Origin of the sequence: Kineococcus sp. R86509 (assembly GCF_042466365.1) — a bacterium.
GTDB lineage: Bacteria > Actinomycetota > Actinomycetes > Actinomycetales > Kineococcaceae > Kineococcus.
This window is the reverse complement of record NZ_JAXHCE010000001.1, coordinates 2350696-2405761: the sequence shown is the minus strand read 5'-3', so window position 1 is coordinate 2405761 and position 55066 is coordinate 2350696. Positions and strand designations below refer to the sequence as shown.

General features: G+C 74.2%; 61 protein-coding genes and 1 pseudogene (2 of these 62 running past the window's edge). 36 read left to right on the top strand and 26 right to left on the bottom strand.

Going from position 1 to position 55066, the window contains the following annotated elements:
* A protein-coding gene (menC, locus tag SJY07_RS11610) for an o-succinylbenzoate synthase (RefSeq protein ID WP_380159238.1) crosses the window boundary here: on the top strand, positions 1-751 show its 3' portion. The gene continues 368 nt to the left of window position 1, outside the view; only the last 751 of its 1119 coding nucleotides appear in the window; the start codon falls outside the window, past its left edge; its stop codon occupies positions 749-751.
* Between the two features lie 19 nt (positions 752-770).
* Here the strand turns inward: menC and SJY07_RS11605 are convergent, their stop codons facing one another.
* Positions 771-1781 carry an alcohol dehydrogenase catalytic domain-containing protein gene (locus SJY07_RS11605; protein WP_380159236.1) on the bottom strand — a complete coding sequence of 337 codons (1011 nt, stop codon included), beginning with the start codon at positions 1779-1781 and terminating at the stop codon, positions 771-773.
* 50 nt (positions 1782-1831) lie between these two features.
* Positions 1832-2074, bottom strand: coding sequence for a DUF6458 family protein (locus SJY07_RS11600; RefSeq protein ID WP_328294102.1), 243 nt, complete (start codon positions 2072-2074; stop codon positions 1832-1834).
* A gap of 81 nt (positions 2075-2155) precedes the next feature.
* Here SJY07_RS11600 and SJY07_RS11595 point away from each other — a divergent pair, with 81 nt between their 5' ends.
* Genes SJY07_RS11595 through SJY07_RS11575 form a run of 5 tightly spaced genes read left to right on the top strand, consistent with a single transcriptional unit; the run spans position 2156 to position 5094 of the window.
* Positions 2156-2521: a hypothetical protein gene (locus SJY07_RS11595; RefSeq protein WP_328294103.1), complete on the top strand. Its 366-nt coding sequence runs from the start codon at positions 2156-2158 to the stop codon at positions 2519-2521.
* Positions 2522-2575: 54 nt separating this feature from the next.
* On the top strand, positions 2576-3082 hold the full coding sequence (locus SJY07_RS11590) for a SigE family RNA polymerase sigma factor (RefSeq protein WP_328294104.1): 507 nt from the start codon (positions 2576-2578) through the stop codon (positions 3080-3082).
* Positions 3067-3513, top strand: coding sequence for a hypothetical protein (locus SJY07_RS11585; protein ID WP_380159233.1), 447 nt, complete (start codon positions 3067-3069; stop codon positions 3511-3513). Before SJY07_RS11590 ends, SJY07_RS11585 begins: the two co-directional genes overlap by 16 nt.
* A 41-nt stretch (positions 3514-3554) precedes the next feature.
* On the top strand, positions 3555-4121 hold the full coding sequence (locus SJY07_RS11580) for a hypothetical protein (protein WP_380159231.1): 567 nt from the start codon (positions 3555-3557) through the stop codon (positions 4119-4121).
* A gap of 1 nt (position 4122) precedes the next feature.
* Positions 4123-5094: an amidoligase family protein gene (locus SJY07_RS11575; protein WP_380159229.1), complete on the top strand. Its 972-nt coding sequence runs from the start codon at positions 4123-4125 to the stop codon at positions 5092-5094.
* Here the strand turns inward: SJY07_RS11575 and SJY07_RS11570 are convergent.
* Entirely contained in the window at positions 5061-5315 is a 255-nt protein-coding gene (locus tag SJY07_RS11570) for a hypothetical protein (protein WP_328294108.1), read from the bottom strand. The genes SJY07_RS11575 and SJY07_RS11570 overlap by 34 nt on opposite strands.
* A 142-nt stretch (positions 5316-5457) precedes the next feature.
* Here SJY07_RS11570 and SJY07_RS11565 point away from each other — a divergent pair, with 142 nt between their 5' ends.
* The 6 genes from SJY07_RS11565 (at position 5458) to SJY07_RS11540 (ending at position 11517) form a co-directional block, all read left to right on the top strand.
* Positions 5458-6102, top strand: coding sequence for a class I SAM-dependent methyltransferase (locus tag SJY07_RS11565; protein WP_380159226.1), 645 nt, complete (start codon positions 5458-5460; stop codon positions 6100-6102).
* Between the two features lie 48 nt (positions 6103-6150).
* Positions 6151-7725 carry a CHAD domain-containing protein gene (locus tag SJY07_RS11560; protein WP_380159224.1) on the top strand — a complete coding sequence of 525 codons (1575 nt, stop codon included), beginning with the start codon at positions 6151-6153 and terminating at the stop codon, positions 7723-7725.
* A gap of 78 nt (positions 7726-7803) precedes the next feature.
* Complete coding sequence (locus SJY07_RS11555; protein WP_380159222.1) at positions 7804-8418, top strand: GNAT family N-acetyltransferase; 615 nt, start codon at positions 7804-7806, stop codon at positions 8416-8418.
* Positions 8415-9185: an ABC transporter ATP-binding protein gene (locus SJY07_RS11550; RefSeq protein WP_380159220.1), complete on the top strand. Its 771-nt coding sequence runs from the start codon at positions 8415-8417 to the stop codon at positions 9183-9185. The genes SJY07_RS11555 and SJY07_RS11550 overlap by 4 nt, the downstream gene beginning before the upstream one ends.
* Positions 9182-10774: a hypothetical protein gene (locus SJY07_RS11545; protein ID WP_380159218.1), complete on the top strand. Its 1593-nt coding sequence runs from the start codon at positions 9182-9184 to the stop codon at positions 10772-10774. The genes SJY07_RS11550 and SJY07_RS11545 overlap by 4 nt, the downstream gene beginning before the upstream one ends.
* Entirely contained in the window at positions 10771-11517 is a 747-nt protein-coding gene (locus SJY07_RS11540; protein WP_380159216.1) for an ABC transporter permease, read from the top strand. The genes SJY07_RS11545 and SJY07_RS11540 overlap by 4 nt, the downstream gene beginning before the upstream one ends.
* Positions 11518-11602: 85 nt before the next feature.
* Here the strand turns inward: SJY07_RS11540 and SJY07_RS11535 are convergent, their stop codons facing one another.
* The 3 genes from SJY07_RS11535 to SJY07_RS11525 all read right to left on the bottom strand — a co-directional run bounded on the left by SJY07_RS11535 (position 11603) and on the right by SJY07_RS11525 (position 14308).
* A complete protein-coding gene (locus SJY07_RS11535; protein WP_328294115.1) occupies positions 11603-11806 on the bottom strand; it encodes a cold-shock protein in 204 nt (67 codons plus the stop codon).
* A 267-nt stretch (positions 11807-12073) separates the two neighbouring features.
* On the bottom strand, positions 12074-13285 hold the full coding sequence (locus SJY07_RS11530; RefSeq protein WP_380159213.1) for a glycoside hydrolase family 15: 1212 nt from the start codon (positions 13283-13285) through the stop codon (positions 12074-12076).
* 54 nt (positions 13286-13339) lie between these two features.
* Positions 13340-14308, bottom strand: a complete 969-nt coding sequence (locus SJY07_RS11525; protein ID WP_380159211.1) for an FAD-dependent oxidoreductase — start codon at positions 14306-14308, stop codon at positions 13340-13342.
* A 61-nt stretch (positions 14309-14369) separates the two neighbouring features.
* Between SJY07_RS11525 and SJY07_RS11520 the strand changes: the two genes are divergently transcribed.
* Positions 14370-14957, top strand: coding sequence for an XRE family transcriptional regulator (locus SJY07_RS11520; protein ID WP_328294118.1), 588 nt, complete (start codon positions 14370-14372; stop codon positions 14955-14957).
* Here SJY07_RS11520 and SJY07_RS11515 read toward each other — a convergent pair.
* A complete protein-coding gene (locus tag SJY07_RS11515; protein WP_380159209.1) occupies positions 14944-15531 on the bottom strand; it encodes a GNAT family N-acetyltransferase in 588 nt (195 codons plus the stop codon). The genes SJY07_RS11520 and SJY07_RS11515 overlap by 14 nt on opposite strands.
* Positions 15532-15648: 117 nt before the next feature.
* On the opposite strand from SJY07_RS11515, the gene SJY07_RS11510 reads away from it, so the two are divergent.
* Complete coding sequence (locus SJY07_RS11510) at positions 15649-16470, top strand: hypothetical protein (RefSeq protein WP_380159207.1); 822 nt, start codon at positions 15649-15651, stop codon at positions 16468-16470.
* Positions 16471-16482: 12 nt separating this feature from the next.
* Here the strand turns inward: SJY07_RS11510 and SJY07_RS11505 are convergent, their stop codons facing one another.
* From SJY07_RS11505 to SJY07_RS11490, 4 genes are all read right to left on the bottom strand, one after another.
* Positions 16483-17238 (bottom strand): GAF and ANTAR domain-containing protein, encoded by a 756-nt coding sequence (locus SJY07_RS11505; protein ID WP_328294121.1) that lies wholly within the window; start codon positions 17236-17238, stop codon positions 16483-16485.
* A 62-nt stretch (positions 17239-17300) separates the two neighbouring features.
* Positions 17301-18011, bottom strand: a complete 711-nt coding sequence (locus tag SJY07_RS11500; RefSeq protein ID WP_328294122.1) for a GAF and ANTAR domain-containing protein — start codon at positions 18009-18011, stop codon at positions 17301-17303.
* Between the two features lie 227 nt (positions 18012-18238).
* Positions 18239-20197, bottom strand: a complete 1959-nt coding sequence (locus SJY07_RS11495) for a cytochrome c oxidase assembly protein (RefSeq protein WP_328294123.1) — start codon at positions 20195-20197, stop codon at positions 18239-18241.
* A 54-nt stretch (positions 20198-20251) separates the two neighbouring features.
* Complete coding sequence (locus tag SJY07_RS11490) at positions 20252-20839, bottom strand: hypothetical protein (protein WP_380159204.1); 588 nt, start codon at positions 20837-20839, stop codon at positions 20252-20254.
* Between the two features lie 279 nt (positions 20840-21118).
* Here SJY07_RS11490 and rpmG point away from each other — a divergent pair, with 279 nt between their 5' ends.
* The 8 genes from rpmG to SJY07_RS11450 all read left to right on the top strand — a co-directional run bounded on the left by rpmG (position 21119) and on the right by SJY07_RS11450 (position 25214).
* A complete protein-coding gene (rpmG, locus tag SJY07_RS11485; protein ID WP_328294125.1) occupies positions 21119-21286 on the top strand; it encodes a 50S ribosomal protein L33 in 168 nt (55 codons plus the stop codon).
* Between the two features lie 51 nt (positions 21287-21337).
* Entirely contained in the window at positions 21338-21460 is a 123-nt protein-coding gene (locus SJY07_RS11480) for a ribosomal protein bL36 (protein WP_380159203.1), read from the top strand.
* 30 nt (positions 21461-21490) lie between these two features.
* Positions 21491-21961: a GNAT family N-acetyltransferase gene (locus SJY07_RS11475; protein ID WP_380159202.1), complete on the top strand. Its 471-nt coding sequence runs from the start codon at positions 21491-21493 to the stop codon at positions 21959-21961.
* Positions 21962-22042: 81 nt separating this feature from the next.
* Positions 22043-22552: a hypothetical protein gene (locus tag SJY07_RS11470; protein ID WP_328294128.1), complete on the top strand. Its 510-nt coding sequence runs from the start codon at positions 22043-22045 to the stop codon at positions 22550-22552.
* A gap of 81 nt (positions 22553-22633) precedes the next feature.
* Entirely contained in the window at positions 22634-23104 is a 471-nt protein-coding gene (locus SJY07_RS11465) for a rhodanese-like domain-containing protein (RefSeq protein WP_380159199.1), read from the top strand.
* A gap of 9 nt (positions 23105-23113) precedes the next feature.
* Positions 23114-23893 (top strand): SDR family oxidoreductase, encoded by a 780-nt coding sequence (locus SJY07_RS11460; RefSeq protein ID WP_328294130.1) that lies wholly within the window; start codon positions 23114-23116, stop codon positions 23891-23893.
* Positions 23890-24510, top strand: coding sequence for a molybdopterin-dependent oxidoreductase (locus SJY07_RS11455; protein WP_328294131.1), 621 nt, complete (start codon positions 23890-23892; stop codon positions 24508-24510). The genes SJY07_RS11460 and SJY07_RS11455 overlap by 4 nt, the downstream gene beginning before the upstream one ends.
* Positions 24507-25214, top strand: coding sequence for an FAD-binding oxidoreductase (locus tag SJY07_RS11450; protein WP_380159196.1), 708 nt, complete (start codon positions 24507-24509; stop codon positions 25212-25214). Before SJY07_RS11455 ends, SJY07_RS11450 begins: the two co-directional genes overlap by 4 nt.
* A gap of 20 nt (positions 25215-25234) precedes the next feature.
* On the opposite strand, the gene SJY07_RS11445 is transcribed toward SJY07_RS11450, so the two are convergent.
* Entirely contained in the window at positions 25235-26881 is a 1647-nt protein-coding gene (locus SJY07_RS11445) for a PP2C family protein-serine/threonine phosphatase (protein WP_380159194.1), read from the bottom strand.
* A gap of 109 nt (positions 26882-26990) precedes the next feature.
* Between SJY07_RS11445 and SJY07_RS11440 the strand changes: the two genes are divergently transcribed.
* A complete protein-coding gene (locus SJY07_RS11440; protein WP_380159192.1) occupies positions 26991-27953 on the top strand; it encodes an ATP-binding protein in 963 nt (320 codons plus the stop codon).
* A gap of 17 nt (positions 27954-27970) precedes the next feature.
* On the opposite strand, the gene SJY07_RS11435 is transcribed toward SJY07_RS11440, so the two are convergent.
* Positions 27971-28603 (bottom strand): FMN-dependent NADH-azoreductase, encoded by a 633-nt coding sequence (locus SJY07_RS11435; RefSeq protein ID WP_380159190.1) that lies wholly within the window; start codon positions 28601-28603, stop codon positions 27971-27973.
* 164 nt (positions 28604-28767) lie between these two features.
* Here SJY07_RS11435 and SJY07_RS11430 point away from each other — a divergent pair, with 164 nt between their 5' ends.
* On the top strand, positions 28768-28950 hold the full coding sequence (locus tag SJY07_RS11430) for a hypothetical protein (protein WP_380159188.1): 183 nt from the start codon (positions 28768-28770) through the stop codon (positions 28948-28950).
* Positions 28951-28977: 27 nt separating this feature from the next.
* On the opposite strand, the gene SJY07_RS11425 is transcribed toward SJY07_RS11430, so the two are convergent.
* Genes SJY07_RS11425 through SJY07_RS11415 form a run of 3 tightly spaced genes read right to left on the bottom strand, consistent with a single transcriptional unit; the run spans position 28978 to position 31615 of the window.
* Positions 28978-29886, bottom strand: coding sequence for a metal ABC transporter permease (locus tag SJY07_RS11425; protein ID WP_380159186.1), 909 nt, complete (start codon positions 29884-29886; stop codon positions 28978-28980).
* Complete coding sequence (locus SJY07_RS11420) at positions 29883-30704, bottom strand: metal ABC transporter ATP-binding protein (RefSeq protein ID WP_380159184.1); 822 nt, start codon at positions 30702-30704, stop codon at positions 29883-29885. Before SJY07_RS11420 ends, SJY07_RS11425 begins: the two co-directional genes overlap by 4 nt.
* The gene (locus SJY07_RS11415) at positions 30701-31615 is read right to left on the bottom strand and encodes a metal ABC transporter solute-binding protein, Zn/Mn family (RefSeq protein ID WP_380159182.1); all 915 of its coding nucleotides are present in this window, start codon (positions 31613-31615) and stop codon (positions 30701-30703) included. The genes SJY07_RS11420 and SJY07_RS11415 overlap by 4 nt, the downstream gene beginning before the upstream one ends.
* 54 nt (positions 31616-31669) lie before the next feature.
* On the opposite strand from SJY07_RS11415, the pseudogene SJY07_RS11410 reads away from it, so the two are divergent.
* The 3 genes and pseudogenes from SJY07_RS11410 to SJY07_RS11400 all read left to right on the top strand — a co-directional run.
* A pseudogene (locus SJY07_RS11410) lies at positions 31670-31840 on the top strand (amino acid permease); the annotation flags it as partial.
* A gap of 65 nt (positions 31841-31905) precedes the next feature.
* Positions 31906-32106, top strand: coding sequence for a hypothetical protein (locus tag SJY07_RS11405; RefSeq protein WP_380159180.1), 201 nt, complete (start codon positions 31906-31908; stop codon positions 32104-32106).
* 43 nt (positions 32107-32149) lie between these two features.
* Positions 32150-32449 (top strand): hypothetical protein, encoded by a 300-nt coding sequence (locus SJY07_RS11400; protein ID WP_328294144.1) that lies wholly within the window; start codon positions 32150-32152, stop codon positions 32447-32449.
* Here SJY07_RS11400 and SJY07_RS11395 read toward each other — a convergent pair.
* The gene (locus SJY07_RS11395) at positions 32434-34731 is read right to left on the bottom strand and encodes a hypothetical protein (RefSeq protein WP_380159178.1); all 2298 of its coding nucleotides are present in this window, start codon (positions 34729-34731) and stop codon (positions 32434-32436) included. The two genes, SJY07_RS11400 and SJY07_RS11395, sit on opposite strands and share 16 nt — an antisense overlap.
* 60 nt (positions 34732-34791) lie before the next feature.
* Here SJY07_RS11395 and SJY07_RS11390 point away from each other — a divergent pair, with 60 nt between their 5' ends.
* The 5 genes from SJY07_RS11390 to SJY07_RS11370 all read left to right on the top strand — a co-directional run bounded on the left by SJY07_RS11390 (position 34792) and on the right by SJY07_RS11370 (position 41803).
* A complete protein-coding gene (locus SJY07_RS11390) occupies positions 34792-36045 on the top strand; it encodes a glycosyltransferase 87 family protein (protein ID WP_328294146.1) in 1254 nt (417 codons plus the stop codon).
* An 82-nt stretch (positions 36046-36127) separates the two neighbouring features.
* A complete protein-coding gene (locus SJY07_RS11385) occupies positions 36128-36433 on the top strand; it encodes a WhiB family transcriptional regulator (protein WP_380159176.1) in 306 nt (101 codons plus the stop codon).
* Positions 36434-36488: 55 nt separating this feature from the next.
* Positions 36489-37433 carry a prephenate dehydratase gene (gene pheA, locus SJY07_RS11380; protein WP_380159174.1) on the top strand — a complete coding sequence of 315 codons (945 nt, stop codon included), beginning with the start codon at positions 36489-36491 and terminating at the stop codon, positions 37431-37433.
* 60 nt (positions 37434-37493) lie between these two features.
* Complete coding sequence (locus SJY07_RS11375; RefSeq protein ID WP_380159172.1) at positions 37494-40364, top strand: putative bifunctional diguanylate cyclase/phosphodiesterase; 2871 nt, start codon at positions 37494-37496, stop codon at positions 40362-40364.
* Positions 40361-41803 carry a diguanylate cyclase domain-containing protein gene (locus tag SJY07_RS11370; protein ID WP_380159170.1) on the top strand — a complete coding sequence of 481 codons (1443 nt, stop codon included), beginning with the start codon at positions 40361-40363 and terminating at the stop codon, positions 41801-41803. Before SJY07_RS11375 ends, SJY07_RS11370 begins: the two co-directional genes overlap by 4 nt.
* Positions 41804-41893: 90 nt before the next feature.
* Here the strand turns inward: SJY07_RS11370 and SJY07_RS11365 are convergent, their stop codons facing one another.
* Positions 41894-43012, bottom strand: coding sequence for a diacylglycerol kinase family protein (locus tag SJY07_RS11365; protein WP_328294158.1), 1119 nt, complete (start codon positions 43010-43012; stop codon positions 41894-41896).
* A 108-nt stretch (positions 43013-43120) separates the two neighbouring features.
* Between SJY07_RS11365 and serS the strand changes: the two genes are divergently transcribed.
* Positions 43121-44395 carry a serine--tRNA ligase gene (gene serS / locus SJY07_RS11360; RefSeq protein ID WP_380159167.1) on the top strand — a complete coding sequence of 425 codons (1275 nt, stop codon included), beginning with the start codon at positions 43121-43123 and terminating at the stop codon, positions 44393-44395.
* Here serS and SJY07_RS11355 read toward each other — a convergent pair.
* Both SJY07_RS11355 and SJY07_RS11350 read right to left on the bottom strand, forming a co-directional pair.
* Positions 44379-45089, bottom strand: coding sequence for a hypothetical protein (locus SJY07_RS11355; RefSeq protein ID WP_380159165.1), 711 nt, complete (start codon positions 45087-45089; stop codon positions 44379-44381). The genes serS and SJY07_RS11355 overlap by 17 nt on opposite strands.
* Positions 45086-45979, bottom strand: coding sequence for an ROK family protein (locus SJY07_RS11350; RefSeq protein ID WP_380159163.1), 894 nt, complete (start codon positions 45977-45979; stop codon positions 45086-45088). The genes SJY07_RS11355 and SJY07_RS11350 overlap by 4 nt, the downstream gene beginning before the upstream one ends.
* 157 nt (positions 45980-46136) lie before the next feature.
* On the opposite strand from SJY07_RS11350, the gene SJY07_RS11345 reads away from it, so the two are divergent.
* The 3 genes from SJY07_RS11345 to SJY07_RS11335 all read left to right on the top strand — a co-directional run bounded on the left by SJY07_RS11345 (position 46137) and on the right by SJY07_RS11335 (position 49163).
* Entirely contained in the window at positions 46137-46928 is a 792-nt protein-coding gene (locus SJY07_RS11345; RefSeq protein WP_328294162.1) for a DeoR/GlpR family DNA-binding transcription regulator, read from the top strand.
* Positions 46929-47075: 147 nt separating this feature from the next.
* Entirely contained in the window at positions 47076-48290 is a 1215-nt protein-coding gene (locus SJY07_RS11340; protein WP_380159161.1) for a Gfo/Idh/MocA family protein, read from the top strand.
* A gap of 48 nt (positions 48291-48338) precedes the next feature.
* A complete protein-coding gene (locus SJY07_RS11335) occupies positions 48339-49163 on the top strand; it encodes an HAD family hydrolase (RefSeq protein ID WP_380159159.1) in 825 nt (274 codons plus the stop codon).
* Positions 49164-49178: 15 nt separating this feature from the next.
* Here the strand turns inward: SJY07_RS11335 and SJY07_RS11330 are convergent, their stop codons facing one another.
* The 6 genes in view from SJY07_RS11330 to SJY07_RS11305 are tightly spaced (at most 36 nt apart) and all read right to left on the bottom strand, a layout consistent with a single transcriptional unit that may run on beyond the window.
* On the bottom strand, positions 49179-50132 hold the full coding sequence (locus SJY07_RS11330; RefSeq protein WP_380159157.1) for a ketopantoate reductase family protein: 954 nt from the start codon (positions 50130-50132) through the stop codon (positions 49179-49181).
* On the bottom strand, positions 50129-50980 hold the full coding sequence (locus SJY07_RS11325; protein WP_380159155.1) for an alpha/beta hydrolase: 852 nt from the start codon (positions 50978-50980) through the stop codon (positions 50129-50131). Before SJY07_RS11325 ends, SJY07_RS11330 begins: the two co-directional genes overlap by 4 nt.
* Positions 50968-52710: a DUF885 domain-containing protein gene (locus SJY07_RS11320; RefSeq protein ID WP_380159154.1), complete on the bottom strand. Its 1743-nt coding sequence runs from the start codon at positions 52708-52710 to the stop codon at positions 50968-50970. The genes SJY07_RS11325 and SJY07_RS11320 overlap by 13 nt, the downstream gene beginning before the upstream one ends.
* A gap of 26 nt (positions 52711-52736) precedes the next feature.
* Positions 52737-53435 carry an SDR family NAD(P)-dependent oxidoreductase gene (locus SJY07_RS11315; RefSeq protein ID WP_328294168.1) on the bottom strand — a complete coding sequence of 233 codons (699 nt, stop codon included), beginning with the start codon at positions 53433-53435 and terminating at the stop codon, positions 52737-52739.
* A gap of 2 nt (positions 53436-53437) precedes the next feature.
* Entirely contained in the window at positions 53438-54316 is an 879-nt protein-coding gene (locus SJY07_RS11310) for a MurR/RpiR family transcriptional regulator (protein WP_328294169.1), read from the bottom strand.
* Between the two features lie 36 nt (positions 54317-54352).
* Positions 54353-55066, bottom strand: partial view of an isoaspartyl peptidase/L-asparaginase family protein gene (locus SJY07_RS11305; RefSeq protein ID WP_380159151.1) — the 3' portion only. Its footprint extends 234 nt past the window's final position; the window shows 714 of its 948 coding nt (coding positions 235-948); its start codon lies beyond the right edge, outside the window — the gene reads right to left on this strand; its stop codon occupies positions 54353-54355.

Sequence of the window (55066 nt, the reverse complement as noted above, 5' to 3'; positions counted from 1 at the left end):
GCTCGGGGGCACGCGGTCCTCGGTCGTCGCAGGGGTTTCGCTCGGCATCGAGAAGACCATCGACGACCTGCTCGAGCAGGTGCACCACTACCACGTCGGGTCCGGGTACCCGCGGGTCAAGCTGAAGATCCAGCCCGGGTGGGACGTCGAACCGGTCCGCGCCGTGCGCGCCGCGTTCGGCGACGACCTGCTGCTGCACGTCGACGCCAACGGCGCCTACTCCGACTCCCCGGAACACCTGACGGCGTTGCGGGCCCTCGACGGGTTCGGGCTGACGATGATCGAGCAGCCGTTCGCGCCGCGGGCGTTCACGACGTCGGCGGAGTTCCAGCGTTCGGTCCGGACGCCCGTCTGCCTGGACGAGTCGATCGACACCGTCGACGACCTGCGGACCGCGCAGGCCCTGGGGTCGGGCCGGGTGCTGAACGTCAAGGTGTCGCGGATGGGCGGTCTGAGCACCGCGCTGGCGGCGCACGACCTCGCCGTCGAGTTCGGCTGGCCGGCCTGGGTCGGGGGGATGCACGAGTTCGGGGTGGGGCGCGCCGCGAACGTCGCGCTCTCCAGCCTCTCGGGTTTCACGATGCCCTCCGACGTGTCGGCGTCGGAGAAGTACTACGCCCGCGACGTGACGACGCCCATCACCGCCGTCGGCGGGATCGTGGCGGTCTCCGCCCTCCCGGGGCTGGGCGTCGAGGTGGACCGGGAGTTCCTGGTGCAGAACCGGGTCCGGGCCGAGGGTTTCACCGCGTGAGTCGCCGCCCGGGTCGGGATCAACCGGTGGTGAGGACCATCCGGAAGCGGGCCTGACCGGAGTGCATCCGGTCGAAGGCCTCGGCTGCCCCGGCGAGCGGACGCTCCTCGACCAGGCCGCGGATCCCCTGGTCGACGGCGAAGCGGAGGTTGTCCTCGTTCTCGATGGCGCGGCCGGTGAGGGAACCCTCGAGGACGGCGTCACCGAAGATCAGACTCAGCGCGGGGACCGCGACGGGCTGGCTGCCGGCGCCGACGACCATCAGGTGGCCGCCGTGGGCCAGGCCTCCCAGCAGGGCCGAGGTCGAGTCGCCGGCCGCGGCGGTAGCGACGATGACCCGGGCCCCACCCAGCCGCTGGAGTTCGGCCGCCACGTCGTCGGCCACCGCGTCGAGGTAGTACCGCGCCCCGAACGACCGCGCCTGCTCCTCCTTGGCCCTGCCCCTGGCGATCGCGACGACCCGCAACCCCATGCGCGCGGCGTACTGGAGGCCCAGGTGCCCGAGCCCGCCGATCCCCTGGACCGCCACGAGGTCCCCGGCCCGCACCCCGGCCTTGAGCAGGGCGTTGTAGACGGTGAACCCGGCGCACAGCAGGGGCGCGGCCTCGGCGGAGGTCAGCTCGTCGGGAACCGCCACCAGGCCGCTGGCCCGCGCGTAGGCCACCTCGGCGTAGCCGCCGTCGACGCTCGAGCCGGTGAGGGGCTGGTCGGCGCAGGCGACGAAGTTCCCGCGGCGGCAGGCGTCGCACACCCCGCAGTGCCCACCGAGGTACCCCACGCCGACCCGCTGGCCCAGGGACCAGCCGGAGACGCCGTCACCCAGGGCGTCGACGACGCCGACCACCTCGTGACCCGGAACGCGGGAGGGTTCGTGCGGTGCGTGCGGCTGCACGGTGAACACGTCGGTGTGGCAGATGCCGCACGCCTGGACCCTCAGGCGGACCTGCCCGGGGGCCGGGTCGACCAGCGGTCGGGTCGAGGGGGCCAGCGTTCCGTCCGGCGTGACTTCCAGGACGGCGTAGGTGCTCACGGGCGCTCCACCACGGTCGCTCGTCCCGCTCGCGCCGAACGGCTGCCCGCTCAGAGGTCGCGGGTCTCGGTGCGGCGCGTCGTGGCGTTGCGGGTGGGGTCGGTGCTCGTCACGCTCGTCGTCCGCTGGGTCCGGGGCCGGAACAGCGCGAACTCGAGGACGATCCCGAGGACACCGACCACCATGAGGATCACCCCGACCGTCTTGAGGTCGACTCCGCTGAAGGAGACGGTCACGGCGAAGGCGAGGATCGCTCCGACCGCGAGGAGGAAGATGCTGGTTCCCAGGCGCATCCGTCGAGCGTCCCGCGTCCGCCGTCGAAGCGCACCCCGGGAGCCCTGGTCGCGCCCGGCGCGTCGGCGTAGCGTCACGCCATGGGCAGCACGGACCCGGTCGACACCAACCCTGGTTCCTACGCCGTCGTCTTCGAGAACGACCGCGTCCGCGTCCTGGAGTACCGCGACGTCCCGGGTCACCGCTCCGTGCCCCACGAGCACCCCGACAGCGTCATGGTCACCCTCAGCTCGTTCCGGCGCCGCCTGATCGCCGGGGACCGCCAGGTCGACGTCGAGCTCCCGAGCGGGGCCGTCCGGTGGCTGGGCGCCCAGGGCCACTCCGGGGAGAACACCGGGGACACCGAGACGCACTGCCTCTTCGTGGAGCTCAAGGAACCCGCCCCCGTCCCGCGCGAGGGTGCGCCCCCGCTCGGACCCAGCGGTGACGCCGCCGCGCGCGTCTGACCGAGGGGGCCCGCCGGAGGCAACCTCGCGGGGCGCTGCGTCGTCTGGAGAGGTGTGGGGGGTTCGTTCGAGGAGTTCGTGAGCACCGGCAGCGACCGGCTGCTCGGCTTCGCGCTGCTCCTGACCGGCGACCGCGGCCACGCGGAGGACCTCCTGCAGGACGTGCTCGAGCGGATGTACGTGCGCTGGCGCCGCATCGACGACCCGCACGCCTACGCCCGCACGGCGCTGGCCCGCAAGGTCACCGACCGGTGGCGGGCGCGGGCCCGTCGACCGCGCGAGGTCGTCTTCGAGGACCACCACGACGACCCCGTGGCCGACGGTGCCGCAGAACGGGCCGAACGGTCCCGGGTCGTCGAGGCGCTGCGGAACCTGCCGCCGCGGCAGCGCGCCGTCATCGTCCTGCGCTACTTCGAGGACTGGTCGGAGGAGCAGATCGCCGACCAGCTCGACGTCTCGCGCGGGACGGTCAAGAGCCAGGCCTCCAAGGGACTGGCCGCACTGCGTCAACGCATGCAGGAGAGGAACGAGGAGGTGGGCGCACGGTGGACGAAGGGCTGAGCGGCTGGGAGGACCGGCTGCGGCGCGAGCTCGACGCGTCGGTCCGCGACGTCCGGGCGGGTGACGACCTCGTCGTGCGGACGCGAGAAGGGGGTCGGCGACGGGTGCGGCGCCGGCGCGCGCTGGTGACGTTGCCCGCGGCGGTCGTCGTGGCGGGGGGTGCGGTGTGGGCGGGCCGCCAGGCCGCGCCGCAGCCGGTGACCCCGGCGAGCAGCCCGATCACGGCCGCCCCGACGCCGCTCGTGGTGGCGACGGCGCCACCCGTCCTGACGATGGGTGAGGACGCTGCCCGTGACGTGTTCTTCGGCGCCGGCTACACCTACGACGACGCGGTGGAACTCGGGGGGTTGTGGAACACCGACGACTGGCAGGCCAAGGCCCTCGGTGGGCAGGCCCTGCAGAACGGTCAGGCCCTTCCGATCTCCCGCTGATCCGAGGCAACGCGACGAGTGCGTGAGGCGTCTTCCAGGGCATGAGCGACAACGACACCCGGATCACCCGGACCCCGGCGAACCGGCGCGCAGCGCGGATCGTCACGGCGACCATCGTCGCGGGCGGCATCGCCCTCGCCGGCGGGACCGCCTACGCCAACGCGGACCCCGAGCAGGCCCCGGCCGCCCCCGCAGCGGCTCCCGCGGTCCCCGTCACCCACGTCGACCCCGTCCCCGCGCCGAGCACCGACCCCGACCAGGCCTCGCGCGAGGTGTTCTTCGCGGCGGGCTACACCTACGACGACGCCGTCGTCCTCGGTGCGCAGTGGTCGCAGGACCCGTGGGAGGCGAAGGTCACCGGCGGCGAGAAGCTCACCGCCGGTGAGACCCTGCCGATCGCCCCCGGCAGTTCCCCGACGGCTCCGAGCGACCCCGGGACCGGGGTCGGTGACGACGAGTCCGCGGCCGTCGACGCGTTCTTCGCGGCCGGGTACACCTACGACGACGCCGTCGCCCTCGGTACCGTCTGGAACGTGGACCCCTGGGAGGCGAAGGTCACCGGCGGCGGGAAGCTGCTCGCGGGCGAGACCCTGCCGGTCGCACCCTGACGTGAGCACGAGCCTGCCGCGCGCCGGTTTCGAGGTCGAGCTGCTCGCCCCCGTCGGGGTGAGCCGGCTCGACCTCGCGCAGGAGATGGCTTCCCGCGCAGGCGGATCGGTGCGTCGCCGGTTCCACGTCGACACCGAGGCGTCGTCGGCGCCGGGGGTGTCGACGTTCTGGCACCTGACCCCCGCCTTCGACGTCCTCGACGCCGGGGGCGGGGCGGTGTGCTCCCTCGTCGACGACACGACGATCGTCGCCGACCTCGACGCCCGGGCACCCTCGAAACCCGGGTGGTACCGGATCCTCAGCGACGACCCGCGGCTGCTGCGCCTCGTGGAACGTCACGCCGACCCGGCGGAGGGGATCGGATCGGTGCTGGACCCCGTCGCGGAACTGTTCGGCGTCCGGGTCCGGGACGCCGGGGTCGTGCGCAGGCTCGACGACTCCGCGGGGGCGACGATCGCGCTGGCGGCGCCGCTGCCGGGGGAGCGGGAACGTCCCTGCGAGGTCGTGACCCCGCCGTGGGTGGACGACCACGCCCGGCGACTCGAGGAACTGCTGGAACCCGCCCGCGACCTGGGGTTCACCGTTCCGGCCGAGGCGGCCGTCCACGTGAACCTCGACGCCGGACCGTTCCGGGACGTCGGGCGGTTCCGGCACGTCGTGTCGACGTTCGGGGAACGTCGCGAGGAACTCCGGGGACTGTTCGCGACGAACCCGCGCTGCACCCGGCTCGCGCCGCTGCCCGCGGAACTCGTGGAACTCGTCCGACGGGACTGGCCGGACTGGGGTTCGCTGCGCACCGCCGCGGCCGCCACGGGCGTGAGCAAGTTCAGCGACGTGAACCTGACGCGGGTGCTGGGCGTGCGTCCGGGCCCCGACGTCCTCGAGGTGCGGATCCTGCCCGGGGCCATCGACGGGGCGTCGATCGGTGGGCGGTTCGTTCAGCTGGTGGAGTTGTTGCGCTCGACGAGGTAGGTGTGGCCGCCGCGGGTCACGCGCTCCCAGCCGTCGAAGCCGGCGCTGGCCTCCTCCGGGGTGCGCGGCCCGCGCTGCGGCCCCTCCTCCTGCGACACCTGGGCCGGGCCGGTGAAGTTGAAGACCGCGTCGAGGAAGAGGTCGAAGAGGCGGTTCCGGGACCGGGGGCGCTGCAGGGAACGTGGGGTCCGCGTCGGGTCCGGCGACGATACTTCGTGCATGAATCGTTAGTGTACGCGTGATCGGCGACCCCGTCGAGGTGACGCTCACCATGCCCATGCCCACGATGCGGTCACCGGACGCCTCCTTGCCGGAACGGCAAGGAGGCTCGACCGCGGCAGCCCGACCGCGGACGATCGGTCCATGCCCCACTTCGACCTCACCGCCCGCGACGCCCGTGAACTCTGGGAGGGCATGTACTCCTCCGGCCACGGGCACGTCTGGAGCGGAGAACCCAACGCCGCGCTCGTCGACGCCGTCGCCGACCTCACCCCGGGCACGGCCCTGGACCTCGGCTGCGGGGAGGGCGGTGACGTCCTGCACCTGGCCCGCCTCGGCTGGCGGGTCACCGGCGTCGACGTCTCCGACACCGCGATCGAGCGGGCCCGCGCGCACGCCGCGCAGGCAGGGGTCGAGGCGCACTTCGAACGCCACGACCTCGGCCAGACCTTCCCCGCGGGGGAGTTCGACCTGGTGACGGCGTCCTTCCTGCACTCCTTCGCCTTCCTCGACCGGGTCGACGTCCTACGCCGCGCGGCGCAGGCGGTGGCGCCGGGGGGTTCGCTGCTCGTCCTCGGTCACCACACCGTCCCGCCGGCCCAGCTCGAACGCTGGCGCGACGACGGCGTCGTCATCGACCTGCCCTCGCCCGCGGAACTGCGCGAACGGCTCGCGCCGGCGGGGGAGTGGCGCGTCGGGCGAGAGGAGATGACCGAACGGACGATCGCGTTCGAGGACGGCAGCACCTTCGTCGGAGCCGACGGTGTCCTGCGCCTGGACCGCAGCTGACCTGCGGGAATGCGGGTCCGTTCACCCTGGCGTGGTAATTCTTGGCCCATGCCGTCCCCGCGCCTGGCCCTCACCCGCACCTACCTCGCGCCGAACTCCGAGCAGGCTCCCGGCGCCGGTGAGCTGCCCGGCGTCGCCGACGTCGGCCCCGTCGTCGACGTCGTCAGCGAGGAGACGCACTACGACACGGCCGACCTCGCGCTGGCCGCGGCCGGCGTCTCGGTGCGGCGCCAGACGGCCGAGCGCACCAGCCCCGCGCCCCGCGGCTGGGTCCTCGAGGTGCCCGGCCGGGGCCCCCGCACCCACGAGGTCCGCCACGCCCTGGGTCGGGCCGTCCGCACCGCACCCGCTGCGCTGCAACGTCTCACCTGGGCCGCGGCCCGTGGACGTGCCCTCGGTCCCGTCCTGGCGCTGACCACCAGCGCGAACCAGCGCGACCTGCTCGACGCCGACGGCCTCGTCGTCGCCCGCCTGACCACGCGCGCCGTCTCCGCCCGGGCGCTCGCGCCCGAGGACGCCGCCGCGCAGACCTGGTCGGAGTGGCAGGTCGAGGTCGTCGACGGCCGCCGCGACCTGCTCGACGCCATCACCGACGCCTGGGAGGCCCTCGGCGCCGAGGAGTCCGACCGCACCGCGCAGCTGCGCACCGTCCTCGACGGCCCGGACGACGACGAGGGCGACGACGCCGTCTCGGTCGACGACAGCGCCGGCGCGGCCGTCCTCGCCCGCCTCGCGCAGGACGTCGGCTGGCTGCTGACCCAGGACCCCCTGGCCCGCATCGACGCCCCCGACGCCGTCCGCTCGCTGCGGGTGGCCGCCCGCCGCCTGCACAACGTGCTCGGCACCTTCGCCCCGCTCTTCACCGAGGACGCCACCGACGCGCTGCGCGCCGACCTCGCCTGGATCACCGAGGTCACCCGCCCCTCCCGCGACCTCGAGGTCCTCGCCGAGCAGCTGCTCGAGGACCTCGACGAGGAGGCCGCCGGGCACGTCGCCGGGACCGGCACCGGCGACCCCGCCGTCGTCGCCGACCGCGTCCGCGCCATCCTCACCGAACGGGCCGACGCCGCCCACGCCGCGGTGCTCGAGGCGCTGGACTCCCAGCGCTACCGCGACCTCGTCGCCGCCCTCGAGGCGTTCGTCGCCGACCCGCCGACGGTCAAGCCCGCCCGCCGCGATGCCCGCAAGGTCCTGCTGCCGCTGGTCTCCGAGGCCCACCGCGCGGTGCGCGACGCGTACCGCGACGTCGACCTCGACGACCACAGCGAGATCGACCACGACGTCGACCACGCCACCGCCGACGACGCCGCGGCGCTCACCCGCCTGCGGGTCGCCGCCGCCGCCGCGCGCGACGCGGCCGCCGTCGTCGCGCCCCACGTCGGGGAACCGGCCGAGGAGTACGTCGACGTCGTCAAGGAACTCCTCGACGTCCTCGACGAGCACGCCGAGACCGTCGTCGCCCGCGAGTTCCTCGCCGGTCTCGTCGACGACTTCGGCTCCGGCGCGTTCGTCCTCGGACGCCTCCACGCCCTCGACGAGGTCCGCTCGGCCGTCGCGTTCCACGACGTCGAGAGCGCGTGGGACGCCGCCAACCGCAAGAAGCTCCGCCGCTTCATGAAGTGACGCGTTCACCCCGGTCCCCCTCCACGACGGGGGTCCGGGGAGGGGGCCGGCGGCCGGGCGGGTGGCTAGGGTCGGGGGGTGAGCGAGTCCCCCACGACCCCGTCCGCCGAGTTCTCCACCCCCGTGACGCTGACCGGGTCACGCGTGGTGCTGGAACCGCTGAGCCACGAGCACGCGGACGGGCTGCGCGCCGTCGTCACCGAGGGCGACCTGCACCGGACCTGGTACACCCGCATCCCCGCGCCCGACGCCGTCGAGGCCGAGATCGACCGGCGGCTCGGGTCGCAGGCCCGGGGCGAGATGGCGCCGTGGGCCGTCCGCCGTCTCGACACCGGCGAGGTGTGCGGGGCCACGACGTTCATGGCCGTGCGGCCCGCGGCGCGCAAGCTCGAGATCGGGTCCACGTTCTACGCGAAGAGCGCGCAACGCACCGGCATCAACACCGAGACCAAGTTGCTGCTGCTCACCCGGGCCTTCGAGGAACTCCGCTGCATCGCCGTCGAGTTCCGCACGCACTGGCACAACCACCAGTCCCGCGCCGCGATCGCCCGCCTCGGCGCGAAGCAGGACGGTGTGCTGCGCAACAACGACATCTGGCCCGACGGTTCCTACCGCGACACCGTGGTGTTCTCGATCCTCGACCAGGAGTGGCCCGCCGCCCGCACCGACCTGCGGTACCGGTTGCAGCGATGACCGCGCCGGAGCACGGGGCGCCGGCGCTCTCCCTGCGCGGGCTCACGAAGCGGTTCGGCGCCAAGGTGGCCGTCGCCGGGATCGACCTCGACGTTCCCGCGGGTTCCTTCTACGGGGTCGTCGGCCCCAACGGTGCCGGCAAGACGACGACGCTCTCGATGGCGACCGGGTTGCTGCGACCCGACGCCGGGCGGGCGTTCGTCCTCGGCCAGGACCTCTGGGCCGACCCGATCGGCGGCAAACGCCTCCTCGGTGTGCTGCCCGACGGCGTCCGGTTGTTCGACCGCCTCACCGGCCTGGAACTCGTCCGCTACGCCGGGTTGCTGCGGGCCATGCCCCGCGAGGTCGTCGAGTCGCGGGCCCGTGAACTCCTCGACGCGCTGGGGTTGTCCGAGGCGGGGAACACCCTCGTCGTCGACTACTCCGCCGGGATGACGAAGAAGGTCGCCCTGGCCTGCGCGCTCGTCCACGCCCCCCGCCTGCTCGTCCTCGACGAACCCTTCGAGGCGGTCGACCCGGTGAGCGGGTCGACGATCCGCTCGATCCTCTCCGCCTACGTCGGGGGCGGCGGGACGGTCGTGCTCTCCAGCCACGTCATGGACCTCGTCGAACGACTGTGCGACCACGTCGCCGTCATCGCCGCCGGCCAGGTCCTCGCCGCCGGCGAGCTCGCCGCCGTCCGCGGCGGAGGGACCCTCGAGGAACGTTTCGTCGACCTCGTCGGCGGCGGGCGCGACGTGTCCGGGACCCTGGACTGGCTGCGGTGACCGCGCCACCGCTGCGGACCCTCGTCGGTCTCAAGCTCCTGCTGCTGCGCAACGGGTTCCGCCGCAGCAGCTGGCAACTCGTGGCGTTCGTCCTCGGGGCGGTCTGGGCGCTCGTGCTCGTCCTGTCGCTGGGCGGGGGGCTGGTCGCGCTGCGGTTCAGCCCGATGGACCTCGCGGGGCCCGTCGTCGTCGGCGGCGGAACCCTGGCCGTCCTCGGGTGGGCGTTCCTGCCGCTGGTCGCCTTCGGCGTGGACGAGACCCTCGACCCCGGCCGGTTCGCGACCTTCGGGGTCCCGCGCCGGGCCCTCGTCCCCGGGTTGCTCCTCGGCGGCCTCGTCGGGATCCCCGGGGTGGCGACGGCCCTGCTCGCGGTGGCCGTCGTCGTGTCCTTCTCCCGGTCCGTCCCCGCGGTCCCGTTCTGCCTGGTCGCCCTCGCCGTGGGCGTCCTCACCGCCGTCGCGGCCTCGCGCACCACGACGACCGTCGCCGCCGCCGTCCTGCGCGGGCGCCGCACCCGCGACACGCTCGCGGTGCTCGGCGGGGTCCTCGCCGTCGGCATCGGACCGGGGTTCAACGTCGCCCTGCAACGCGCCGGCGACGTCGTGCAGCTGGGACGCGACATCGCCGGGGTCGCCGGCTGGACCCCACCCGGCTTCGCCTTCGCCGCCGCGGCGGACGCCGCCGACGGCCGCTGGGGCACGGCGCTGCTGCGGTTCCTGCTCGCGCTCCTCGTCCTCGCCGGGCTGCTCTGGGCCTGGACCGCCGCCCTCGGACCTGCCGGCACCGGGCCGACCGGTCGGGGCGACACCGGGGGCGCACGCGTCGACACCCGCACCCACCCCGTCCTGGACCGGCTGCCCGCCAGTCCCGCCGTCGCCGTCGCCGTGCGCTGCAGCCGCTACTGGCGCCGCGACCCCCGCTACCTGCTCAGCGCCGCGTCGCTGCTGGTGATCCCGCTCCTCGTCGTCGTGCTGCCCGCCTCCCAGGGCCGCGGCTTCGGCGCCTGGTTGCTCGTCGCCGGCCCCGCGCTCGCCTTCGTGATGGGCTGGTCGCTGCACAACGACGTCGCCTACGACCACTCCGCCTTCGCCCTGCACGTCGCCGCCGGGGTCCGCGGCCGCGACGACCGGGCCGGTCGCGTCCTCGCCGCGGCGCTGTGGCAGGTCCCGGTGGCCCTCGTCGTCGCCGTGGCCGGTGCGGTGCTCAGCGACCACGCCGACCTCGTGCCCGCCGTCCTCGGCGCGACCCTCGGGCTGCTCGGGGCCGGTCTCGGCGTCTCCAGCGTCGCGAGCGCCCTCGCCCCCTACCCCGCGCCGCCGCCCGGGGCGAACCCCTTCCAGCAGCCCCGCGGCGCCGGGGCCGCCGCCGTGCTCGCCCAGCTCGCGACGTCCGGTCTCACCACCGCCCTCGCGCTGCCCGCGCTGGTCCCGGCCGTCCTCGCCCTCGTCGGCCCGGCCTGGGCCGGCTGGATCGCGCTGCCCGTCGGGATCGTCCTCTGCGGGCTGTGGACGTGGCTGGGCATCACCCAGGGCGGTGCCGTGCTGGACCGCCGGGCCCCGGAGGTCCTGGCCCGCGTCAGCGGCTCGTGATCGCCTGGGGGGAGGTCCTCCCCGTCGGGCTCGCCCTCGTCCTGCTCGCGGGCACCGCCGTCGGGGTCGGGCACCTCGGCGGCCTCCGGCAGGGGCGTGACGTCGTCGTGGTCGTGGCCCGCGCCGTCGTGCAGATCGTCCTCGTCGGACTCGTCCTCGGACTGGTCCTGCGGACCCCGTTCCTCGCCCCGCTCTACCTGGCGCTCGCCCTCGGCGTCGCGTCCTGGACGTCTGCGCGGCGGCTGGCCTTCGCCCGGGTCTGGCCCGTGACGGCGCTCGCGATCGGGTCGGGGGCGGTGGTCTCGGCGGTGGTCGTCGTGGGCACCGGGGCCCTGCAGTGGCACGTGCTGCAGGTCCTGCCCTTCACGGCGCAGCTCATCGGCGGGGCCATGAGCGCGACGACGCTGGCGGGACGCCGGATGCTCGACGACGTCGACGCGGACTGGGCGAGCGTCGAGGGGTGGCTGGCGATCGGGGCCACCCCGGCACAGGCCGTCGCGCCGCTGGGCCGGACGGCCGCGGCGCGGGCGCTGGCCCCCGCGCTGGACCAGACCCGGACGGTCGGTCTGGTGACGCTGCCCGGGGCGTTCGTCGGGCTGCTGCTGGGCGGGGCCGGCCCGCTCGAGGCGGCCCGCGTGCAGTTGCTGGTGCTGGTGGGGCTGATCGCCGCGGAGACGATCGCCGTGGTGGTCGTCACGACCGGTCTGGGGCGCCGGCTGGAGTTCAGGCCGGAACGTTCGTGAGGCGCTCCACGAACCACCCCGGGAACGGCGCAGGGCCCTCCCACGGCGTGCGTGGAAGGGCCCTGAACCGGTGGTCGAGAGGGTCTCAGAGAACCCGCACGTCCTCGGCCTGCGGACCCTTCTGGCCCTGCGTCACCTCGAACTCCACGCGGGCGTTCTCCTCCAGCGAGCGGTAGCCGTTGCCACCGATGGCGGAGTAGTGCACGAAGACGTCGGGGCCGCCGCCGTCCTGTTCGATGAAGCCGAAGCCCTTCTCAGCGTTGAACCACTTGACGGTGCCCTGGGCCATTTGTTCTCCAACACGTTCCGGTCGATCAAGCCCCGCGACGACCGCGGGACTCGGGCTGAGGGGGAACGTCACACCGGACCTGTGGTCCGGGCGACGCCCGCAGGCACTCCGCGGGCGTACGAAACGATCGAGGAGCTGCGGTGACCTGCAGCCGTGGGGAAGCTAACACGCAAGGTGCGAGTCTGCGCAAGACCTCCACGCCACCCGATCGCGGCCGGTCGCGACCCGCGACCCCGCGCCTGCGCGGTCCTGGCCCCCTGCCGTGGGTCAGAGCGCGTCGACGGCCAGCACGACGGACGCCGCCGACCAGCCGAGCGGGGCGGGGCCGGCCGGTGAACCGTCGGCGAGGACCTTCTCGGGGATCGCGCCCCAGCCGGTCCGGTGCGAGTTCAACCAGTCGAGCCAGGCGCGGGCCTGGGCCGGCCGGCCACTGCTCGCCGCGGCGTAGGCGACGAGGGCGGTCTCGGGCGTCCAGGAGATCCCGTCCTGCTTCCACCCCGACCCCGGGGCCAACCCGCCGGCCGGACGCAGCGCCGCCACCTGGTAGGCGTCGAACGCCGCCAGCACAGGACGTTCGGCCCGCGCCGTGAACGGCGGCAGCAGGAACGTCACCGCCGCGTCGACCCCGCCGGAGGGTTCGTCGGGTTCGGCGTAGCGGGCGAAGCCGGCCGGGGCGAAGTGCGCGCGGACGGCGGCGTCCAGCCGGTTCGCGCACCGGTCGACCGACAGGGCGCGGGTTCGTTCCCCGAGTCGGGAGTACACCGCCGCCGCGGCGTGCAGACCCGCCGCCAGCGGGGCGGCCGTTCCGAGGGTGAGCAGGCTCTCGCGACGTTCCCAGTAGTCGGAGGAGGGGTCCGGCAACCGTTCCCCGTCGTCGGTCCGACCCAGGACGAACTCCGTCGCCGCGTCGAGGACGGGCCGCAACGCCTGCGCCCGCTCCCGCGCCGAACCGGGCGACGGGTCGGCGTCGAGGACCTCGCGCAGGGCCCACAGCGTCCATCCCGCGCCGTCGTCCTGGCGTCGCCGACCGTCGGGGGTTCCCTCCCCGTCCAGCAGGTAGCGGGCCTCGAACCCGCCGTCGTCCAGTTGCACGTCGGCGAGGAAGTGCAGGACGCGGGTCGCGTCGTCGGTGTGGCCCGTGCGGGCGAAGGCCACGGCCGCGAACGCCGAGTCCCGCGGCCACGCGTAGTTCCAGCTCCGGGCCGGCCCGGCCGCGACGGCCCCGCTGCCGGCGGTGAGGGCGCGCAGGTCCAGCAGACCCTGTCGCACCATCTCGGCGTAGGGTCCGTCGGCGCCCGGCACGACCCCCTCGGCCAGCCAGGCCGCGTCGGCCTCCGGGTCCGGGGTGTGCCAGGACGCCTCGGTCAGCAACCGGGGCGGGGGAGCGGCCTCGGTCCGTTCCGGCACGACCATCGACCCCACGCCGGCGGTGAGGACGAGCGTCGTCCCGCCCGCGGCCAGCAACCACCGTCGACGCACACCCACCCCCTCCGCCCGGACCCGGTCCTCCGACCGTAACGCGTCGACGCCGGGTCAGGAGGTGGTTCGGAAGCGGGCGACCGCGGCGGCGGTCTCCTCGGCGATCAGCCCCGCGTTCACGGCGGCCCCCGCCACCAGTCCGGCCCCCGCGGCCGTGACGACCTGGGCCATCGGATCGGTGACGTTGCCCGCCAGGTGCAGACCGGGGATCGACGTCGCGCCCCCCGGGCCGGAGGGGTAGTGCTCCCCGATCTCGACGTCGCCCACCACGACGGGTTCCCGGGCCAGGCCGAGGGCGTCGAGGACGGGGGAGTCGACCCGGACCGGGGCGGCGACCACGAGAACCCGGCGCGGCACGACCGTCCCGTCCGCGAGGCGGACCCCGGAGATCGCGTCGTCGGTGCTGACGACCTCGACGACCTCGCCCTCGACGATCCGCACCCCGCGGGCCAGGAGTTCCTCACGACGCTCCGCGGGGAGCTCGGGAGCGGTGTGCTGGAAGAACACGACGTCGTCGCTCCACTGCCGGAACAACCACGCCCCGTGGCTGGAGAGGGCGTTGGTGGCGATGACCCCGAGGGCCTGGTCGGCGACCTCGAACCCGTGGCAGTAGGGGCAGTGCACCACGTCGCGACCCCACCGCTCCCGCAACCCCGGCACGGGTGGGAGCTCGTCGGACAGACCCGACGCGACGACGAGTCGGGCGGCGTCGACGCCGCCCGCGGTGGTCTCCACCCGGAAGCGCCCGTCCTGCCGGCTCGCCCCGGTGGCGCGGGCCGCGAGGAACTCCCCGCCGTAGCGCCGGACCTCCTCCCGGCCCAGGCGTTGCAGTTCCAGGGGGCCGATCCCGTCCCGGGTCAGGAAGTTGTGCACGCCGTGGGCCGGGGCGTTGCGGGGTTCGCCGGCGTCGACGAGGAGGACGCGGCGGCGGGCGCGGCCGAGGGCGGTGGCGGCGCTCAGACCGGCGGCCCCACCGCCGACCACGACGACGTCGTAGGAGTTCCGGGTCACGCTCTGGGTCATGGGGCCAGCGTCGGCTCGGGCCGGGGGGAACTCCAGCGGTGTTGCCGGAACGGCAACTCGCGTGTTCTCGTGGGGTGTGGACGTCCGGGAGCTCATCGACGGGGTCGGGCCCCGGTTGCGCCGGCTGCGCACCGACCGGGACGAGACCCTGGCGGCGGTGAGCGCGGCGACGGGGATCTCGGTCAGCACGTTGTCCCGGCTGGAGTCCGGGGGGCGCAGGGCCACGCTGGAACTCCTGCTGCCGTTGGCCGGCCACCACGACGTCACCCTCGACGAACTCGTCCGGCCCGCCCGGAAGGCGAGCAGGAAGGCGGTCGTGCGGCAGGGGGTGACGTACCTGCCGCTGTCCACCGCACCCGGCGGGTTGCGCGCCTACAAGGTCGTCCTCGACCCCGGGGCGGGCGAGGAGAGCGAGGAGCAGGGGGTGCACGAGGGGTACGAGTGGGTCTACGTGATGTCCGGCCGGTTGCGGATGCGGCTGGGCAGCGACGACTTCGAGATCACCTCGGGGGAGGCGGCGGAGTTCGACACCCGCCTGCCGCACCGCATCAGCAACCCCGGAACCCGCCCGACCGAGGTCCTCGCCGTGTTCGGGGTGCAGGGCGAGCGGATGCACGTCCGGGCCAAGCCGAAGGTCAGGTCGCGGTGAGTTCGCGCAGCACGATCCGGCTCAGCGCCCGGTCGGCGTAGAGCAGGCGGACGGCGTCGCGGTCGGGGTTCCCCGCGTCCGGTCCGGTCCACACCAGGTCCAGCCCCGCGCGCTCGGCGGCGGCCCTCGACTTCCCGTTGTGCTCCAGCAGGTAGGCCGTGACGGCCATGTCGGGTCGGACCCGGTGCGCCGCAGCGACGGCCGCGCGGATGACCTCCTGGGCGAAACCCCGGCCCCAGACGTCGCGGGCCAGTCGGTACCCGAGGTTCCAGGCCAGCCCGAGCCGGAGGTCGCACCCGCCGGTACCGACGAGACGGCCCTCGGCGTCGCGGGCGACCCAGCTCCCCAACCCGATGACCTCCCAGCTCTGCCCGACGTGCTCGAGGAGTTCCGCGGTCGTGCCCGGGTGGGTGTGCCGTCGGCTGGGGAAGTGCTCCCACACGGCCGGGTCGGAGTACAACCGGAACACGTCCTCGACGTCGTCCGCGGTGGGCCGGCTCAGCGTCAACCGGTCGGTGCGCACCCGTTCCAGGTTCTCCGGGGTCTCGGGGGCCGCGCGAGGGTCGAGGGTCACGTCGGACAGCGTCGCACGTGGCGCAGGTGGCGCAGGTGGCGCAGGTGGGCACGCAACCGCCGGAAGCTCCTGCGCGTCCGAGAGGTTGTCCGGAACAGGACACAGGAGAGGAAGACCATGAACTCCGCAACGACCGCCCGACACCCTGCGATCGTGGTGGTGGGTGGGGCGGCCCTCGCCCTGCTCGCCGCCTGCTCGACGGGGAGTGGCGCGGCCACCACCAGCACCAGCACCAGCAGCACCGCTGCGGCGTCGCCGACCGCCACGGCCCCGACGTCCACGGCCCCGACGCCCATGACGATGACCCCGATGAGCCCCGAGACCCCGGTGGACGCACCCCCGGCCGCATCCTCGGGCGTCCCCGCGGGTGCCGGGACGGCGACGACGGTCGACCTCGACGGTGACGGCGCCCCCGACACCCTCTGGTTGGCCCAGGTCGACGGGAAGCGTGAACTCGGGGTGGTGACGACCTCGCACGGCGCGACGTCGGTGGAGTTCACCAGCGCCGCACCGCAGTCCGCCACCGCCTCGGCCGCCGTGCTCGCCTCGGGCGCACCGGTGGTGTTCCTCGACACCGGGCGGTCGGTGCAGTTGTACGACTACCGCGTCGAGGGTTCCGCGCTCGTCCCGGTGAACGGGGTCACGGGTGGGCAGTACTCGTTCAGCCTCGGGTTCACCGACTACGGGACCGGGTTGACCTGCGAGCAGCAGGCCGACGGGTTGCACCTGTTCGGGGAGAACGCCACGTCGGGAACCGGTGGCACCTGGACGGTGGAACGCACGGAGGTCACCGTGAGCGCCGAGCACTCGATCGCCGAGAACGGGGCGAAGACCACGGTCGCCACCGGTCTGGTGCAGGACGACCCGCGGGTCCAGGCCGCCCACGGCACCACCTGCGGCGACGTCACGGCCGCGCAGGTGGCGTCGGAACCGGTGTGACCGGGTTCCCCCTCAGGACGACTCGGAGTGCGGCGCTCCCACGATCGGGAGCGCCGCCCCGGTGGCGTCCAGGTGCAGTTCCCCCGCGACGACCGCATCGGCCAGCACCGTCAGCGGTACCCCGGTGCGGCGGGCCCGGTGACGCAACCGGACGAAGGCGTCCGCGACGCCGATCCCCGCCCGCGCGGCGAGGACGCCCTTGGCCTGCTCGATGACGATCCGGCTCTGCAACGTGTTCTGCAGCTGTTCCGACAGCAGCGTCCGCTCGCGCAGCGAGCGTTCGTTGATCAGCCCGATCGTGGCGACGTCGGCCAGCGCCTGGCCGAGGGCGACGGCGGTGTCGGCCAACGGTTCCCCGGCGTCGGAGAAGAGGTTCAGCGCACCGATCACGCGTCCGCGCAACCGCAGCGGCAGGGACGTCGCGCGCACGACACCGGTCTCGGCGGCGGCCGCGGCGAACGTCGGCCAGCGCACCGCGGCAGTGGCCATGTCGAGGTTGACGATGGGGTCGCCGGTGGCGAAGGTCGCGACGCAGGGACCTTCGTGGGTCTCCAGTTCGAGCAGTTCCAGGTCGTGGGTGGTGCGCGACGTGCTGGCCACCACCTGCAGCCGCCCGCTCTCGTCGGAGAGCACGATCCCCGAGGAACTCACCGCCAGCAGCTCCACGCACCGGTCGGTGAGGAGGTGCAGGAAGTCGACCACGTCGAAGTCGTCGACCAGGGTGCTCGCCAGTTCGACGAAGACCTCCGAGATGCGCTGTCCGGTCACGTCGTCGTCTTCCACAGGTCGTCCCCCTGACTGCTCGTCCCAGTGTCCTCCCGTTCCGGGAGTCACGTCGGTCTCCCGAAGTACAGCCGCCCCGCGACGACGTCGTGGGCCACCTCGTCGACCGTGCGCTGGTCGGTCCACGCCCGGGCCCGGAGCAGCACCAGCGCCTCGACGATCCCGACCCCCGCGGTCACGCTCACCATGCCCGTCGCCTGGTGCACCACGGCCCGGTCGTGGGCCAGGGGCATCGTCCACGGGCCGAGCTGGGGGAACGCACCGACCGGCGCGTCCCCGTCCTGCTCGGCGAGTCCCGGGCGCCTCGCGATCGGCTGCCGGGCCTGCAGGTGCAGCAGCACGGCGGTCGCCGTCGCGGTGAAGGCCAGTGCCTCGGCGACGTCGTCGTCCGCCAACGGCCCGGTGCGGTCGCGGTAGAGGTCGAGGGCCCCGATCCGGATCGCGCCCACCCGCAGCGGGAACGCGAAGACGGCCTCGGCGCCCAGTGCGAGGGCCTCGGCGCTGAACACGGGCCACCGGGCACCGCCCACCAGCGCGTCGGCACTGGCCAGCTCCGGCACCAGCACCGGACGACCGGTGCGGGAGGCCTCGACGCAGGGCCCTTCGCCCAGGGTGAACTGCAGGTCGTCCAGCGCCACCGCCACCCCGTCGGAGGCCGCCACCAGGCCGGCGGGGTAGTCGGTGCCGGTCATGAGGGTCAGGCCGACCCCGGTCACCGGCAGGGCCCGCGAGCACAGGTCGACGAGCACGGACGGCATGTCCGCGAGCCTCGCCCCGTCACGACCCAGCTCCAGGAGGATCGCGCGGACGCGGTCGGCGGCCGTCACCGGCGGGTCGGGCCGCGCCGTGCGCTGTTCGTCCTCGTGCTTCCCACGGTGTCACCCCGCTGTCGGTCTCGTGCGAGCCGTCGGACCGGGATGCCGAGGAGGATCGTCGGACCCCATCTGACCACGCGACGCCCCGGCGACGGTAGGTGCCCCTCCGCTCACTCGTCGCGACGGGCCAGTTCGGCCAGGTGGGCGTTGTACGCGGCGAGGTCGACGTCGCCGTCCCGGTCACCCTTGCGGTCGGTGCGTCGCGCCTCCCGCTCGTCCGAACGGGCCCACGCGATGGCCAGCCCGACCGCGAGCACGGCCGTGGGGATGTCGCCCGCACCCCACGCGACCCCGCCGCCGGTGTGCTGGTCCGCCAGCAGGGCCGCGTCGTCGGTGTTCCCCAGCGCGTGCCACCAGGCCGGGGCGAGGACCTCCGAACCCGACATCAGGGCCACCCCGAAGAACGCGTGGAACGAGAGCGTGACGAGCAGCAGCACCAGCCGCAACGGGTACGGCGGACGGTGCGGGCCCGGGTCGCGGCCGATGAGGACCCAGCAGAACAGGTACCCCGTCAGCAGGAAGTGCGCCGTCATCACCATGTGCCCGGTGTGGGTGAGCAGGGCCTGCTGGAACAACCCGGTGTAGTAGAACGCGTAGAGGCTCCCGGCGAACAGCACCCCGGCGACGACCGGGTTCCCGAGCAGGCGCAGCAGGGGCGACCTGGTGAGGACGAGGGCCCACTCCCGCAGACCGCGGGAACCGTCACGGCGCGCCGTCGCGGCCCGCAACGTCAACGTCACCGGTGCCCCGAGGACGAGCAACGGCGGGACGACCATCGTCAGTCCCATGTGCTGGGCCATGTGCGCGGAGAAGGTGAGCTTCCCGTACAGCGCGGGCGCGCCGCTGGTCAGGTACACGAGCAGCGCGCACCCCAGCACCCAGGAGATCGTGGACCCCACCGGCCAGCGGTCGCCGCGTCGGCGCAACCGCACGACCCCCGCGAGGTAGAAGCCCGCCAGGCAGGCCGCGACGAGGGCCCAGAACAGGCTCAGGTGCCACTCGGTGAACAACCGGACCGGGGAGAACGCCGGCGGAGCCGGGAAACCCAGCAGGGCCTCGAGCTGCGCACCGGGACCGGTCGCGGTCTGCGGGACGGGCGGTGCGCTGCGGGACAGGGCCACCGACGCGCCGAACGTCACCGCCATCAGCACCACCTCCGTCGCCGCCAGCCGGGCGAAGGCGCGCGAGCCGTCGCCCAGGCGCGGCAGGACCCGGGCCCGCTGGCGCCACCCCGCGATCCCCAGCAGCACCAGGGCGACCGACTTCACGACGACGAGGAGTCCGTAGCGGGTCGCGATCGCGTCCCAGCTGCCGACCCGCAACCACGCGTTCACGACCCCGGAGGCGGCGACGACCACGAAGCACGCACCCGCCAGCGCGGAGAACCGTCCGGCGACGGTCCGCAGGTGCTCCCCGAGGCCGCGGTGCACCAGGAGCAGCGCGGCCAACCCGCCCGCCCAGACGCACACCCCGAGCAGGTGCAGGACGAGACCGTCGACGGCCAGGGAGTGGTCGTTGGTCCCCGACGCGTGGCCCGCGAGGCCGAGCGGCAGCAGGGCCGCGAGGGAGAGGGCGGCGAGGATCCCGACGGTGGTGAGGCTGCGGGCCAGCCAGCACCCGATCGCGAGGAGGACCACCGCGAGCGCCGAGACGGCCAGCGAGCGCCCGAGGTCGAGCTCGGTGAGGAAGAACCAGAACTGGGCGCCGAACCCGGGGCTGCCCAGGGGGATCCCGGCCACGTCGGCGTAGGTGAGCACGAGGGTCGCGACGGCCGCCGCGCACCACGTCGTCGCGGCGATCGCGGCGTGGCGCAGGGCCGTCGTGCGGACCGTCCGGGCCGGGCCGGTGACGTCCTTGCCGCCGGGCAGCGCGGTCGCGGTGAGGACGAGCAACCCGATCGTGAGGGCGGCCGCGAGGTCGTGCACGGTGCGGGCCAGGGGGAGGGCGTAGCGGACGAGCGGTCCGGGGTCGAGCAGGTCGGTCGCGGCGAGCGAGCCGGTCAGGGTGAGGCCGCCGAGGACGGCGAGGAGGGCAGCGGGAACGGACAGGACGAGCAGTCTTCGGGGCACGGGGTCTCCGGTGGGGTGGTCGCGGCGCGGGCAGGCGCGCACCACCGGGAGTTCTCAGGTGGCCGCGCGTACCCGGGCCGGCGGACCCCGCCGGACGGGGACGGCGACGTCGACGATCCGGGGCCGCGTCGGCAGCGGTTCCGGGGGCCGCGGCAGCCGGGGGGCCACGGGGAGGTTCAGCCGGGCCACGACGGGCAGGACGGGGTCCAGTCGGTCCGCGAGCGCCCACAGGACCTGTTCGCCGCGGGCCAGCAGCAGGCCGGTGACCAGCGTCGCCAGGACGTGCGCGAGGAGCATCCCCGAGGTCGGGTCGTGGTGCACCGCAGTCGAACAGGCGTCGATGCTCTGGTGGTGCCCGGTGCCCGACGTCGAGCAGTGCGCGTCCGTGGCGAGCACCGCGAAACCCTGGTGCAGCAGGAACTGGCCGGCGCCCAGGACACCGAGGACGAGCGGGGTGGAGAGGCGTCGCCGGGTCAGCAGGACCGCGACGCAGGCCGTCGGGACGGTGAGGGCGGACAACGCCCACAGCGACGGCAGCATCCCGCCCGCGGCGGCGTGCGCGCTCGCGGCGAGGACGACGGTGACCGCGGTCAGCGCGAGCGCACGGGCCGGCCGCCACGCGCCACGAGCCGGGGAGTCCACGGTGGCAGGGTAGGTGGAGCGGTCGGGGACGTGGGACCCGGACGGGCGGGACGGTGCTCGCGCGGGTGCGGGAGGACGACGACGTCGAGGCCGTCGAGACCCCCGGTCGACGCCGCCTGCCGCTGACCCTCGTCTCGTGATCCCGCCGGGAATCCCTGCACGATCGCGGCTGCTTGTCGGGAATGGTTGTCGGTAGTGGTGACGTTCCAGGGAGCGTGGGAAACCGCTGCGGCACCGAGTCCGCGGCGGTGCAGTCCGAGCACGAGGGGAGCGCCTCCGATGGCGAAGTCCGCCGACGTCCGTCCGGTGATCGAGCTGAGGTCGACCGCGGGGACCGGGTTCACCTACGTGACCCGCAAGAACCGCCGCAACGACCCCGACCGGATGGTCGTGCGCAAGTACGACCCCGTCCTGCGCGAGCACGTCGACTTCCGCGAGGAACGCTGACGAACGGGGAAGACCCGAGGGTGTCGGAATCGAATCGATGAGGAGTCGCTCGTGAAGGTCGTCAGGTCGCTCAGGTCGTTGAAGCAGAAGGACGGGTCCATCGTCGTGCGCCGGCACGGCCGGGTGTTCGTCCTCAACAAGCGGAACCCGCACTGGAAGGCCCGCCAGGGCTGACGTCGGGTGAGCGTGCCCCACCATGTCCGCATGGGTGCTGGAGAGCTGCAGGTCCGCGCCGAGTCCCCGGGCGGACCGGTGGGGCACGCGGTGCGGGCGCGGTTCTGGGCCGAGGCCGCGGCGGTCACGGGGCTCGCGCTGGGTGACGGCCCACCGGCGAGCGACCTCACCGACCTCGTCGCGCCGGCCGGGGCGTTCGTCGTCGCCGTGCGCGACGGCGAACCCCTCGGCTGCGTCGGCGTGCGCGAACTGGCCGACGGGGAGGTCGAGGTGAAGCGGTTGTTCGTCGCCCCCGCTGCCCGCGGGCTGGGACTGGGACGCCGGCTGCTGGGCTGGTGCGCGGACTGGGCCCGCGAGCGCGGGGCGGGCCGGCTGGTGCTGGACACCCACGGTGCGCTGACGGCGGCGCGGGCGCTCTACCTCTCGGTCGGGTTCGTCGAGGTCGAGCGGTACAACGACAACCCGCACGCCCAGCACTGGTACGCCCTGACCCTCGCCTGACCCCCGTTCTTCAGGATCGCCTCGCACCGGTCGACAGGTCCACCAGGACCGCACGACCCGCACGACCCCGAGGAGCGCCCGTTGATCGACCACGCCGTCCTGACCGGCCCGGGCACCCGTCGCCACGTCCCCCGCCTCCTCGCCCTGGGGTCGATCGCCGTCGTCGCGGTCGGGTTGACCACGCAGGTGCTCCTGGCGGCCACGGACCGCGCGACGCCGCCCGCCCCGGAGGAACCGCGGGCGGCCTTCGCCGTGCTCGACGCCCCGCAGGCGAGCCGCGACGTCGTGGCCTTCGAGAAGCTGCGCTACAGCGTCGACCCGGCGACGACCCGCTACCTCGGGGTGGGACCGCTCGGCACCTACTACCTCGGCGTGAGCCTCACCGGGGACGCGTGCCTGATCACCACCGCGGTGGTCGACGGCAGCCTGGCCGCCGACGCGGGCTGCGCCTCGCTCACCTCCGGCACGCGGGGGGTCGTGCTCGAGGCCAGGGGCCCCGGACCCGAGGAGGTCGCGCTCGTGGCCGACGGGTACGACGTGCCCTCGGGGTGGCACGCCGTCAGCGAGAACTTCGTCGTCCGCGACGCCTGACCGGGGATCCCCCGGCCGCGAGCCCCCGACGCCGTGGATCGTCCCTGTGCCCGGGGTCGAGAGCGACCTAGCGTCGCAGCCATGGACCTCACCACCACCCCCCTCACCACCGCGACCCTCGACCCCGCCCTCGCCGTCGCCGAACTCGAACGGCGCCTCGCGCTGGGCACCGACCCCTCCGACGTGCACGCTGCCGTGGAGTCCGGAGCCAGCGGTCTCGTCGTCGTCGACAGCCGCTCGGAGCAGGCCTGGGCCCAGGGGCACGTCCCCGGCGCGCTGCACCTGCCCACCGCCCTCATCGCCTCGCGGGCAACGGATCTGGTCCCGACGGGCACGGTCGTCGTCACCTACTGCTGGGGTCCCGGCTGCAACGGCGCGACCCGGGCCGCGCTGGCGTTCGCGCGGCTGGGGTTCGCCGTCCGGGAGATGTGGGGCGGGATCGAGTACTGGACCCGCGAGGGCTTCGGGGTCGAGGTCGACGGGGTCGTCACCGCCGGCGTCCCCGATCCGCTCACCGCGCCGCTCGGGCGGGGTGCGGCCTGCGGGTGCTAGGAAGTCCCCGTGCGCATCGATCTCACGGGGAAGTCGGCGTTGGTCACCGGGTCGAGCCAGGGCATCGGCCTGGCGATCGCCACCGGACTGGCCGGCTGCGGGGCCTCCGTCGTCCTCACCGGCCGCAACCCCGAGCGCCTCGAGGCCGCGGCGGCCGGGATCGACGGCGAGGTCCGCTGGGTGGCCGGTGACATCACCACCGACGTCGGCCACGCCGCGCTCGTCGAGGCCGTACCGGCGGTGGACGTCCTGGTCAACAACCTCGGCGTCTTCGGCTCGGCCGACCCGCTGCAGATCGACGACGACGAGTGGCGACGCTACTTCGAGACCAACGTCCTCACGGGTGTCCGCCTGACCCGGCACCACCTGCCCGGGATGATCGCGAACGGTTGGGGTCGTGTCCTGTACGTCTCGAGCGACTCCGCCGTCGCCGTCCCGGCCGAGATGATCCACTACGGGATGACGAAGACCGCTCTCCTCGCGGTGCACCGCGGTTTCGCCAAGGCCGCCGCGGGCACGGGGGTGACCGTGAACAGCGTCCTCGCCGGCCCCACCCACACCGGCGGCGTCGAGGACTTCGTCCGTGAGCTCGTCCCCGGGGACCTGCCGTGGGAGGAGGCGCAACGGCGGTTCATGACGGAGTTCCGGCCCCAGTCGCTGCTGCAGCGGCTCATCGAACCCGAGGAGATCGCGAACATGGTCTGCTACCTGGCCTCACCGCTCGCCTCCGCCACGACGGGGGCGGCCCTCCGGGTCGACGGCGGCTACGTCGACGCGATCCTGCCGTGAACCCCGACGACGGGTTCGAGGTTCCCCGCGTCACCCGGGGTTTCACCGGCCGGCCCCGCGAACGCGCGGAACTCCTGCCGCCCGGCCAGTACCGGACCGACGACTTCCCGGTCCTCTCGGCCGGGCCGACGCCGCGCCTCGACCCCGAGGACTGGCGGTTCACCCTCACCGAGGAGTCCGGCAGTTCCCACCACTGGGACTGGAACGGGCTGCGCCGCCTGCCGCGCGAGACGGTCCGGACCGACCTGCACTGCGTCACCCGGTGGTCGAAGTTCGGCACGGACTGGACGGGGTACTCCCTCGACGCGTTCTTCGCGAACGTCACCACGTCCGCGCGGTTCGCGTTCGTGACCAGCTACGGCGGGTACACCACGAACCTCCCCGTCGCCGACCTGCTCGGGGGGCGCGCCTGGATCGTCACCGGGTACGGCGGGAAACCCCTGGAACCCGTCCACGGCGGCCCGGCACGACTCCTCGTCCCGCACCTGTACCTGTGGAAGTCCGCGAAGTGGGTCCGTTCGATCACGTTGTCGGACACCGAGGACCTGGGTTTCTGGGAACGCGTCGGCTACCACGCCTACGGCGACCCGTGGCGCGAGCAGCGGTACTCGCTGTGAACGGCTGGCGTCCCGCGCGGGTCCTCGCGGTCCGCCCGGAGAGTGCGAGCGCGCGGGCCCTCGTGCTGCAGGTCCCGTCCTGGCCGGGGCACCTCGCCGGTCAGCACCTCGACGTGCGGCTCACGGCGCCGGACGGGTACCAGGCGGTCCGGTCGTACTCGATCGCGTCGGCGGCGCGGCGCCCCGGGCCGGCCGAGGTCGAGATCGGCGTGGAACTGGCGGTCGACGGGGAGGTCTCCTCGTTCCTCACCGGCGAGGTGCGCGCCGGTGACGTCCTCGAGGTCACCGGGCCGCTGGGGGGCTGGTTCGTCTGGCGTCCCGGCGACCCCGCCCCGGTGCAGCTCATCGGCGGGGGTTCCGGTGTCGTCCCGCTGGTCTCGGTCGTGCGCACGCACGCCGGGGTCCCTGACGCCCCGGAACTCCGGATGCTGGCCTCGGTGCGTTCACCGGCCGTCGCGATGTACGCCGCGGAACTCGCCGCGTTCGACGTCGTGTGGACCCGGGAGGCCCCGCCCGGGTCGACGCGTCCACCGGGGCGCCTCGACGCGGAACTCCTGGCCGCCACCACCGTCCCCGCCGCGTCGTCGCCGACGTGCCTGGTGTGCGGGCCGACACCGTTCGTCGAGCACGTCGCGGAACTCCTCGTGGAACTCGGCCACGACGAGGCGCGGATCCGCACCGAACGGTTCGGCTCCGCCCGCTGAACGGCGGCGGACGCGCCGGGTCACCCCCCGGGGGTCCCACCCACGGCCGCGACGGGCAGGACGGGCAGGACGGGCCCCGGCCCCCCGACGACCTCGCGCAGGACGTGGACGAGGGTGTGGTCGTCGCGCCGGCCCGGGTTCCGGGCGTGGCGCAGGGCGTCCGCGGCCACCGCGTCGATGAGCCGGGCCGGGTCCTGGCGCGGGGTCCGCCCGATCGCCGCCAGCAGGCCGTCCAGACCGAACTCCACGCCGTCGGGCGAGCGGCTCTCCAGGACCCCGTCGGTGAAGGTCAGGAGGCTGTCGCCCGTCCCGAACGGGTGCTCCACCTCCTCCCACACCTCCCCGGCGACGATCGAGGACAGCAGGGGCCCGGTGGGGGGCAGTTCCTCGAAGCGCACCCCGGTGCCCGCCTCGTCCCCGGCGGGGAGCAGCAGCGCCGGGGGGTGCCCGGCGTTGGCGTGGACCAGGGTGCCGGTCCCGGTGTCGACGACGCACACGAAGACCGTGGCGAACAGCTCCGCCGGGACGTCGCGCAGCTCGGCGCAGACGGCGGTCAGCGCCGCGCCCGGGTGGGCGTGGGTGCGCAGGGCGGTGGCCAGGGAGTGCTTGAGGCGCAGCGCGAAGACGGCGCTGTAGGGGCCGTGGCCCGCGACGTCGCCGACGACGACGCCCAGGCGCCCCGTCGCGACCTGGACGGTGTCGTACCAGTCGCCGGCCAGGACGCCCTCGGCCGCGTCGAGGCGGGCCGTGATCCGCACGCCCTCCACCCGGCCGGGGGAGGGCAGCAGCGCCTGCCGCACGGCCCGCACCGCGCGGTCCTCCTGGTCGAGGGCGCCGAGGGCCTGCCGGGTCCGGTCCAGGTCGGCGAGGAGGCGGTCGCGCATGGCGGCCACGTCACCGGCCAGCTCCCGCACCTCCGACGCGCCCTCCGCCCGCAGCTGCGCCGACAGGTCACCGTCGGCGACCCGGCGGGTGGCCTCCGCCAGGCGCCGCAGGGGCTGCGTCACCTGGCGCACCGTGACGAGGGAGCCGAGGCCCAGCAGCAGGGCGAGCGCGGCCAGCCCGCCCGCGGTGCTCACGACCAGGCGGGTCTGCAGCCGGTGGGTCTCGCGCTGGCTCGCCTCCTGGAGCCCCTCCAGCTGGGCGTCCAGCGTCTCGCCGGCGCTGCGGACGTCGTCGAACAGGGTCTTGCCGAGCATGGTCGTGCCGATGCTGCTGGGGCCGGTGCGTTCGCCTCTCCCCACCGCCGCGATCTGCTCCCGGGCGTAGGCGTCCCACTCGGCGTGGGCCTGCTCCAGGACCTCCAGCTGCGCCGCGTCACCGCCGACCGCCCGCAGACCCTCGCGCAGCTCGCGCCGCACCCCGGGCAGCTGCCGCTGGGCCAGCTCGTAGGGGGCGAGGAGCTCCACCTCACCGGTGAGGAGGTAGCCGCGCAGGCCGGTCTCCTGCTCGACGTACTGCCGCTGCAGGTCGGAGGTCGCCTGCCGGGCCCGCGTCTCCCGGGTGAGCTGCTGCTGCGCGGTGCCGAGCTGCTGGGCGGTGACGACGACGAGACCGCCCCCCAGGACGAGGACGAGGAGGGCCAGCAGGCTCGCCCCGCTGAGACGTCGTGTGAGGGAGACCCGGCCCGCGCTCTCGCGCGCGGACCACCACGGTGCGACCCCCATGCCAGCACTGAAGCACAGGATCGTCCCGGGAGGGTGACGGTCGTGGTCACTGCTCGATCTGGTGTGCTGACGCAGGGTAGTTTTCGTCGAGACGGGAAGGCGGGGATCGGTGGACGAGGACGCACGGGTCGAGCTCCCGGCGGAGGCCGGCAGCGCCGGTCGGGCCCGCCGGCACCTCCGGCGCACCCTGACCGGCCCGTCCACCGTCGGCGTCCCCGAGGCCGTCGCCGCCGACGCCGAGGTGTGCCTGAGCGAACTGGTGACCAACGCGCTGCTGCACGCGGGCACGGGCGTCTCCGTCCGGGTCCGGCTCACCCCCTCCGTCCTGCGCCTGGAGGTCGGCGACGGGTCGCCGGTCGTCCCGCAGTGGGTGCCCCGCAGCCTCACCGCCTCCACCGGCCGCGGGCTCCCGCTCATCACCGCGCTCAGCACCGCGCGCGGCGGCGAGGTCCACCCCGACGGCCGGGGGAAGACGGTCTGGTGCGAGCTGCTCCTCACCGGCGCCGACCACGGCGAGGTGGGGCTGGAGGTCGACCTCGCCCTGCAGGACGAGATCGACGCCCTGCTCGCGGCGGACTGGGAGTCGTTGCCCGACCCCGACCCCGACCCCGTCCTCAGCGCCCCGGGCGGCCTCCGGCTGCTGCGCTACCCGCTGCGCCGTGGGGTGCGCCTGCGCGAGCACCGCGAGGCGGTGCTGCGCGAGCTGCGACTCCTCAGCCTCACCCACGCCATCACCGACCCCGGCACCGCCGCCCGCGCCGACGCGGTCGGCGACCAGCTCGCCGAGCAGTACGCGGGGCACCTGCGCCCGGCGCAGGCCCGGGTCCTGCAGGCCCTGGCCGCGGGCGAGGACAGCGCCGACCTCGACTACCCCCGCCTGCCCGACCACCCGGGGATCCTCGAGCGCTGGCGGCGCAACGAGCAGGAGCTCGACCGCCTCATCGCCGCCACCGGCGTCGCGGTGCTGGCGGCCCCGGCGGAGCTGCGGGAACTGGCGGACTGGATGCTGGTGGAGTTCGAGCGCCAGGTCACCGGCGGGGAACCCCGGCCCTGGCCCGGCCCCCTCGACTGACGATCCCGCCGTCGGGCCTACAGCGTCCGCGCCAGCTCCTGCGCCGCGGCCGTCGCGGCCTCCAGCTCGGCGACGCTGCGGTCCTTGAGCCCGGCGAGGTCGGGCAGCCGATCGGCCAGCGTCGCGCTGGTCTGGACGACGTGCACGGTCATCCCCAGGGAGTTGCCGAGGATGATCTGCAGGACCGGGACGCCGTGGTCCCAGTCCTCGGTGGGGCTGCCCGCGTCGTAGGTCCCGCCGCGGCTGCTGACCACGACCGCGTGACGCCCGGCGAGCGGCTGCGAGCCCTCGCCGGCCAGGGCGCCGGGGACGTGCATGTGGTCCAGCCACACCTTCAACGTCGAGGGCACCGTGTAGTTGTAGAGCGGCGCCCCGACGACCACGACGTCCGCGGCGAGGATCTCGGCCTGCAGCGTCGCGGTGAGCGCGTCCTGCTCGGCGGGGACGTCGGCGGTGGGGAGGCGGTCCGCGGCCGGCCAGTGCTGCTCGTTGGTCGCGAAGTGCGGCAGCTGGTCGCGGTGCAGGTCGCGGTGGGTGACGGTGTGCTCGGCGCCCCGTGCCGTCCACGCGTCGGCGAACGCCGCCGTGATGGCCCGCGATCGCGACGTCGCGAGGTCGGCGGAGGAGTCGAGGTGCAACAGGTGCGGCATGGACGCGAGGCTACTCAGCGCCACCCCGGAACCCCCTGCCCACCCCGACCGTGATCCCGCTGGGTTTCCCCGCGGGATCACGGGCTGGGGGTACGACGTTCGTCGTGGGAGGAGGGGACCGGTGGGCGTTCCGGGTGGCGCGGATCGTGCCGGAGGATGGGGCCGTGCCCCGACGCCCCCGCCCCGGTCGACGACCCGCGATCGGCTCGGTCGTCCTCTGCGCCGTGGTGGCGCTGCTCTGCTGGGCGGGTGCGGTCCTCGAAGGCGGTGTCCTGCCCTGGGTCCTGGCGTTCACCGCGGCCACGGTCGCCGTCGTCGCGGCGTTCTCGGGTCGTCGCCGCGTCTGACCTCGGACGAAGCCGCCGCGTCCGACCTCAGACGATCTCGGCGACGACCGGACGCGGAGTTTCCGGCCGGTCGGCCGGGCGGCGCAGGCGCGCGACCAGCCGGCACACGAGGTAGATGACGAACGACACCGTCGTCACGTAGGGGCTGATCGGGATCGACGACCCGACGGCCAGCAGCAGACCGCCGACCATGGCGACGAGCGCGAACACCGTGGACAGCACCGGCACCACGAACGGGGACGCGCTCACCCGCATCGCCGCGGCGGCCGGCGTCACCAGCAGCGCCAGGACCAGCAGGGCACCGACGATCTGCACGCTCATCGCCACGGACAGGCCGAGGACCAGCATGAAGACCGGGGACAGCGCCCGCACCGGGACTCCCCGCGCCGCCGCCACGTCCGGGTCGAGGCTGGCGAAGAGCAGCGGACGCCACAGCAGCGCGAGGGCCACCACCACGACCGCGGCGATGACCGCGAGCGAGAACAGCTGCGGGTTGTCGACGGCGACGATCTGGCCCGTCAGCAGGCCGAACTTGTTCGCGGCCCGCCCCTGGTAGAGGGCCAGGAACAGCACCCCGAGCCCGAGGCCGAAGGGCATGAGGACCCCGATGGCGGAGTTGTGCTCCCGTGCCCGGGCCCCCAGGACCCCGAACAGGACGGCCGCGAGCACCGACCCCACGAGCGAGCCCGCGACGACGTTCACGCCGAGCAGCAGCGCGGCGGCCCCGCCGGCGAAGCTCAGTTCCGCGATGCCGTGCACGGCGAACGGCAGGTCGCGCGCGACGATGAACATCCCGATCAGCCCGCCGACCAGACCGAGCAGCGCGCCCGCCCACAACGAGTTGTGGACCAGGGCCAGCAGCTCCCCGTAGTCGGAGAAGTCGATGACCTTGTCCCAGGCGATGGCGCTGGCGGTGCTGCTGACGGCGGTGCTCACGATGCTTCCTGGTGGTCGTGCGAGTGCGGGTGCTCGCTGGGGGCGGCGCCGCCGGCGACGAGCAGCCGGCCGTTGGAGCGCAGCACCTCCACGGGGGAGCCGTAGAGCTCGGAGAGCGTCGCCGAGGTCATGACCTGCTCCGGCGTCCCGATCCGGAACCGGCCGTTGGCCAGGTAGAGCACCCGGTCGGCGTAGGGCAGGACGGGGTTCACGTCGTGGGTGACGAAGAGGACGGCCGCGCCGGTGCGGGTGCGGCACTCGTCGACCAGCGCGCTGACGGCGCCGGCGTGGTGCAGGTCGAGGGAGAGCAGCGGTTCGTCGGCGAGCAGCAGCGCCGGGTCGCCGACGATGCTCTGCGCGACCCGCAGCCGCTGCTGCTCCCCACCGGAGAGCCGGCCGACGGGGGAGTCGGCGTAGCCGGTCGCGCCGACGGCCTCGAGGACCCGGTCGACCCGGGCGTTCGCGCGGCGGGAGGGGAGCAGGGGCCCCCAGCGGTGGCCGTCGAGGCCGAGGCGGACGAAGTCGCGGGCGCGCAGCGGGGTGCTCGGGTCGAGTCCCTTCTGCTGCGGGACGTAGCCGATGCGGCGGTCACCGCGCCGGACGGGGCGCCCGGCGACCTCGACGGTCCCGGCCGCGAGCGCCTGCTGACCGAGGACGACCTTCAGCAGGCTCGACTTCCCGGCGCCGTTGGCGCCGAGGACGGCGACGAACTCGCCGGGCGCGATCTCCAGGTCCAGCCCCGACCACAGCCGGCGCGAGCCGTACTGCAGGGACGCGCCCGCGAGCCGCAGCGCAGGGACACCGGCGCGCTCCGTCACTGCGTCAGGGCCGTCGCGATCGCGTCGACGTTCGCGGTCATCCACGTCGTGTAGTCCTTGCCCTCGGGGAGCGTCTCGGTGACCGGCACCACAGCGATGCCGTTGTCCTTCGCAGCCTTCAGGACCTGCTCGGTCTGCGGGCCGGTGGTCTGCTCGTTGTAGACCAGCGCCCGCACCTGGTGCTGCGTGAACAGGGACAGTGTCTCCTGCAGCACGTCGACCGGGACGTCGGTCTCCTCCTCGATGGCCTCGGAGAACTCCACGGGCGTGACGTTCTTCGCGCCGAGCGCCTCCAGCAGGTAGCCGGGGACGGGTTCGGTGATCGCGACGGGCCGACCGTCCGTGGTCGCCTTGTCGGCCTGGATCTTCTGCTCGAGGGTGTCGAGGCCGCCCTCGAAGGTCTTCAGGTTGGTCGTGAAGGTGCTCGCGTCGTCCGGGGCGGCCTTGGCGAACTCGGCCTCCAGGGCCTGCGCGACCTTCCGCACGGTCTCGACGTCGTACCAGACGTGCTCGTTGAGCTCCCCGCCCGCGGGGGCGGTCCGGCCCGAGATGTCGACGGCGTTCAGGACGACGGCCTTCGTGTCGGCGGCCTTGAGCATGGTGTCGACGAAGTCGTCGTAGCCGCCGCCGTTCTCGATCACGACGTCGGCCTTGGACAGCTCCAGCTGGGTGCGGGTGTTGGCCTCGTAGCTGTGCGGGTCGGCGCTGGGGTCGGCGATGATCGAGGTGACGGTGCCCTCGTCGCCCAGGATCGACTCGGCGATGGAGCCGTAGACGTTGGTGGAGGCGACGACGCTCAGGCCGGTGTCGTCGCTCGCGGCGGAGGTGCTCTTGCTACCACCGCAGGCGGCGAGGGCGAGCGATGCGGTGAGGGTGGCGGCGAGGACGAGGGACGAGCGGCGCGAGGGCATCCGACAGCTTCCTGACGATGGGAACGGTTCGCAGTAACTGTAGAGGATGAGTCGGCCGGGATCTACGCGCTGGTGGGGACCCTGACCGCGGCCTCCTACGCCGAGCTCGTCACGAAGTACCCGAAGGCCGGCGGTTCCGCGGTCTTCACCCAGCGCGCCTTCGGCCGGCCCGTCGTGTCGTTCCTGGTGGGCTTCTCGATGCTCGCGGCCGGTGTCACCAGCTCGAAACCCTCGCCGCCACGGTCGTCCTGCTGCCGATCGTCTTCACCTCGACCAACCTCGCCGTCCTGGTGCTGCGCAAGGACGAGCCGGGGCACCGGCACTTCCGCACCCCGACCGTCCTGCCCGTCCTGGGCATCGTGTCCTGCGTCGTGCTGCTCACCCGGCAGGATGCGGGGGTGTGGCTGTGCGCGGGCCTGCTGCTCGTCGTCGGGGTCGTCCTGCACCTGGTGACCCGGCGCTCCTCCCGACCGACGACCGTCGAGGTGTGACGTCCGTGGAGTTGCAGGACCTCCGCGCGGGTACGGTGCGCGGGTGAGGCACTGGGGCGGTTCCGGGGACTACGTCGAGGGTGAACGGGTGTTCGCCCCGCCCGCGGGGAGCTTCGACCCCGACTGGGTCGCGGGCCTGGTCCTGGACCGGCTGGGGGCCGCCGCGGCCGTGTCCCGTCCCGCCCTCGCCGTCGCGGCGCAGGCCGACTGGACCCGCCGCGCGACGGGCGGCGACGAGGACGCCCGGGTGCGGGCCCTGACGGCGGACGGGCTCCCCGAGCCCACCGCCCTCGCCCTGGTCCGCGCCGCGGAGGACTTCGTCACCGCCTACGGCGTCGAGTGAGCGCGCTCCGGTCCTAGGGGCCCGGCCGGCTCGCCCGGGTCGTCCGCCAGCACCCGGGTGCAGCAGGCGATGATCAGCGGGACGGCGAGCATCGCGCCCACCGCGGGGACCGCGGCGCCGGAGTCGTTCACCGCGAACCCGATGACCAGCAGGACCAGCAGGCAGGTCAGGCCGGGCTTGAGGACCGGGTGGCGGTCGTAGGCGCGCTGCAGGACGGAGACGCCCAGCACCTTCGGCCGGACCAGGACGAAGGCGATGAACACCGCCGCGAGGGCCAGGACGAGGCTCAGCAGCCAGTTGGAGTACAGGATCCGCAGGTTCTGCGCGCCCTTGCGCTCCACCACCTGCCACGCGCCGCCGTCGACGAGGGTCTGGACGAAGCGGCCCAGGTGGGTCTGGTCGTCGGTGGGTCGCAGCCAGTCCGCGATCGAGATCCCCGCGAGGACGACGACGGTCGCCCCCAGGATGACCACGACGCGCTGCCAGGTGATCCGCACCCCGGCGACGACGAGGGCGAGGAAGCCGAACGCGGGCAGGATCGCCGGCGGGCCCCCGAAGTCGCTGCCGAGGACGCCGTCCACGAACGTCGTGAGCAGCCCCAGCACCGCCACCGCCACGACCGCCCAGCGACGGCGACCGGTGCGGACGAGGAAGTCGGCGAGGGCGACGGTGAACAGCAGCGACCCCGTCGCGAACAACGCGAACTGCTGGTTCCCCAGGCCGTAGAAGCGGCCCGCCACGACGGGCTGCAGGCCGTTGAGGCTGGAGGTGATGAGCCGCGAACCGGTCGCGCAGTCGACCGCGAGCACCCCCGCCGTCACCAGCCCGACGACGCCGAGCGGCCCGAGGGCGTGCGTGCGCCACGGCCCGAGCAGCGCCACCGCCGTGATGACCGCGACGTAGAGGGCGACGGCCCCGCTGACCGCGAGCAGGTGGCTGCCGGTGGAGTCCCCGGCGCGCCACCACGGGATCGTGTTGGCCAGGAACGTCGAGGCGCAGACCGCGCCGAACACCACGGTGAGGACCCGCAGCCAGGCGAGCACCCGGCGCCGGCCCCGGTGCCCGCCCCAGGCCTTGCGCAGGGCGAGCGTGGCGACGGCGTACAGGACGATCTGGGCGGCCCCCCAGACGGTGAAGAACGGTCCGACGAGCGGCTGCACGGCCTGCGCGGCCTGGTCGAGGTCGCGCACCTTCTCCTCGCGGTCGGCCACCGACCTCTGCGCGTCGGTGCTGGTGACCGGGGCGCCGACGAGCCCGGGCGTGCCGTGGTCGCTGCCCAGGGCCAGCGAGAGGACGGTCGGGGTGAGGTCGGTGGTCTGCACGATCGCGGTCTGGCGGGTCGAGCGGGAGCCGAGCAGGCCCTCGTAGGTCCCCGACCCGGGCTGCGGGCCCGTCGCGGCGCCGAACTGCAGGTGCGCGGTCCGGCCCGCGTCGCCGAGGGAGACGGCGAGGACGGTCGTGGCGTCGGCGCCGGTGGAGGCGGCGACCGCCTGCTGGACCGCGGCCACGACGTCGTCGACGGCCTTCACCTGGTCGGCGCGGGACAGGGCGGGGGCGCTCTCCCGGGCGGGCAGGTCGCCGGCGTCGCGGACCGTGCCGGCGTCGACCACGACGACCTGGGTGCCGTCCTCGAGGGCGCTCTGGACGTAGCCCGCCACGATCTCGGGCTGGGCGCCTGAGGGGGCGTACTTGCCGGCGGTGAGGGTCCCGTCGCTGACCGCAGCCCCGTTGGACGTGACGTAGTTCGCGATCGTCCCGTCCTCCTGCGCGAGCGCGACCCCGGCGCCCGGACCGATCGCGAGGGTCCGCGTCCCGGCGTCCGCGAGCGCCTGCCCGAGCGTCCCGGGGACGGCGCTGAAGGTGCCGGCGTCGGCGGTGCGGCGGTAGTCGGCGAAGTCGGGCTGCACCGTCGTGGTGCCCGTCGCGGTGGGTTCGGCGACGGGCTCGCACGCGGCGCTCGCGTGCTGCTGCGACGTCCCGTCGAAGCCCGTCGCGCGCCGCCCGGCGGAGAGCCCGAGCCAGCCGTCGACGGGGCAGGCGGCGGTGAAGACGCTCCGCACGGCGACGGTCCCGATCGCGCCGGAGCTCATCGAGGCCAGCGCGGGCGTGGCGCTCGTGGAGACGTCGGACCAGCGGACCCCGGAGAACCCGACCACGACCAACGGCGCACGCTCCTCGGCGGCCTGCGCCGGCAGCGCGCCGACGACCAGCCCGGCCAGGATCACCAGGACCCCGATCAGGGCGGTGGCGGCGGGTGGTCGGCGGACGATCAGGGACGGCACCGTCACAGGCTAGGGGCGTCGGTGGTCGGGACCTGTGCGTCGCTGGGGGAGGATCGGGGCGTGCTGAGCGAGGCGACCCCGCGGAACGGTGCTGCGCTGTGGCGGTGGGTCGGGGTGCTCGTCCTGCTCGTCGCGGCCGCGCCCATCGTCCACCGCTACCTGATCGCCTACCCCGACGACCAGTGGCAGGTCGACCTCGAGGTGTACCGGGAGGCCGGGCGGTCGCTGCTGCTGGGGCGTCCGGTCTACACCTTCGAGACCGAGGTCCCGCAGCTGCTGCCGTTCACCTACCCGACGTTCTCGGCGGTGCTGTCGATCCCGTTGGCGCTGCTGCCCTGGGCCGTGGCGGGGTGGGTGTGGACGGGTGTCCAGCTCGGGCTGCTCTACGCGATCGTGGGGATGGCGTTCCGGCCGCTGCTGGTGCGGGCCGGTCGCTTCACGGGGCTCGCGCACGGGGTCGTCGCGGCGCTGTGCGTGTGGATCTCCCCGGTGGGGGAGAACATCCGCTTCGGTCAGGTCAACGCGATCCTGGTGACGCTGTGCCTGCTCGACCTCGTGAAGGGGACCGACGGGCTGCGGGTGGGCCGGTTCACGATCCGCTGGCCGCGCGGGGCGCTGGTCGGGATCGCGGTCGCGATCAAGCTGACCCCGGGGGTCTTCCTCGTCCACTTCGTCGTGACGAGGCAGTGGCGGGAGCTGCGCAACGCGGTGCTGGCCGCGGTCGGGGTGACGGTCGCGACGTTCTTCGTGGCCCCCGAGGGGTCGTTGGAGTTCTGGACGTCGGCGTTGCTGAACTCCGACCGGCTCGGGCCGAACGCGGGGTCGTCGAACCAGTCGCTGCGCGGGTTCGTGCTGCGCCTCTACCTCTCCGACGGGGCGAGCACGGCGGTGTGGGGTCTCCTGGCGCTGGTGGCCGCGGTCGCGGGGTACTCCCTGGCCCGGGCGATGCACCGGCGCGGTTCGCTGGTCGGGGAGGTCGCGGCCTGCGGGATGGTCGCGATCCTCGTCTCGCCGGTGTCGTGGCTGCACCACCTGCTGTGGGGGGTCGTCGTGCTCGGCGCGGTCGTCGGGGACGGCCGGGTCCGGCGGCGGGCGGTGGCCGCTGCGGTCGGTCTGCTGCTGCTGTGGATCGCGTGGCCGTGGTGGGGGGCGAACCTGCTGGCCTCGCGCAGCGTGCCGACGCCGGTGGCCCGTCTCGTGCAGAACGGGGACCTCTGGTGGGCCTGTCTGTCACTGCCGGTGATGTGGCTGTTGGTGGCGCGACACGCCGAACGTCAATCACAGGTAGTGACGGATCGGTCGCATAGCGTTTAGGTTACGAACCCTTGGGGCAAGACACGTCCACGTGACGAGCACGTGGCGTCACGTCGAGCACCACACACCTAGGGGGGATTCCGTGAGCGAGACGAGTCGAGGCCTGCGGCCGACGATCGACGCTTGGGAGTGGCAGCTCCTGGGTTCCTGCCGAGAGGCTGATCCAGAGCTCTTCTTCCACCCGGAGCTGGAGCGGGGAGCCGCCCGCCAGCACCGCGACGCAGCGGCGCTCGCCGTCTGCGCCGAATGTCCGGTCCTGCGCCAGTGCCGGCAGCACGTCCTCACCCACCGTGAGAACTACGGGGTCTGGGGCGGTCTGACCGAGGACCAGCGGGACACGATCTGGAGCGAACGCACCGAGCGCCGCAAGCTGCGCAAGGCGGGCTGACCCCGCGGCGTCGAGCCCTCCAGCGCCGGGGGGCGAGACGCTACTGTGCAGCACCGTGCTGCGCTACGCGTTCTTCGGTCCCGTCGGGACCTTCTCCGAAGCGGCCCTGCGGACCGTCGTCGCCGACGTCCCCGCGGTCGCGATGCCCAGCGTCGACGCGACGATCGAGGCGGTCCGCAGCGGGGCCGCCGACGTCGGCTGCGTGCCGATCGAGAACTCCGTCGAGGGTGGCGTACCCGCCACCCTCGACGGCCTCGCCGTCGGTGACCCGCTGGTCGTCGTCGCGGAGGTCGTCCTCGCCGTCTCCTTCGTGCTGGCGGTCAAGCCGGGGGTGCGCCTCGAGGACGTCCGTCGGGTGAGCACGCACTCCCACGCCCACGCCCAGGTGCGCAAGTGGCTGCACACCCACCTGCCCGACGCCCTCTACGTCCCGGCGACGTCGACGGCCGCGTCCGCGCAGGCGCTGGCCGACGAACTCGCGGGCGGGGAGCCCGCCGGGTTCGAGGGCGCCATCTGCGCGCCCTTCGCCGCGGAGAGCCTCGGGCTCGACGTGCTCGCCGAGCGGATCGAGGACCGCGACGGCGCCCAGACCCGCTTCGTCCTGCTCTCCCGCCCGGGCGTGGGCGAGCTGCCCGCCCCGACGGGCCAGGACAAGACGTCCCTCGTGGTCTTCCTGCGCGAGGAACGCCCGGGTGCGCTCGTCGAGGCCCTCGAGCAGTTCGTCACCCGCGGGATCAACCTCACCCGGATCGAGTCGCGCCCCTCCGGTGACGCGCTCGGTCGGTACTGCTTCTCCATCGACTGCGACGGCCACGTCACCGACGCCCGCGTCGGGGAGGCCCTCATGGGGTTGCACCGCGTCTGCGAGCAGGTCCGCTTCCTCGGCAGCTACCCGCGCTCCGACGGGGGTCGCACCGTCGTCGGCGACGGTCCGAGCGAGCAGGACTTCACCACGGCCCAGGGGTGGCTGGAACGACTGCGGGCCGGTGCCGGGGCCTGAGCGCCCCCCACCCCGGTCGGTCACGGGCGGGTCCCGGACCACCGCTCACCCGGTCGGCGCATGGAGTCCGCGACGGGCCGCCCCGATGTCCAGAAGGTGATCAGCCAGCCGCCCGCGCGCGCCCTCGACCTCGGCGCCGACGGGCCCGAGCGGCGCGTGGTCGCCGTCGGGTACCTGCTGACCAGCCTCGTCAGCGCCTCCGTCGCGCTGCTGCCCGTCTGGCCCGGCGTGCACGACGGTCCGGTCCTCGTCGTCGCCGCGCTCGGGGTGCTCAGCGGGCTCGGGCTGCTGCTGGTGCCCGCCTGGCCGATGGCCGGTCCCCGCACCGCCATCGTCGGCGCGGCCCTGTGCACCTCCGTCGGCGTCTACGCCGCCGACGGCTCGCCCGGGGTCGGCGTCCTCGTCGCCCTCTACTGCGCCACCGCCTCGCACATCCCCTTCCTGCGCTCGGGACGGGCCCTCGTCGCCGCCACCGCGCTGCCGTTCGTGCTGCTGCCCACCGCGCTCCTCGCCTCCGGGCACCCCGGCCAGGTGCTCGGCTGGCTGCTGGTGCTGCCCGTCACGACCGTCGTCCCCGTCCTCGGCGTGCGCTCGCTGCTGCGGCTGGCCGCCCGGCGCGCCCGCCACGACGGCGGCTCCGACCTGCTCAACCGCACCGGCCTGCTCGAGAGCTGCGCCCGACGGCTGCAGGAGGACGACGGCCTCGACGGGCGGGCGACGGTGAGCGTCGTCCACGTCGACGACCTGCGCGACCTGCGCCTGGCCCTGGGGCCCGCCGCCGCCGAGGAGGTCCTGGCCGAGTGCGCACGCCGCGCCGCTGCGCTGCCCGGGGCGGTCGTCGCCCGCATCGACCTGGACTCCCTGGCCGTCGTGCGTCCCGCCGACCCCGGCGCTGCCGCCACGGCGGGCGCCGCGGCGGGTCGCGACCTGAGCGAGGTGCTGCTCGCCCCCGTCGTCCTGGCCGGAGCCGGCCCGGGCCGGGGCCTGCAGGTGCGCCCCGACGTCTCGATCGGCGTGGCCTGCGCCCCCGAGCACGGCCGCGCCATCGAGGACCTGCTCGCCCTGGCCGACGTGCGCGCCGCGGCCGACCAGCAGCGCGTCGCCGTCAGCGGCGGCGAGGCCGTCTTCGACGCCGACGCCCTGCGCCTGCACGCCGAGCTGCCCGCCGCGGTCGAGGCGGGCCAGCTGCGGGTGCACTACCAGCGCCTGGTCACCGCCGGCACCGGCCGCACCGTCGGCGTGGAGGCCCTCGTGCGCTGGCAGCACCCCGAACGCGGGCTGCTCGGCCCGGGCGCGTTCATCCCCCTCGCCGAACGCAGCCAGGCCATCGTCGGCCTCACCCGCTGGGTGCTGCGCACCGCCGTCGCCCAGTGCGTCGCCTGGCGCGCCGCCGGCCGCGACGTCGGGGTGTCGGTCAACGTCTCCCCGGTCGTGCTCGCCGACCCCACCCTGGTCGAGGACGTGCGCCGGCTGATCGCCGAGCACGGGCTGGAGCGCGGCGTCCTGACCCTGGAGGTCACCGAGAGCGCGCTGCTGGCCGACCCCGCGGGTGCCGCCACCGTGCTGGCCACCCTGCGCGAGGCCGGCGCCCGCATCTCCCTGGACGACTTCGGCACCGGCTACACGTCGCTGACGATGCTGCGCCAGCTCGAGGCCGACGAGCTCAAGGTCGACCGCTCCTTCGTCGCCGCCGCCCCGCAGGCCCCCGCCGACGCCGCCATCGTCCGCACCCTGGTCGACCTCGCCCACCGGCTGTCGATGGAGGTCGTCGCCGAGGGCGTGGAGGACGCCCGCACCGCCGACCTGATCCGCGGCCTCGGCGCCGACCTCCTCCAGGGCTTCCACTTCGCCCGCCCCGTCCCGGCGGAGGAGGTCTTCGCCGCGCTCCCCGCGCCGCCCAGCGCGCTGGAGGGTGGGACCGACGGGGAGCCGGTGCCGGCCCCCCGGGGGGTCGACGAGGGGGAGCGGGTCCGCCTCGCGCACGCCGTCCTGGCCGCCACGGTCCGTTCCCAGGGTCTGCTGCGCAGCGTGACCGCGCTGGCCGCCTCCGTCTGCGGAACGCGGTTCGCCAGCTTCAACGTCGTCACCGAGGAGCACGTGCACCTGCTGGCCCCCCACGGCCACGAGCGGGACGTCGTCCCCCGCGACGGGACGCCCTGCGCGTGGACGGCCCAGCAGCGCGACGTCCTCCAGTTCGACCCCTCGACCGACCCGCGCACCGCGGGCGGGGCCGCCGCCGCCGCCGGGGTCCAGCACTACGTCGGCGCCCCCGTCGCCGACCCCGCCGGACGGGTCCTCGGCGTCCTCTGCGCCTACGACGACCGGCCGCTGCCCCTCACCTGCCTCCAGCGCACCCAGGTGCAGGCCCTCGCGCGCCTCGTCGCCGACCACCTCGCCGGGGTCGACGCCGCCGGTCAGCTCGACCGCGTCCACGAGCTGCTGCAGACGATGGCCGAGCTGGAGGGCACCTCCGACGAGCAGCGCCTCGTGCTGGGCTTCGGGGCGGCCGTGCACGACCTGCTCGCCCCCGACTTCAGCTTCGTCGTGCGCCCCGCCTGCCCGGGCGGACGCTGGGAGCTGCTGGGCCACCGCGGTGACGTCGACCCGGCCCTGGTCGGCGCGATCGGCTTCGACGCCGACGGGCGCAGCGCCGTGGCCCGCTCGATCACCACCGGGCGCCCGGTGTGGGTGCCGGACGCGGCGACCAGCACCGTCATCGCCGCCGAGCTGGCCCGTCGGGTCGGGGTGGGGTCGGTGCTCACCGTCCCCGTCGTCGCCGACGACGGGGTGAGCCACGTGCTGTCCTGCGTGTGGCGCGAACCGCAGCAGGAGCTCAGCCCGGTCCTGCGCGACGCCGCCGTCGCGGCCGCCACCCGCACCGCGCGCCAGCTGCTCCGGACAGCGGTCCCCGTCCCGCCGGTGCCCGCGTGAGCCCCCGTCGCGGCGGGCCCGTCCTCGCCGGCGCCGGCGTCCTCGTCGTCGGGTACGTGCTGCTGCCGGGCGGGCGGGCGGAGCTGGTCGGCTACGCCGTCCTGGTCTGGTGCTCCGCGCTGGTGCTCCTCCACGCCGTCGCGACCTCCCCCGCGCTGCGTGCGTGGCGGCCGCTGGTCGCGACGCAGCTGCTCTTCGCCCTGGGGGAGAGCGTCTCCGTGGCCCAGCGCTGGGACGGTCGGGTGGCGTTCCCCACCAGCGCCGACGCGCTGTTCCTCCTCGCCCAGGTCCTGCTGTTCGTCTCGGTGCTGGGCCTGCTGCCCGCCCCGCGCGGGGGTGTGCGGGGCGGGGCGCTGCTGGACACCGTCGTCGTGACGACCAGCACCGCCCTGCTCTTCGTCGTCTACACCGTGCTGCCCGCCTTCGCCGGCCAGGGGCACCTGGCCGCCCGCCTGGTCGCCGCCGCCTACCCGCTGTGCGACGTCGCCGTGGTGTTCCTGCTGGTGCGCGTCACCGGCTGGCGCAGCAGCCGGCCCCGCGCGTTCTGGCTGCTGGCCGCGGGTCTGAGCGCCAGCGTCGCCGCCGACGTCACCTTCGCCGTCCTCACCGCGGTGGGCCAGGACGGCGCCCCGCGGTGGGTGCGGGTGCTGTGGCTGGTGTTCTACGGCTGCGTCGCCGCCGCCGGGCGCGACCCCTCCGCGGCCGTCCTGGGCCACCCGCCGCTCGAGCGCCGCACCGAACCGGAGCTGGTGCGGCTGCCGCTGCTGGCCGTCGCCGCGCTGCTGCCGCCGGCGGCCCTCGTCGTCGAGCACCTGCTGCCGAAGGACCAGGACCACGGGCTCACGCTGGGCCTGGCCACCCTCGTCGTCGTCGCCCTGGTCCTGGTCCGCATCGCGGACCTGCTGCGGATCCTGCGCGGGCAGGCCGTCGTCGTGGCCCGCCAGGCGGGCACCGACCCGCTGACCGGCCTGTCCAACCGCCGCGCCTGGAACGCCGAGGTCGACCACGTCTTCACCCGCGCCGGCGGCGACCCGCGCCTGCCCCTCACCGTGGCCATCGTCGACCTCGACCACTTCAAGGCCTACAACGACACCCACGGCCACGAGGGCGGCGACGACTTCCTCGTCGCGGTCGCCCGCGCCTGGCAGCGCGCTCTGCCGGGGGTGTTCCTAGCCCGCTGGGGCGGGGAGGAGTTCACGCTGCTGCTGCCCGGACTGGACGCCGACGCCGCCGTCGCCGTGCTGCGCGCCGTGCACGAGGCCGTCCCGCACGGGCAGACCTGCTCGATCGGCGTCGCGACCTGGGACCGCTCCGAGGTCCCGCCCGCCGTCCTGGCCCGCGCCGACGCCGCGCTCTACTGGGCGAAGCGGACCGGGCGCGACCGGACGGTCGTCGCCGGGGACCACGACGGTGCCGCCGCGTCCCCCCTGGCGAGCTGATCCCCGAGTCCACCGTCCCTGACCACTCGTGATCTCGCGGGGTTTCCCAGCGGGATCACGGATCGGTGGGACGACGGACGCCGCGCGCCCTCAGCGCTGCGACGGCAGCGGCGGGCAGCGCACCAGCAGCGCGCCCGGCTCCACGGTCAGCGTGATGCGGAGCGCCTCGCCGATCGGGTCGCCGTCCAGCTCGACCTCCTGGGGTTCACCCGTCATCACCTCGAAGCGACGCCCGCGCAGGTGGCGCACCCGACGCTGACCGCGCCGGTCCCGCGTCGCGATGGCCCACGCCACCTCGCCCCAGCCGATCCCGCCCCGGGGGGAGATCACCACGGCGTCCAGGTGACCGTCGTCGATCTCGGCGTCCGGCATCAGCACCAGTTGCTTCGTGAGCTTCCCGCAGTTGCCGACGATGACCGCGCGGGTGCGCACGGCCAGGGGTTCCTCGTCGTCGACGCGGACCTGCACCTTCGCCTGCGGACCCCACAACGCCCGCGCCCCCGAGACGACGTACGCGCCGTAGCCCAGCCGCTGCTTCAGCCGGTCCTCGACCCCGGCCATCATCGCCGCGTCGAAACCCAGCCCGGCCATCACCAGGAACAGGTACCGCTCGGGCTCGTCGTCGTGACCCGACCGGTCGACCTCCAGCCAGCCGACGTCGATCCGCTGGTCCTCCTCGGAGAACACCAGGTCCAGCGCCGCCGCGAGGTCGGTGTGCGGGACGTCCAGGTTGCGCGCCAGCAGGTTCCCGGTGCCCGCCGGCAGCAACGCCATCGGCGTCGACGTCCCCGCCAGCGACTCCGCCACTGCGCGGACCGTCCCGTCGCCCCCCGCCGCGAGCACGATGTCGACCCCCTCGGCCACCGCCCGCCGCGCCTGCGGACCACCGGGTTCGTCGATCGTCGTCGGCAACCACAACGGATCGGCCCAGCCGTGGGACCGGAACACCGCCGCGACGTAGGCCTGCCGGCGCCGCAACGCGTGCTGGTCCAGGACGCTGAACTTCGTCGGGTTCACCACGATCGCCGCCCGCCGCTGCCGGGGCGCCTCGTCGTGCGGCTCGTCGTGCGGCTCGACCGCCGGGACCACCTGGGCGCGCAGAGCCCGCGTCGACCGGCGCTCGCGGGCCAGCAGCGTGAACGTCACGACGAACGCGACGGCGAGCAGGACGGCGAGGGCGCCGGTGCCGAAGAGGTCCGCCACCGTCATCCGGTCAAGCTACCTGCTCGCCGGCCCCTCCCCGCCCGGGTGGTGGTGTCCGTCGGTGGTCGCGGAACGGGGTCGGGGGTCAGGGGGGTGACCCGTTAGTGTCGAGACGTGATCGACCTGCGACTGCTGAGGGACGAACCGGACCTCGTCCGCGCGAGCCAGCGTGCCCGTGGCGAGGACGAAGGTGTCGTCGACCGGGTGCTGGACGCCGACGCGCGTCGCCGCGCCGCCATCGCCGAGTTCGAGCAGCTGCGCTCCGAGCAGAAGTCGCGCGGCAAGGAGATCGCCGCCGCGAAGGGCGAGGAGAAGCAGAAGCTCGCCGCCGCGGTGAAGCAGCTCTCCGAGCGCGTGAAGACGGCCGACGCCGCGTCCGGCGCGGCCGGCGAGGAGTTCGAGACGCTGCTGCGCTCGATCCCCAACGTCGTCGAGGACGGTGTCCCCGCCGGTGGCGAGGACGACTACGCCGTGCTCGAGGAGATCGGGACCCCGCCTGAACTGCCCGAGGGGCTCGACGCCTGGCGCGACCACCTCGAACTGGGCGAGAAGCTCGGGGCCATCGACGTGGAACGCGGCGTCAAGGTGGCGGGTTCGCGGTTCTACTTCCTCACCGGTGTCGGTGCGCTGCTGGAACTCGCGCTGCTGAACCTGGCCGTGGCGAAGGCCGTCGGCAACGGTTTCACCCCGATGATCACCCCGACCCTGGTGAAGCCCGAGGTGATGGCGGGCACCGGGTTCCTCGGTGCGCACGCGGCCGAGGTCTACCACCTCGAGGAGGACGACCTCTACCTCACGGGGACCTCCGAGGTCGCCCTGGCCGGCTACCACGGTGACGAGATCCTCGACCTGTCGGCGGGCCCGAAGCGCTACGCCGGTTGGTCGGCCTGCTACCGCCGCGAGGCCGGTTCCTACGGCAAGGACACCCGCGGGATCATCCGCGTCCACCAGTTCCACAAGGTGGAGATGTTCTCCTACTGCCGGCCGGAGGACGCGAGCGCGGAGCACCAGCGGCTGCTCGGTTTCGAGAAGGACATGCTGGCCGCCATCGAGGTCCCCTACCGCGTGATCGACACGGCCGCAGGGGACCTCGGTTCCTCGGCGGCCCGGAAGTTCGACTGCGAGGCGTGGGTGCCGTCGCAGGGCGCGTACCGCGAACTCAGCTCCACCTCGAACTGCACGACCTTCCAGGCCCGCCGCCTCGGGGTGCGCGAACGCCTCGAGGAGGGTTCCGGGACCCGTCCCGTGGCGACGCTGAACGGCACGCTGGCCACCACTCGCTGGATCGTCGCGATCCTCGAGAACCACCAGCAGGCCGACGGTTCCGTGCGGGTCCCCGCCGCGCTGCAGCCGTACCTGGGCCTGGAGGTCCTCACCCCTGTGCGCTGAGCGACCCCCTCGGCTCCGACCAGTGCCCGCCTGCGCGCAGGTGCCCGACCACCAGGCGTTCCAACCGCGTCCGCGGTTCGACGAGGTCGAGCACCTCGCGCAGCGGTCGGCGGAACACGAACTTCGCGACCGCGCGGTCGCCCTCCTCCCCGCGCTCGACGGGTCCGAGGGCGAACCTCTCCGCGAAGCGCACGATCCCGCTGGCCGGCCCGAGGGTCGGGGGCAGCAGCGGGTCCAGCAACCACGACGTGCAGTGGAACTCCCGGGCGCCGAGGACCTCCACGGCGCGGGCGAGGGAGTCCTCGACGGCCTCGTCGCTCAGCGGGCCGGCTTCGGGGAGGTGCACGGCGTGCCCGTCGGTCCCGGCCACGCGTTCGAACTGCAACCGCCCCAGCGCGACGACGTCCGCCCGGGCCAGGCCCAGCAACCACGGCACGTCGATCCCGTCACCGTAGGCGGCGACCTTGCGCGGGACGTCGGCCAGCGTCGCCTCCGCGGTGCCGGCGTCCAACCCGAGGTGCCGGAACCGCGCCAGCACCTCCTCGTGGAGCTGGTCCAGGGCACGCGTGAAGCGGGGGACGGGCAGGTCGAGGGCCGGGGCCTGCGGGGCGAGCAGGGCGGAGCGGACCAGCTCCACGTCGTTGACCGCGTCGCCCACCGCGTCGCCCACCACGTCGCCCACCACGTCGCTCACCGCGACACCTCCGCGAGCATCGCCGCACCGCGGGCCGCGGCGGTGTCGCCGTGCACGGCGGCGACGATCCGGGGCTGACGCACCCCCGGGAGGCGGTCGGCCAGCGCGGTGCGCAGGGGGTCCAGCAGCAGGTCACCGGCCAGCGCCAGCCCTCCGCCCACGACGAGGACCGACGGGGCGACGGTGGCGACCAGCCCGGCCAGCGCGTGCGCCAGGACGTCGACCGTCTCCCGCCAGACCTGCTGCGCCGCAGCGTCTCCGCCCCGCACCGCGGCGGCGACCTCGTGGGCTCCGGTGGTCCCCGCGCGGCGGGCGGTGGCGGCTGCCGACGCCACCTCCTCCACCCTGAGCCCACGGAAGGGGCCCTCGGTGAGGACGAGCTGGCCGATCTCGCCGGCCCACCCGCCGGCCACCAGCGGTACCCCGTCGACGAGGACCGCGGCGGCGATCCCGGTGCCGACCGGTACGAAGGCGACGACGCCGTCGGCTCCGCGGGCCGCTCCGGTCCGGGCCTCGGCGACGGCCCCGGCCCGCACGTCGTGGCTGAGGACGACCCCCGTCCCGAGCGCTGCGGTGAGCAGGGCGGCGAAGGGGACGTCGGTCCAGCCCAGGTTGGTGGACAGGACGCCGGTCCCGCTCGTCTCGTCGACCACCCCCGGCAGGGCGACGCCCACGGGGTCGCCGGGGCGGTGGCCCAGCCGGGCGGCGAGGTCGGCGACGGCGGAGACGACTCCCCGGCCGGTGGGATCGGGGCGCGGCGTCGGGACCCGCTGGTCGTCGAGGACGGTCCCGTCGGCGCCCGGCCGCAGGCCCTTGACGGTGGTGCCCCCGACGTCGATGCCGATCGGCGGTGCGGGAGCGGTGCGGGCGGGTGGTGGGGTGGGGGGCATCGGCTTCTTCCCGCGAGGCCCGGCTCCGGCTCGTCGCCGTCACGTCCCAGACCGCTGCTGATCGTTGTTGATCTCTGCGGGGTCATCTTGAGCAGGATCGTGCACCGACGTCAATCCCCGACGTGCCATCCTGGGAGCCCCAGTGGAGGAGCCGCACATGACCGCCCAGCAGCGCCTCAACCAGGTGCTCGAGTACGTGACCGAGCGCGGGAACGTCTCCATCGCCGAGGTCGCGCAGACGCTGGGCGTCTCCACCGCCACCGTGCGCCGGGACCTGAACCTCCTCGCCGAGCAGCGCCTGGTCACCCGCACCCACGGTGGTGCGGCCGTGCTCGGCACGGGGTACGAGCTCCCGCTGCAGTACAAGATCGCCCGCCAGGCGGACGCGAAGCTGGCCATCGCCCGGGCCGTGGTCGAGCTGGTGCAGCCGGGGGACTCCGTGGGCCTGAACGGCGGGACGACGACGACCGAGGTGGCCCGGGCCCTGGGTGCGAGCGAGCGGCTCCGTCCCGGCGGGGGTGCACCCGGGGTCACGATCGTGACGAACGCGCTGAACATCGCCTACGAGATGTCGGTGCGCGAGCACGTGAAGATCGTGGTCACGGGCGGGGTGCCGCGCCGGCAGAGCTACGAGCTGGTGGGTCCGCTGGTGGGGTCCTCGTTGCGCGACTTCAGCCTCGACCTCGCCGTCCTCGGGGTCGACGGCCTCACCGGTCGCTCCGGGGCGACGACGGTGCACGAGGGGGAGGCGGAGGCGAGCCGGCAGATCGCGGCCGTGGCCGGCCGGGTGGTCGTCGCGGCCGACGCGACGAAGCTGGGCCGCACGACCTTCGCCCGGATCTGCCCGTTGGAGCGCCTCCACGTCCTGGTGACCGACGCCCCGGTGACAGGGGACGTCGCGGCGGAGCTGGCCGCGGCCGGCGTCGAGGTCGTCGTCGCCGGGGCCTGAGCGCCCCCGCCCTTCGTCCCGGGGGCCGCCCGGGTTGCGAGTGTTTCGTCGTCCGCACTCCCTGGTCCTGTCGTGGTCTGCGAGCTAGTGTCACTTCATGCTCACTTGGACCGGCTTTGCGACAAGTTCGCTCACGAGGGTCGAGCGGTGATCGCTTCGGACCTCCGGGTCGCCCTCATCGGAGCCGGGGCCCGCTCCGAGATCGGTCAGCACGTGCCGGTCGTCCGTCCCGGCGCGCGCGTCGTCGCGGTCGCCGACACCACCCCCGCCGGCCGGGAGCGCGCCGCGACGAGCTTCCCCGGCGCCGTCCTGCACCCCGACCACCGGGCGCTCGTCGCGGCGGGTGGCGTCGACGCGGCCATCGTCACCACCCCCGACGACACCCACGCCGCGATCGCGGAGGACCTGCTGCGCGCCGGGATCGCGGTGTACCTGGAGAAACCGCTCGCCACGACGCTCGCCGACGCCGACCGGGTGCTGCTCGCGGCCACGCAGACGGGGACCCCGCTCTACGTGGGGCACAACTTCCGGCACGCGGAGGTGGTGCGGACCATGCGGGACGTCATCGCCCGCGGGGAGATCGGCGAGGTGAAGGCCGTCTGGGTGCGCCACTTCGTCGGGCACGGCGGCGACTACTACTTCAAGGACTGGCACGCCGACCGTCGTCGCACGGGCACGCTGCTGCTCCAGAAGGCCAGCCACGACATCGACGTCATCCACCACCTGGCCGGCGGGTACACGCGCCGGGTCGTGGGGATGGGTGACCTGATGGTCTACGGCGCGATCCAGGACCGGCGGGAGCGGCCGGGGGAGACGATGCCGGACTGGTTCTCGATGGACAACTGGCCGCCGGCGGCCGCGACGGGGCTGAACCCGGTGGTGGACGTCGAGGACCTCTCCATGGTCCTCATGACGTTGGACAACGGGGTCCAGGCCAGTTACCAGCAGTGCCACTTCACCCCGGACTACTGGCGCAACTACACGGTGATCGGCACCGAGGGCCGGTTGGAGAACTTCGGGGACACCGCGGGCGGAGTGGTCCGGGTGTGGAACCGCCGGCACGAGTTCTCCGCGGCCGGGGACCGGGAGCACCCCATCGCCGGCGTCGAGAGCGGTCACGAGGACGCCGACGTCCTGACGATGGCGGAGTTCCTGGCCCACGTCGCCGACGGTTCGCCGACGGTGGTCTCCCCGGTCGCGGCGCGGGAGGCGGTGGCCGCGGGTTCGCTGGCCGCGGAGTCGCTCCGTTCCGGCTCGCTCCCGCAGACCGTCCCCGACCTCCCCGACGACGTCCGTCGCCACTTCCAGCAGGGGGTCACGGCGGGAGGGGCGCCACCGGCAGACCGCGGTGGCGAGGCGTGACCCACGTGGTGGCGAACTCCGAGCCGGGGTGACCTTAGGCTGGAGGACGTGAGTGGTGGCCTGGAGGGCGTGCTGGTGGCGCTCGACGTCGATGGAACCGTCGTCGACCTGGACGAGGCGATGTCCGACCGGGTCCGGTCGGCCGTGCGCCGGGTGGCGGAGGCCGGGGCGCACGTCGTCGTCGCGACCGGACGCTCGCTGCACGGGACGCTGCCGGTGCTGCAGCGCCTGGGTCTGCACGACGGTTTCGCGGTGTGTTCCAACGGCGCCGTCACGGTCCAGCTCGACGCCACCGAACCGGTGGGCTACCGCGTCGTCTCGCTGCACACCTTCGACCCGTCGGGGGTGGCCGAGACCCTGCGCGAGAACCTGCCCGCGGGGTTGTTCGCCGTCGAGGTCCTGGGGCGTGGTTTCAAGCTCACCGCGCCGTTCCCGGACGGGGAACTCACGGGGGAGATGGAGGTCGTGCCCTTCGACGAGCTCTTCACCGAACCGGTCATGCGGGTCGTCGTCCGCAGCCCCGAGCACACCTCCGCGGAGTTCTCCTCACTGGTCGAGGCGGTCGGTCTGCACGGCGTCGCCTACTCCGTCGGCTGGACGGCCTGGCTCGACCTCGCCCCCGACGGCGTGACCAAGGCCAGTGCGCTGGAAGAGGTCCGGGTGCGGCTGGACGTCGAACGCGCCGCGACCCTCGCCGTCGGCGACGGCCGCAACGACGTCGAGATGCTGCGCTGGGCCGGCCGCGGCATCGCCATGGGCAACGCCCCGGCCGAGGTCCAGGCCGCCGCCGACGCCGTCACCGCCCACGTCGACGAGGACGGTCTCGCGCTGGTGCTCGAGGACCTCGTCGCCGTGGGCCTGCCGGCGGGCTGATCCCGCGGCCGGAACTCAGCCGGTGCGGACCGCGACGAAGCGGGCCAGCTCGTCGAGGTTGGCCACCTCGCACGTCCGGCGGCCCTCCTCGATGTCGTGGATCATCTCCACCACGCGGTCGAAGACGGGTCCCTGGATGTCCTTGTGGACCTCGTCGACCTCGGTCTTGCGCTTGCGGACCATCAGGTCGCGGTAGATGCCGGAGTGCGTCTTGGCGCTGCGGCGGTTGAAGGCGGCGAGGCGGTCGAAGGACCCGGGGAGGTCGTCCGGCTCGAAACCGTCGAACCCCTCGACGGTGACGGGCGCCTGGGCCAGCACCTCCTCGGAGATCGCGGTCATGACCCCGCGGTACTCGGGACGTTCGAGGGTCTCCGCGATCGGGAGGTCGGACACGGCTCCCGCCCACATCATGGCGCCGTAGACCTCCTTCCCCCAGAGGTAGCCGAGCACGTTCTCGGTGGCCTCGGCGTAGGGGAGGACCTCGGCGAGCCGGGCGACGCGCGGCGTGACCGGGCCGCCGGCCAGTTCCCCGATCCGGAAGGTGGCGACGTTGCCCTGGAGGACGACCCCGGGCGCCATCAGGTCGGCCCCGATGTTGACGAAGCTCGCGAGCACCCGTTCGCGGCCGAGGGCCTCGATCAGGACGTCGGCGGTCAGCCCGTTCTGGACGGTCAGGACGTAGCCGTCCGGGGCGAGGCGGTCGCGCAGCAGGTCGGCGACGGCGGCGGTGTGCAGGCTCTTCACGGCGACGACGGCGTGCTCGACGGTGTCGGGCAGTTCCTCGGGCAGGATCGCCGGGACCCGGACGACGAACTCCTCGACCGGGCCCTCGATGCGCAGTCCGTCGCGCCGGATCGCGGCGACGTGCGCCGCGTCCGCGTCCACCAGGGTCACGTCGTGGCCGTCGCGGAACGCGCGGGCCCCGAGGGTCCCGCCGATGGCGCCGGCGCCGATGACGAACAGCTTCACGCGCGCACCTGCTCCGGCACGGCACGGTCGACGAAGTCCCGCAGCACGCGCTGGAACTCCTCCCGTTCCTCGTTCTGGGGCGAGTGGCCCGAGTTCTCGAACACCACGAGTTCCGCCCCGGGGACGAGGCGGGCGATGGTCTCGGACGCGCTGACCGGGGTCACCCAGTCGTGGCGGCCGACGGTGACCAGCACCGGCACCGCCACGTGCGGCAGGTCGGCCTTGAGGTCGTAGGTCGGGAAGTTCTCCTGGAAGCACGCGTTGTGCGCCTCGTGCCGGTAGATCCCGGCCTCGACCGCGGCCGTGGACCGCGCCTCGTCGTAGTCGGCGTCGTAGAGCGGGATGAGTTCCCGCCACAGTTCCTTCAGCTCCTCGTCGCTGCGGACGGTGCCGCCCCAGTAGCGGTCGAAGTGCTCCCAGTCGATCTCGATGCGGGTCTGCTCCCGGGCGTTCTGGAACGCGAGTTCCAGGTTGGACCCGTCGGCGGAGGTGTCGCGCAGGACCACGGCCTGCACGTGCCGGGGGTAGCGCACGGCGTACTCCAGCGCGATGAACCCGCCGTAGGAACCTCCGGCGACGCTCACCCGCTCGGCCCCGGCCCACTGCCGCAACCCCTCGACGTCGGCGGCCCACTGCTCGTGGGAGTAGGGCCCGACGCCCTCGCTGCGCCCGCACCCGCGGGCGTCGAACACGACGACGCGGAACCGGTCGGCGAGCGGCCCGAACGTCGAGCGCGGTTCGGCGAGGGAACCGATCCCGCCGCCGCCGTGGTGGGCGATGAGCACGGGCCCGTCCTCCGGGCCGAGCACCTCGACGTTCAGGCGTGCCCCGTTGATCAGGACGTCCACGGTTCTCCTCCGGTGCTGGTGTGCCCGTCCGCGAGCACGGTCTCGATGTGGCGCTCGACGACGTCGCCGAGCACGGTGAGCGGAACGGCCCCCGAGGACAGGACCGCGCGGTGGAACTCCACGACGGAGAACCGGTCCCCGAGGCGCTGTTCCGCCACTCCGCGCAGCCGCAGGATCTCCCGGCAGCCGATCATGTAGGCCAGCGCCTGGCCGGGCCAGGCGGTGTAGCGGTCGACCTCGCTCTCGACGTGACCGCGGGTCGTGGCGGTGTTGTCGTACATGAACTCCACCGCCCGTTCCCGGGTCCAGCCGAAGTGGTGGATGCCGGTGTCGACCACGAGCCGGCAGGCGCGCAGCGCCCGGAACGACAGCATGCCGAGGCGGGACAGGTCGTCGCTGTAGAGCCCCATCTCCTCGGCCAGCTGCTCGGAGTAGAGCCCCCACCCCTCGTTGAAGCTGCAGGCCTCGACGTCGAGCGAGCGCCGGTAGCGAGGGATGTCGAGCAGTTGCGCCGTCGCGAGCTGCAGGTGGTGACCCGGGACGGCTTCGTGGAAGGACAGCGACTCGTACTCGTAGCGGAAGTGGCTCGGGGCGTCGGCCGCGAGCACGCAGTACGCCCCGGGTCGGCTCCCGTCGAGGGCCGGCGGGCGGTAGTAGCCCAGGGCGCTGCCGGCCGCGTCGATCGGGTTGATCTCCTCGATCGCGCAGTCCGGGATCGCGAGCGCCGGGAACCAGGCGTCGCGGACGGCCTCGGCCCGCTGCAGGGCCCCCCGGGCCACCGCGACGATCTCCGCGCTGGTCTCGAAGCGCAGCGCGGGGTCGCTGCGCAGGCGGTCGGCGATCCGCGGGAACTCGGTCTCCCCGAGGGCGCGGCCGCCGACGACGGCCCACTCGGCGCGCATCTCCTCGAGCACGTCGAGGCCGATCCGGTGGATCTCGGGGGCGGTGAGCCCCGTCGTCGTGTGCCGGCGGATCGCCGCGGCGTACCCCTCGGTCCCTCCCGGCACGGCGTGGATCCCGATGTCGTGTCCGGTGCGGCCGAGGGGGAGCAGTTCGGTGCGCAACCGGACGGTGAGCGCGTGCAGCGCCGGGCGAACTCCTTCTCCCACGAGTCGCGTCGCCTCGCGCAGGGTGTCCGGGTCGCCGGACGCGCGGGCCGGGGTGAGCAGCGCGTCGTCGTCGAGGGCGACCGCGAGGTGCCCGTCCAGCTGCTCGATCGCGTGCTGGACCCCGAGGCGGGTCGGGACCCGGCCGGCGGTGGCCTCCTCGGCGTAGCGCTCCCCGAGGGCTGTGAAGAAGCCGGGGAGTCCGGCGAGGCGGCGCAGGTAGCGCTGCGCGGCCGGCGGTTCGGTCGCCGTCATGGCCGGTACCGCCTGGAAGACGAGACCCTGCCGGCTGACGTACCCCTTCGCCGAGGCGTTCGCCGCCCACAGCGAGTGGGCGGCGTCGTCCGCGGCGCCCCGGGCCAGGGCGATGAGGACGCCGCGGTCGACCACGTCGTCCCGGTCGAGTCCGGCGGGGTCGATCGCCTCGGCCGCACGGGCCACCTCGTGCAGCTGCGCGGCGGCGTGGTCGCTCGCGGCGCGGGACGGGTCGCCGGGGAGGTGGTCGAACTCGCTGAGTCCGAGCAGGGTCGCGTTGTAGGGGTCGTAGGTGTGCTGGAGGTGGAAGTACCGCTCGCGCAGCGCGGCCAGCCCCGTCCCGGGAGCCGGGTCGGTGGTCGTTCTCACGTGGTGCCGTCCTTGCTGCGGGTCCCTCAGAAGAGGGAGTGCCCGCCGTCGATGGAGATCGTCTGGCCGCTGACCCAGGAGGCGTCGGGGTCGGCGAAGAACAGCACGCCGCGCGCGATGTCGTCCGGGGTCCCGGTGCGCCGCACGGCGATCCGTTCCAGGAGGGCCTGCTGACCGGCGGCGCCGTAGGAGTCCCACTGCGCCTGGGTGGTGGGGTTGGACAGCACGAACCCCGGGGCGATGCAGTTGGCGGTGATGCCGAACGGCCCGAGTTCGTGCGCCAGTTGCCGGGTGAGACCGATCTGGGCCGCCTTCGCGGTCGTGTAGGCCTGGACGCCGGTGAGGCTCACGCTGCGCCCGGCCCCGGAGGAGATGGTGACGATGCGCCCGTACCCCGCGCGCTTCATGGCGCGGACGGCGGCCCGGCTGCAGTTGCGCATCGTCGTGAGGTTCGCCCGGACGACGGCGTCCCAGGCCGCGTCGTCGAGTTCGTCGAGGGGGGTGTGCGTCTGCCCCACGACCCCGCCGGCGCAGTTCACGAGCACGTCGACGGCACCGACGGCGGTGAAGAACTCCTCGACCGCTGCGGTGTCGGCGAGGTCGACCTCGTCCCGGTCGACGCCGTGCACGGTCGCGCCCGCCTCCCGCAGCCGGTCGGCGATGGTGCGTCCGATCCCCTGGGCGGTGCCGGTGACGACGGCCACCCGACCGGTCTGCGTTCCCACGCTCACTCCTGCCCCTCCGGTTCGGCGGTCGCGCTCACCCGGTGGGCGCGGGCGATCTGGACGGTGTTCTCCCACTCCTTCATGCGGTCGATGCCCCGGCTGCCGCTGGCGAGGAGGACCGCCTCGACGAGCGCCTCGACCAGGACGACGGTGCCGACCATGGAGTCGAAGGGGATCCCGGCCACGGCCACCGGGAGCACGATGTCGGCGCTCTCGGTGGCGGGGGACAACCCCTGGTCGGTGATGACGACGACCGTCGCGCCGCGGCTCTTGGCGATGCCCGCGGCCTGCTTCGAACTCAGCTCGTAGCGCCGGAAGTCGAAGATCACCGCGACCGCACCGGAGCACAACCGCAGGAGCCGTCCGATGTCGTGTCCCAGGGGTTCGGGGACGAAGTCGACGCAGGGGATCGCCTGGTCGAGCTCGGCCGCGAAGAGCTGGGCCGGGAACCGGCTGAAGTAGCCGCCCATGACGGCGACCTGCTTCGGTCGCCGGGCCAGGGCCTCCACGGCGAGGTCGAACTCGCTGGGGGGCACCGAGGTGGCGAGCTGCTCGAGCAGCCCGACCCGTTCGGTGACGGCCGTCTGGAAGACGGGCTGCTCGGCGAGTTCCCGGGCTCCCTGCTCGGTGCGTCGCACCGGGCTGTTCATGTGGTGGGTGACCTCGTCGCGCAGGCGCCGCTGGAACTCGGGGTAGCCGCTCATGCCGAGCCGGGTCACCAGCCGCAGCACCGTGGGGGTGCTGGTGCCGGCGGCCTTCGCGACCGTGGCCGCGCTCTCCAGCCCGGCGCTGGGGTAGGAGGCCAGCAACGTGCGGGCCACCTTCTTCTCGGCCGGGGTCAGCTCGCCCATGCGGGCGAAGATCTCGTCGTCGATCTTCATGCCGTCCACTCTCTCGTCTGAGCGCGCCGCGGACCCTCAGGTCAGCAGGACGACCCCGTCCTGACCCTCGAACGCGGCGAACATGGTCGGGGAGTTGTGCGCCACGACGACGGTGCCGTCCGGGGCGACGGCCACCAGCCCGCCGCTGGCGTCCTTCGCGGTCAGCTCGGCGAGGACGGTGTCGCGCACGGCGTCGGCGAGCGGGGCTCGCAGGTAGCGCATCCGGGCGGCGATGTCGTAGGAGACGACCCCGCGGATGAACGCCTCCCCCTCGCCCGTGCAGGACACCGCGAGGGAGTCCCCGCGGGCGTAGGTGCCGGCGCCGATGACGGGGCTGTCCCCGACCCGGCCGGTGCTCTGGGCGGCCATCCCCCCGGTCGAGGTGGCCACGGCGATCCTGCCGTCACGGTCGCGGGCGACGGCGCCCACGGTGCCGTGGCGGGGGGCGGCGAGGCGCAGGGCGTGGATGCGTTCCAGTTGGACCTTCCGCGCCTCGGTGATGAAGTACTCCTGCTCGCGCACCTCGAGGTCCCACCCGGTCGCCAGGTCGCGGGCGGGGTCGACGAGCAGCACGTGCGAACTGTTCTCCAGCACCGCGCGGGCGAGGCGGACGGGGTTCTTGGCGTGGCGCGAGACGGCGATCGCCCCGGCGCGACCGTCGTCGTCCATGACGGCGGCGTCGTGCTCGACGGATCCGTCCGCCGCCAGCGCGGCACCGCGGCCGGCGTTGAACAGCGGGTCGTCCTCGAG

Excerpts from the sequence above, each read along its gene's own strand:
- SJY07_RS11600 (WP_328294102.1), bottom strand. The coding sequence starts at position 2,074 with ATGCGCCTGGGAACCAGCATCTTCCTCCTCGCGGTCGGAGCGATCCTC.
- SJY07_RS11595 (WP_328294103.1), top strand. The coding sequence starts at position 2,156 with ATGGGCAGCACGGACCCGGTCGACACCAACCCTGGTTCCTACGCCGTC.
- SJY07_RS11580 (WP_380159231.1), top strand. The coding sequence starts at position 3,555 with ATGAGCGACAACGACACCCGGATCACCCGGACCCCGGCGAACCGGCGC.
- SJY07_RS11570 (WP_328294108.1), bottom strand. The coding sequence starts at position 5,315 with ATGCACGAAGTATCGTCGCCGGACCCGACGCGGACCCCACGTTCCCTG.
- SJY07_RS11565 (WP_380159226.1), top strand. The coding sequence starts at position 5,458 with ATGCCCCACTTCGACCTCACCGCCCGCGACGCCCGTGAACTCTGGGAG.
- SJY07_RS11560 (WP_380159224.1), top strand. The coding sequence starts at position 6,151 with ATGCCGTCCCCGCGCCTGGCCCTCACCCGCACCTACCTCGCGCCGAAC.
- SJY07_RS11550 (WP_380159220.1), top strand. The coding sequence starts at position 8,415 with ATGACCGCGCCGGAGCACGGGGCGCCGGCGCTCTCCCTGCGCGGGCTC.
- SJY07_RS11535 (WP_328294115.1), bottom strand. The coding sequence starts at position 11,806 with ATGGCCCAGGGCACCGTCAAGTGGTTCAACGCTGAGAAGGGCTTCGGC.
- SJY07_RS11525 (WP_380159211.1), bottom strand. The coding sequence starts at position 14,308 with ATGACCCAGAGCGTGACCCGGAACTCCTACGACGTCGTCGTGGTCGGC.
- SJY07_RS11510 (WP_380159207.1), top strand. The coding sequence starts at position 15,649 with ATGAACTCCGCAACGACCGCCCGACACCCTGCGATCGTGGTGGTGGGT.
- SJY07_RS11500 (WP_328294122.1), bottom strand. The coding sequence starts at position 18,011 with ATGCCGTCCGTGCTCGTCGACCTGTGCTCGCGGGCCCTGCCGGTGACC.
- rpmG (WP_328294125.1), top strand. The coding sequence starts at position 21,119 with ATGGCGAAGTCCGCCGACGTCCGTCCGGTGATCGAGCTGAGGTCGACC.
- SJY07_RS11475 (WP_380159202.1), top strand. The coding sequence starts at position 21,491 with ATGGGTGCTGGAGAGCTGCAGGTCCGCGCCGAGTCCCCGGGCGGACCG.
- SJY07_RS11465 (WP_380159199.1), top strand. The coding sequence starts at position 22,634 with ATGGACCTCACCACCACCCCCCTCACCACCGCGACCCTCGACCCCGCC.
- SJY07_RS11445 (WP_380159194.1), bottom strand. The coding sequence starts at position 26,881 with ATGGGGGTCGCACCGTGGTGGTCCGCGCGCGAGAGCGCGGGCCGGGTC.
- SJY07_RS11435 (WP_380159190.1), bottom strand. The coding sequence starts at position 28,603 with ATGCCGCACCTGTTGCACCTCGACTCCTCCGCCGACCTCGCGACGTCG.
- SJY07_RS11415 (WP_380159182.1), bottom strand. The coding sequence starts at position 31,615 with ATGCCCTCGCGCCGCTCGTCCCTCGTCCTCGCCGCCACCCTCACCGCA.
- SJY07_RS11375 (WP_380159172.1), top strand. The coding sequence starts at position 37,494 with ATGGAGTCCGCGACGGGCCGCCCCGATGTCCAGAAGGTGATCAGCCAG.
- SJY07_RS11365 (WP_328294158.1), bottom strand. The coding sequence starts at position 43,012 with ATGACGGTGGCGGACCTCTTCGGCACCGGCGCCCTCGCCGTCCTGCTC.
- SJY07_RS11350 (WP_380159163.1), bottom strand. The coding sequence starts at position 45,979 with ATGCCCCCCACCCCACCACCCGCCCGCACCGCTCCCGCACCGCCGATC.
- SJY07_RS11345 (WP_328294162.1), top strand. The coding sequence starts at position 46,137 with ATGACCGCCCAGCAGCGCCTCAACCAGGTGCTCGAGTACGTGACCGAG.
- SJY07_RS11310 (WP_328294169.1), bottom strand. The coding sequence starts at position 54,316 with ATGAAGATCGACGACGAGATCTTCGCCCGCATGGGCGAGCTGACCCCG.